Raw genomic sequence first — 57671 nt, 5'->3', positions numbered from 1 at the left:
TGAATATCTTGTGGCGAAAGCGCTAGACTTAGCAACTCAATTTTTTCTGCGTCTGGCTGAGTTTTATCCAGAGTTTCTGGCAGTGCTTGATACATAGCCAAGCGATGTAACTGCGAAGAAAGCTGGGAAAGTAGCCCGCCCCAGTCAACCCCATTTTGCGCAAGAACAGATAAACAGTCCATCGCTATTTTAGGTTGCTTAGCACTGATTGCTTCAAGTAAATGAAGAGCTTGGTCCGTGTCAAGTGTTCCGAGCATATGGGCGACACTGTCAGTTAAAACCTGTCCATTACATAGAGCGATTGCCTGATCGGTTAAACTTAACGCATCACGCATACTGCCATCTGCAGCATGCGCAATCATCCCCAAAGCTCGGTGCTCTGAAGAAACTTGCTCATGCTCAAGAATATAATCTAACTGTTGATGTATATTATCAACACTAATTGGTTTTAAATGAAACTGTAGGCACCGGGACAATATGGTGATAGGCAATTTCTGCGGATCTGTGGTTGCTAGAAGAAATTTCACATATTCAGGCGGTTCTTCTAAGGTTTTAAGCAAAGCATTAAAACTATGCCTTGAGAGCATATGTACTTCATCGATTAGATAAACCTTAAAACGCCCACGTGCAGGCTTATACTGCACATTATCAAGTAAATCTCGGGTATCTTCTACCTTGGTCCTTGATGCTGCGTCTATTTCTAACAGATCAACAAAACGGCCCTGATCGATTTCTTGGCAAGTATCACAGCGTCCGCAGGGAGTCGATGTGATGCCAGTTTCACAATTAAGCCCTTTGGCAAATAATCGACCTATGGTCGTTTTTCCAACTCCACGCGTACCACTAAACAAATAAGCATGATGAAGCCGATTCTGGTCAAGTGCATTTCCCAATGCCGTCAAAACATGACTTTGACCCACAACTTGATCAAATTGTGTTGGTCGCCACTTTCGAGCTAAAGCAAGATAACCCATGACTATATCCAATTAATGACCATCAAATTCGCAGATGCTATACACATTGAGGCCCAGTTTCTCGAGACGTTTACCGCCACCAATTTCTGGTAGATTGATAACAAATGCGGCATGTTCAACCACACCACCTAATTGACGAATGAGTTGAGTAGTCGCTTCAATTGTCCCACCCGTTGCTAATAAATCATCAACAACTAAGACCTTATCACCTTGTGATATAGCGTCAGTATGAATTTCCAGTGTATCGCTACCATATTCGAGTTGGTAGGATTGAGAGACTGTTTGACGAGGTAGTTTACCCGGCTTACGGACCGGAATAAAGCCAATACCAAGTTCTAAAGCTAATGGAGCACCAAATAAAAAGCCTCTAGCTTCTGTCCCCACGACTTTGGTGAAACCCATCCCTTGGTATTTTTCGAACAATACTTGAATCGTCGCTTTATAAGCGCTCGCATTTTCCATCAAACTAGTGACGTCACGAAATAAAATACCGGGTTTGGGATAATCTGGAATACTTTTGATACTTGACTTGATCAGTGTGATTGCTTCAGTTGTCATAATTTATGTCTTAGATTGGCTAAGCTTATTCTGTACTAAAAAATAATCGTAAGCGTTAGTAAAGGTATTTCCTGCTGGCGTCATTTAGGGTCAAATCAACGCCTACGTTACAATACATACACATGCCTAGCAAAATAGCAGGCTACATTTATGCAATTTTAGTGATTTTCTTGCTTACCAGCAAGGCGATCAATCACGGGTAACCGAATAAACCAAGTCAATAACACCATTAACATCACCAGTAGAGCGACCTTTAACCAAACTTGAGAAACAATCCAAATAGAGAAAGAAAAGCTCGCCACCATACAAAGCGCACCACGAGCTTTGATTTTGCTAGTGATAGCACGATGCTGATGCCAATTATCCAGCATAGGACCAAATGTTTTGTGCTGATGTAACCAGCGATGAAACGTTGGACTGCTGCGCATAAAACAAGCGCTAGAGAGAAGTATAAATGGTGTGGTCGGGAGTAAAGGTAAGAAGATTCCCAGAAACCCTAACAGCAAACTCAGAACACCAACAATATTTAAACCCAATCTTCGAATATTGATGCTGCACTCCGGTTTATTGAATTAGAAACCTGCATATCCATTTAAAACACGGATCCATGTCAGCGTCGCAGGAAGAATTGGAATTAATAGTGCTACAACAAACCCTAAAAAGTAAAGGATATTGTAGGGTTCTTTAAAGTCTTGGTCTGCCATAGGATTGCATCTCTTATGTGGCTATGTTATTTATTATTAAAGGTTAAAATTTAGTTAACGCATTGGGTCATTTTTGTGTTGGCGGACTATACCCTAATAAAACAACTATAAACACCATAAAAACATAGGGTTATTACCGAGTGCATACCATAGGCTATGCACTCCCTCCACGGAAAATATCCAAACTGAAACTGCTTGACCCTAGACAGCTCAATGTTAATTGACAAGCGGATTGAATTGGCAAGTCAGGCGTTATAAAGTTTTTTATGCAATTCTCACCAAGTTTAGTTCCAGCCGCTATATGCTGAGAATAATACCCATTTGACCATTGGGCATCTAAACCCGCAGGCAGCAGAGATAATGTCCCTTCAGACACATCCGCGATACCAAATAAGGCTTTTACTGGGCTCGCGCATTCTGCACACGCCATCCCCTTTTCTAGCAAGTCGGCTAAATCTTTCAGATCCGCGTTAAAGCTTTTAAGGTTACGCAGATAATCATGAAATAGCGCTCGAACCAATAAGGTCGTAGCAGCGCCATGCTGCCCTTCACTGGCAGAATCAACAAGATAAAAGGCAAACTGGCCATTCATAAGCCAAGCGTACTCATATACTAAAGGCATCACATCTGTTGATTGCAATAAGCGATAGCTACATTTCCAATCGCCTTGGGCGGTGTCTTTATCTGGCAATAGAGCATGGAGTAAATCTTTTGCCGCTATGGGATTATCTTGCAGGTATTCTAGATGCCAGTGTAATTCCTGCTCTTCAGGCATATCGCCGCTGTCTATTCTAAACCATTGACTTGCGAAATCACGCTGATCACATAAATGATTATCAGAGTCATACAAAGTGTTTTCTATCGCACTCGCTAGATGATCTGGATTAGTAATGGGTTTGGGAAGAAAATCTTTTATACCAAAACGTAGTGCTTGTGCAACATCAGCCATTTCATCTGTCGCAGATACCACAATCAAAGGGAGCGATGGGTATTCAAGACTCACCTCTTCGACAAATTCTATACCATCTAAAACCGGCATAGAGAGATCACAGAGAACGAGGTCAGGTTCATATTCTCTCAGTTTCTTTAGACCTTCCAAACCGTTTTCGGCTTCCACAACCTCATGGCCTTGGGTCTCAATAAAACCACCTGTGAGCTTGCGAAAAACAGGGTCATCATCAACGATCATAATTAGCTTTGACCCAGTAGTCACCTGGGGTGAGGGCGCTGTCGCCACTTCATAAGTCTTATGCATAAACCTTGGCCTCACACAACTATAACGTACAACTGTTAGTATTATTTTTGTAATTGTAAATTATTTCAAACACTCATTTAAAAGTAGCTGCGAAAGTGTATTTATACAAATCTTCCACTTTTCGCCCATGTTGAATACTATATGTAGCTAGAGTCAACGTTTTTAACCTTGTTGATACAATTGACTCTTTGACATCTGATATATATGTAATTTAACCCAATTCGCAAAAAATGTGTCGGTAAAAATGAAATTAGACGATCTCAACCTATTTAGGCTCGTTGTTGAAAACGGAAGTTATACTGCGACATCTCGCAAAACTATGATTCCAGTTGCGACAATCACTCGACGCATTCAGGCGTTGGAAGAAGCACTTAACCTTAGATTACTCAATCGCCATGCACGAAAACTTTCCCTTACAGAAGCTGGCGAACGTTTCTATAATGAATGCTCCCCCCTTCTCAACCGGCTGACATTAGCCACAGAGGAGCTCACCGACGAATGCCGAGGTGCAGCAGGGAAAATTCGCGTCTCCACTCCCTCTAACCTCACCAAGCGAATGATGATGCCAATGCTCAGTGCCTTCATGACAAATTATCCTGATATCAATCTTGAGCTCACCACCAGTAATCATGCAGACCAACTTGACCCGACAGAGTGGGATGTTATTTTCCGTGTTGGTCCACAACGAGATTCAAGCCTAATTGCGCGTAAGATTGGTTCAGTAAAAGATATCTTAGTTGCCAGCCCTAAATACCTTGCCAGTAGACCGGCACCAAAACATGCCGAAGATTTGCACGATCATTCTCTTTTGAAGGGGGCACCACTGTTAAAGTGGCAAATAACCAATGGAAGTGGTGAAACTGTCATTAATAATGATAAAGGTCGCTTTCAAGCTAATGCCCTAGATGTCGTTCGCAGTGCTTGCTCGGATGGTTTAGGTATTACATTAATGCCAGACGTCATGCTTCAAGAACACATAGAAGATGGAAGCCTAACACGAGTTTTACAGGAGTGGAGCGCCAACCCCCGTGATGTCTATATGCTGTATAACCACAAAGATCACCTGCCTGAAAAAGTACGCCTATTGATAGACTTTGTTATTGCATACAATATTGACTAATTTGGCATGTGTATCGCTATGTATGATCTGAAAAACCAGCCCCAAAGCTTACCTTTAAGCTTTGAGGCTGCTATCACATATACTCGACGAACTTACTCAAATCTCGTTCTGGCACCTTCATTGGAGTACATCCAGGTGTGCCTAGATAGAGAAAGCCAATAATTTCATCATCACCTTCTAAACCAAAAGCGCTGTGAACGTTTTGATGAAACATCCATTTGCCCGAACGCCAAAACCCTTGAAAGCCCTGTGCAACCGCAGCCATCTGCATTGCTTGGACCGCACATCCTGCTGATAAATACTGCTCAAGAGCGGGTACTTTTTCATGGGGAGTCACCTTAGCAATGACAGTTATGACCATAGGTGCGCGAAATGGCGCGTTTCTCAGCTTCTCCACCACACTTTCTTCACTTCTTTCTGCTTGTGCAGCAGAAACCAAGATATCGGCCAATTTACTTAGACCTTCTCCCTGAGAAATAACAAACCGCCAAGGGGTAAGTCCAGCATGGTCTGGAGCACGAAGCCCAGCTCGAATGATATTTTCAAGCACCTGCCCTTCTGGCGCAGGTTGAGATAATTTGGCAATAGAACGTCGATTGAGCAACAAGTCTAAAGCATCCATTTGAAATTCCTAATGAGTATTTGATTTGGACCGATCATAACCTCAGGTTACAAAAAAGGCGAACTCTAACGCTCGCCTTTCACACTCATAAATAATTATTCATAAAATGGTTTGTTCAAACCAGCTCGAGTTAATAATCCATCACAAGGCGCAAAGCGAGCACCATATTTCTGAGCATGTTGATTCATCAGTTCAATAACGGTCTCTAAGCCCAGCTGGTCCATGTATTTAAAAGGACCGCCGAGGAATGGCGGAAAGCCGATGCCAAATATAGCGCCAATATCACCATCGCGTGGACTGCGGATAATGCCTTCTTCAAGACAACGGACCGCTTCATTTAACATTGGTAACACACAACGTAGAGCCAGATCCTTTTCTGCCAACGTAATTTCAGGAGTAAGACTTAAAAGTTTATAGACGGATTTATCCACTTCTTTCTTCTTACCTTTGTAAGTATAAAAACCTTTGCCACTTTTTCTTCCTTTACGATTATCATCCAGCAAAGTATCGAACACATCCGGTCCTTTAAATCGCTCTCCAAGCTCCCCAACCAGGATAGGCATGATTTTAGCGCCAATATCTATACCAACTTCATCAAGCAAAGTAATTGGCCCAACAGGGAACCCAAAGTTTAATAATGCCTTGTCCAAGTGCTCAATAGGCTCACCAGACATTAAAACCTGAGCCGCTTCATTCATGTAAGGGGCGAGGATCCGATTGACATAAAAACCGGCGCAATCTTTAACGACAATCGGTGTTTTCCCTTGTTTACGGGCAAACTCAACCACGGTAGAGACCGTCTCATCAGATGTCGTATGGTGAGGTATTATTTCCACCAATGGCATTTTTTCTACTGGACTGAAGTAATGCAAACCTACAATTTTTTCTGGTCGCTGCGCATTTTCAGCAATCTTGTGAATAGGCAGTGACGATGTATTAGTCGCAAATATTGTGCTTTGATTAGCATTCGCTTCGATATCCGCCACCATTTGCTGTTTTAATTCCAAATTTTCAAATACAGCTTCCACAACAATGTCAGTATGATTAAAGCGGGTAAAATCGATACCACCAGATAAGTTCAGCATCTTCGACTGTAGCTGCGCCCGAGATAAAATTCGGCGCTTGCGTTGCTTATCAAACAGCTTGTAGTTGTACTTTAACGCATTAAGAACACCGTCATTAGACACATCTTTAATTCTCACCGGAATCTTGGCTTTAGAGATGGTAACATGGCTAATTCCAGCGCCCATTAATCCGCCGCCCAGAACCGCTGCTGTGCTTATTTCACTTGGCTTAGCATCCGTCCCGTTCTCTTTTTTCATTTCGGTCGTTGCAAAAAAAATCGAACGCAGTGCCTTAGACTCTGGGGTGACGACTAATTCACCAAATCGCTCTGCTTCTTTTTCCTGACCTTTTTCAAAACCTTTTTCTAGGCCACAGCGCATAACGTCTAAAATGGCTTCTGCCGCAGGATAATTACCGCGCGTTTTTTCATAAGTTTTCTTAGTCGCTTGTTCAAAAATGACTTTTCGTCCCAAGCTGGTATTAGAGATGAGTTTTTCCTTGGTCGATACCTTGCGCTTAGCCTGTGACTTTCCGGTATGCTTATCAACAAAGCTTTTGGCCACTTGCAATAAAATGCTTTCTGGTACCACAGCATCAACAACACCTAACTTTTTCGCTTTAACCGCTCTTAACTGCTTGCCAGTAAGAATCATATCGAGAGAAGGCAACAAACCAATTAAGCGCGGTAAACGCTGCGTACCACCGGAACCGGGTAATAGACCCAATTGCACTTCAGGCAAGCCTAAACGGGTTTTGTCTGACGCTGAGCACACGCGGTAATCACATGCTAAAGCTAACTCTAAACCACCACCCAAACATGGTCCATGGATCGCTGCAACCACAGGAAATGGAAGGTCAGACAATTGCTGAAACATCTTCTGCCCTTGTTCAGCTAAGGCTGTCGCTTGCTCTGCACTGCTACAAGCATCAAGCATCCGCACATCAGCACCTGCAATAAAGTTATCAGGCTTAAGCGAGTGGACAATGACTCCCTTGATAGACGCAATATTCTCTTGTAACTGAGTGAAAATTGCTTCCATTTCATTGGCAAAAGCAGCCTGCAAAGTGTTCATCCTCTCACCTGGAACATCTATCGACAGCCAAGCAATGTTTTGTTCATCAATTTTTAACTCAAATGCTTTTTGCTCACTCATTACTCGACCTCCAGAACCATAGCTGCACCTAAACCACCTGCTGCGCAGGCTGTATTCAACGCCAAACCACCACCACGACGCTTAAGCTCTCTCAATGTTTGGGTAATCATACGAGCGCCCGTGGCAGCAAATGGGTGACCGTAGGCAATTGAGCCTCCGAGTACATTAAATTTATCCATATCGATTTCACCAATTGCTTTCGCACGGCCTAGCTTTTGCTGGGCAAAAGTATCAGAGGCAAACATTTTCACATTCGATAATGTCTGAGCAGCAAAAGCTTCATGCATATCAATCAAAGTTAAATCAGATAACTCAATACCTGCTCTACTCAGCGCTAAAGGAGTCGAATAGGACGGCCCCATCAACATATCCATTTCAACCCCAATTGCTGAAAATGCGTACGACCGAATATAGCCCATTACGTCAAGACCTAACTCTTTGGCTTTACCTTCACGCATCAGCATTATTGCTGCTGCGCCATCCGTTAATGGGGTACTATTCGCCGCCGTCACACTGCCATATTGGCGATCAAATGCTGGGCGTAATTTGGCGTAACCTTCCGGTGTAGAATCATGACGAACATTATTGTCTTGAGATATCCACTGTCTATAAGGTTCCGGGAAAGCGGTCATGACTTCCCCTTCAATTTTTCCTTCTTTCCATGCCTGTGATGCCAAGGAATGAGATCGATGAGCAAGCGCATCCTGTTCTTGACGTGTAATCGCGTGGGACTTGGCCATCTGCTCTGCAGTTTGCCCCATGGAAAGACCGGTTGAATACTCTGCCACAGCAGGAGGAACGGGCATGAGATCTTTGAATGAAAGGTTTTTGAGCAATTTAAGCTTCTGACCCATGGTCTTGGTTTTACTTAAAGCAAGAAGGTTAGCGGCCAATTTTTTTGAAACTCCGATAGGCAATACTGAAGAAGAATCAGCGCCACCTGCGATGCCAATGTCAATCGTACCTGCCATAATACTTTCCGCCACATTGACTGCAGATTGAAAACTGGTTGCGCACGCTCGGGTTACACTGTAAGCATCAGTATGAATATTCATTCCTGTACCCAATACGATTTCTCGCGCAATATTGGGCGCTTCAGGCATCTGCACTACCTGACCAAACACGACTTGATCAACCAATTTAGGGTCGATTTCAGTGCGCGCCATCATCTCACTTACCACCATTTTTCCTAGATCAATAGCTGGCACCTGGCTAAATTCCGTGCTTTGACGTGCAAACGGTGTTCGCAAACCTGCAACAACCGCAATTCGCTCCCCTGAGCGAGTTTTCACTTCCTGCTTGCCCATTATTTCTCCTTTACAAAATAGAGGTCAGACCAGAAATATTGTAACCAGAATGTTATGTGAATCAAACGCTCGTTTAATTAAACGTGATTTGGGATGGAAAAGCGACGCCTTTAACCGTGGGTTATCAGGAAAAAACCGCATTGCGCCGCATGGTGAAAAAAGCTATTCCACTTAATCAATAGAAAATAGCCCGTGACCTGTTAAAAAACAAAGCCCGACGGCAAAAGGAAATACTACCTTGCTCAGCACATCAGTCCAAAGGCTCACTAGATGGCAGACCCGACTATAATCTGTGAGTAACACTGAATATTAAAATAAATCCATTTTGTGTCGATTTTTTAGCCATAATATTTGGCGTACGAATATTCTGGTCTGATAAGTCCAGAGAATGTTTGATTAAAGACTCAGTAAATCATACTCTTCTAGTGCCTAGATTTAGGTGTATGACCAAACCACAGAGCAAAATTGGAGGCTCATGTGTCCGTTATCAATATTTTTGGAAAGAAAAAGTCGAGTCCTCCGGTCAACTCGGATATAGACAGACAAAGAAAGTATGAAGCACTTGTTAGAGCGTATCACAGGGATTTATACCGCTATGCCTATTGGCTGTGCAAAGACCAATCTATAGCAGAGGATCTTGTCCAAGAAACTTGCCTACGGGCATGGAAGTCTCTTGAGAGCTTGCAAGATGAAAAAGCGGCAAAGTCGTGGCTTATAACCATATTAAGACGTGAAAATGCTCGCCGCTTTGAAAGGAAGCAATTTGATCTGGTTGATATTGATGATCACGCCAATGACGCCAAAGTTAGTGATGCGCCGCACCATCAATCGCAATGGATACAAGCGCAAATCATGAAACTGGAAGATGAGTACCGTGAACCGCTTTTTTTGCAGGTCGTCGGAGGGTTCAGTGGCGAAGAGATCGGTGAGATTCTCGGCCTCAACAAGAACACAGTGATGACACGTCTGTTTAGAGCAAGGAACCAGTTGAAAGACATGCTAGATACAGAAAATAGTCACCGAGGGCAACAAAATGGATGAGTTAGAATTCCGTCGTCGTATTATGTCCGATCCCAAAGAACGGGATAGGGATATTGTTGAAGCAATAAAAGCCGACAGTGCCAACAGCAAATTTGCCGATGATGTACTGGATCTCGACGCGCATATTGCTAAAGCGATGGCGGTTGATGTTCCTGAAGATCTCGTTGATCGCATTTTGTTTAGTCAAACATCTCACTCTGAATCAAATATCATCAGACCCACTTTTGCAAAACGTGCAATGGCCACTGCTGCATCGATTGCGTTTGTGGTAGGTATTCTGGTTGGGCAAGTCAACTGGGGCAATATTGTTGTGCCGGTGGCACACGCCAGTATTACAGATATTGCGATTAAACATGTTGTTGATGAAAAACCTTTCGTTGCACGCCTTGATGAAAATGTCCCCTCATCACAAATCAATGCCAAAATGATGCCATTCGATCACCAGCTTGGCGCTAACTTTCCTTACCATGTTTACTATCTCAACCATTGTGGCTTTGGCGATACAAACGCACTACACATGGTATTTCAAGGTGAAAAAGGTAAAATCACCTTGTTCTTAACCAGTATGCCTTCCAAGCAAACTGTGGATTTTGAGCAGCAGGGTATGACCGGTGTGGTTGAACCCCTTGGTAACACCAGCTTAATTCTCGTCGGTGAGGAAGGCGAAAATATTGCCAACATCGCTGCAAACATAGCAAACATTATCAAACCTATGAGTTAACCAAATTTTAACATTTTGTGAGCTACCTCATGGCCTGAGCAATCTGCTTGGGCCATTTTTTTAGCCAAAAAATAGAGTTATAACTCTATTTAATTCATTTTTACTGTCAATTCCTGCCAAATGGCTTTTATTTCTGTAATTTTACCTACTTAGTGCGTAATGGTCCGATTTCTATCTTTTATACTGGCTGCTTAGATTTACCAATCATTGAGTTTTCACTCAAATAAGACGTCCGCGAGAGGCGAAGAAAAAGGAAAAGTATGATGAATAAGACACGTCTGTTTAAGAAGTCACTTCTAGCCGTGACCATTGCCAGTACCACTCTGGCTTCGCAGCAAGCTCTCGCTGCAGGTTTCCAGCTTAATTCTCAGTCTGCCACTGGCCTTGGCCGCGCCTTTGCTGGTGACGCCGTTATTGCTGATAATGCTTCGGTTATGGCTCGTAATGCCGCCGCTATGATACTTTTTGACACTGACCAGTTCTCTGGCGGCGTCAATATAATCGATACCGATATCGACGTAAAGGATATTTCATATAACGGTGGCACAATCAATGATGTGACCAACTCAAGCAATACCCCTGTTCCAAATATTTACTACATTCACAAACTAAATGATCAGTTTGCGATTGGTGCAGGGATATACTCAAACTTTGGTACCAAAAATAATTTCCCTGGAGATTTTGGTGCTGGTTCGGGTAGTTCCCCAATACCTGATGCAAGCAGTTTCGGCGGTACAACCGAGATAGAAACCATCAATTATACAATCAATGCGGCTTATCGAATCGATGACCAGTGGAGCATTGGTGGTGGTGTTGATATTGTACAAGGTAGCGGTAAATTAAGACGTGACGCCTTTAGTAATGTCAATGCTGTTAATATTGATGCCGACGGAATTGGGATCGGATTTAATCTAGGTACTGTGTTTGAGCTTGATGAGAACAACCGCTTCGGCCTTGCCTATCATTACAGCCCTGAAGTAGAAGCCTCTGGCGACGTCTTTGTAAATGCAGGGCTAATCGGCGCTGGTGCTCTAAATACCAATGCTGTTGCCGGTCAGGATGTCTTACTTCCTCTACCCAGTATGCTTGAATTCTCTGGCTACCATCGTATAAAAGACACTAAATTTGCAGTCCACTATAGTTTACAGTGGATCGGTTGGGACACCTTTGATAGCCTTAAAACCAGCGGCGGCTACAACATCAAAGATTATAATTGGCAAGACGGCTACCATATTTCTTTGGGCGGGACTTACTACCTCGATAATAACTGGACGCTGCGCGCTGGTTATATGCATGATACGGCCGCTCAAGACAACCTGACATCGATTTCGGTTCCAGATTCAGATCGCAACTGGTTTTCATTTGGTGCAGGGTACGCATTTGATAAACACCACTCTATCGACTTTGGCTTTACCTACCTAATGGGCGAAGACGTTAAAGTGACAGAATATGTTGGTACAACCCCAGTCTTAACTGCTACCACTCGTGCAGATGCAATGCTTTACGGACTTCAGTACAACTATAGCTTCTAATCTAAGTACTCTAACAACACAAAGGGCCATGCAAGATGGTCCTTTTCGTTTCCCCGAGCAAACTCAAAACATCAGCTTATTATTTTCAGCCTACACCTGTACTGAAAAATAGCGTTTTCATACTACGCCTGTTCGCTGAGTAAGTGCTATATAGAGTTAATAATCAGAGAGTTATAAAACAAACCCTGACAGTCGCCATATTTTATCTCGAATGTGACTATTATCCTGCTTTTTATTTTTAAAGTAATAACTCTAACCTTATTATCGCCAGACACTTTTTACAACGTCAGTGGTATATAATGAAACCAAAAATTACTTTTCTCTCTATCGCAGTGGCCGCGAGTCTACTGTCAGCCGCTCATACCGCCAATGCAGCAGGCTTTCAGTTGGCGGAATATTCTGCAACAGGTCTAGGCCGAGCATATGCAGGTGAAGCCGCCATTGCAGATAATGCTAGCGCCCAGTGGCGTAACCCTGCGATGCTCACTTATCTGCCTGGCACTCAAGTCTCACTCGGCGCTATTTATGTTAATCCAAATGTGGATGTCAACGGCACGGTTGATGGGTCAACATCGAAGAACCCTACTCTGCCTACCTCAAATGCCGCTTCGTCTGACTTTGCTGATGATGCCATTATTCCAAACGTTTACCTCTCGCATAAATATTCTGACCAAGTCGCGGTTGGATTTGCGCTCGGGACCAACTATGGTATGGAAACCAACCTAGGTAATGACTTCGCGGCTGCACATTTTGGTAATCAAGCCAGCGTTACCACTATGGAAGCTAACTTAAATGCCGCCTATCAGCTCAATCAACAATGGAGTGTGGGTGGCGGTCTTCGTTATGTCATGGGTGAAGGCAGCTTTGGCGCTAAGACCCCTGAAAATAATATAATTGGTCAATCTATCTCAGCACCTAAAGGTACAGTCCTTAAGTATATGGAAGGTGACGATACAGCTTGGGGCTGGCAAGTAGGAACGGCGTGGCAAATCAACCAAGATCACCGTATTGGCTTTAGCTACAAATCCGAAGTTCAACTGAAACTTGAAGGCTATGCCACAGGATTTGGGTTTGATTCGAGTCTGAGTAATGGCAACCGTGATAACGGCACTATGGATCTTGCGCTTCCTGCGACAGCAGAACTCGCTAGTTTCCACCAATTAACTGAAAAATTAGCCATTCATTCCAGCATAAACTGGACAGATTGGAGCAGTTTTGAAAAGCTTGAAGCTCAATTAGACACCTTTGGCAGTCAAATGGTCAAAGTTGAAAATTGGCAAGATAACTATCGTGTTGCATTCGGCGCCACTTACCAGCTAGAGCCGAAATTAACGCTTCGCACTGGTATAGCTTACGACACCTCAGCGGTGAGTGATAAAAACCGCACTATTACCATTCCCGAAACCGATCGCACTTGGTTAAGTTTTGGCGCAAGCTATGCGTTTTCGAAACAGTTTACCCTAGATGGCGGATTAACCTATATTCTGGCTAAAGATGCCCCCATCACAGAGTCACGTGGCTACGCTTCTGACGATACGGCGCAGGATGTGGGTGGGCAATTTGTTGGAGAAACCAAGGGTAATATTTGGTTAATTGGCATTCAGGCCAGCTACCGATTCTAAACCATCATCATTTAGCTTTAAAGTTTGAATTAGGCAATAAAAAAGCTTGGTCATTGACCAAGCTTTTCTCTAGAAATCCTCATCAAGATAGTCATCGAGGTAGGCTTCTTCGTCTTCATCATACTCATCTGGTGATTCCACTTCAGCACTGAAATCCTGACTTTGAAGATAAGCATCTCGAGTGAGCACATATGGATCAGGGGAATTATCCAACAGCGCTTCTTGAGACACCAAGGATGCGCGAGTTTCCATTCCTTCCAAAGCCCACTTACCAAGACCAGCCCAGATATTAAGCAATGAAAGCGGGACATAAGTCGTATCGACTAAATCAGCCGATTCCCTAACCGTCCAAGGCCCATAACCTGGCACCATAACATAAGGCCCATTACCAACACCGTAATGCCCTACCGCATCACCAAATGATTTATTATTATGGTGAGTAATCCCCGCAGCTGAGGCGACATCAATTAAGCCCAGCAAACCGAACGTACTGTTGATCCAAAAACGGTTAAAGTGATCAATCGCCTTATGCCCATTGCCCATAATTAAGTTATTAATAATACTTGCCGGCTCATCAAGGTTACCCAAAAAGTTTGAGATCCCATGACGTACAGGATCAGGCACATAATTAACATAAGCCAATGACACAGGGCGAACAAAGTAAGGGTCCAAGTAATCGTAGTTAACATCCCACATTGTGCGGTTAAAACCCTCCAAAGGATCATTAACATCAGATTCGACCGATGCTGAGTCTTGAGGAGCACTAGCGCACCCCATTAACAGCGTTGTTCCACAAACAACAGCCCATAACTGAGACTTAAAGCTCTTCATTATTACCACTTCCACACAAAGGCCGGTACTCAGTAGTACCGGCCTCTACAATTTTTGTTAAAACTACGTCTATTGATATATTTTATCAATAGTAACCGAAACAGATTGACCCATTTTAACGGCTTCACTCTCGCCAAACCAATCCCCTTGCTTAGTGGCAACATTACCATCTTTATCTAGACGTACACGCACCATTAGCGTCTCCAATGAGGATAGCTTACGATTTTGCAACATACTATTAGTATCATCAAGAACAACCGTTCTAGGGAATGATCCTATAGGGTATCGCGCCGCAGCAACGGGCATCGGTGATCCATCTGCGGTATGAACTGAGACGATTAATGCTGATTTTTGGTCAACGTTAACTTCATTACTCAAAGAAATAGACACAGAGACCGATTCACCGCTGGCATTTGAATTACCCAGTTGCTCTTGAGCATTATCGATGCTTCGTGACAACATGCCATAACGGCTGTCATCAGGGCCAATCATACGTTGCATCACTCGCCAATAACGTATGGCGCCAGTATAATCTTCTCTCTCAAAAGCGTCGAATGCCAATAATGAGAAAACACGTAAATCGACATAATCATTTTGCACCAAATCGCCAAGAATACGGCGTGCGGTGGTTTGGTCAAGCTCATCTTGCGATAGCATCAAGGCCTGAGCATAACCTAGCTTGATGTCATCATCATCCGGTTTCAGCGTGTATGCTTTTTTCATCGCACCAATCGCAGTCGTCACGTTTCGATCAGCTAACGCAATCCGACCCAATAGTAACCAACCTGTAGAGTCGTCCGGATGATAATGCAAACGAGTACGCATAGCTAAGGTAAGATCGCGCATTTCATCACCGCTCAAGGCCACCCCTTGCGGCGCTATCAATTTTTTAGATAGTGCAGGTAAATTAGCACTAACTTGTTGCCACTGTTCAACTTGACCCCAAGCTCCAAATTTGAAATACAGCGCATAAGACAGCACAACAACAAACAACACAGACGGTAACAAAATTACGAAGGGAGAAGATGAGCCTTGCGGATTAACACTCTGCTGATGAGGAACATCATCAAGCAAAGACTGTTTAAGATCATCCACAAGTTCCTGCTGGTTTACTACTAGGCCTCCTTGTGTTTCTTCTGCAAGTTCAGACAATCTATCTTTGTACAAGGCTTTGTTGAGTTCATCACGTAGTAAGTCGTCATTGTTGGCTTTCTTTCGAATAATGGGTATACCGATAAGAACGATGCTCAGTAGAATTAGAATGGCTGAAACAATCCAAAATAGCGTCATTATTGCTTCTCTCCATCATTCTTTTCTTCTAGGAGGGCATTTAAACGATCTTCTTTATCTTGATCCCAAGTCACACTGCTACTTATTCGACTCTGCTTTGAGCGAGTACGTACAACAATAAAACCAAAACCGACCATCACAACAAATATTGGCCCCAACCATAAAATAGCGGTAGCAAATGTCAACGGGGGATTGTAGGTAACAAAATTACCATAACGAGCTACCATATAGTCGACAATATCCTGTTTGGACTCACCCTGCTTGGTCATATCGTACACTTTTTGCCGTATATCAACGGCCAGTGCAGAATTTGAGTCTGCAATGGTATTATTTTGACATTTAGGACAGCGAAGCGTGTTGCTCAACTCTTTAAACTGCTGCTCTTTCTCTAAATCCTCAAATTCATAGATCTGGATCGTTGCATTGACAGAGAAAGATAAAACCACAGTACAAAACATAAAAAATAGGGTGTTTTTCACTGCTTAGCCTCCGCCAGTAACTGGTCATAAATAGGTTTAATGTCGTCATTCCAGCTGCGATCGCTGACATTACTTGCATGGCGATAACGAATTACACCTTGTGCATCAATCAAAAACGTCTCAGGCGCTCCATAGACGCCTAAATCTAGGCCTAACATGCCACTGCCATCAAATAAACTAATTAAGTAAGGGTTACCAAGTTGATCTAACCACTTGACCGCTTTAGCACGATCATCTTTATAATTCATGCCGATTATCTTAACGCCCTTCGATGCCAGTTTGTTCAAATACTGATGTTCGACATAACAGGTGGAACACCAAGTTGCCCAGACGTTGAGAAGTAATGGTTCACCTTTAAAAATCGACTGATCGTAGAGTTTTCCGGGCTCAGCAAGATCTTCAAGCTTGAAGTGAGGAACAGTTTGACCAATCAATACTGATTCAAGTTTAGTCGGGTCATCACCATGTGAGTTTTTGAACAGCTGAGTAGCAAATACAGCGACCAAGCCCAAAAAAGCCACCAGCGGAATAAATAGTAATTTTTTCTGCATTACGCTTCCTGCATTTTTGTACTTTTCCTAAAACGATAACGCTTATCGCTTATCGATACCACACCAGCAAGAGCCATGAGCAAGGCCCCTGCCCAAATCCATCGCACAAAAGGTTTATAGTAAATACGAACAGCCCAAGACTTGTCATCTTCAAGCCTCTCACCCAATGCAATATAGAGATCGCGGGTGATGCCTCTGTCTATTGCCGCCTCAGTCATCATAGATCGGGCGGTGCGATAAAAACGCTTTTCAGCATGCAAAGTATTTAGATACTCACCTTGGTGACTGATTTTAAAATCCGCAACATAGCCATCGTAGTTTGGGCCAATTTTATCTTGCACACCTTCAAAGTAAAAATCATAACCTTGAATGCTATAGCTTTGCCCTGGAGCCAAGCGTACATCACGTTCGATGCTGTAATTTTGCACCATTGCGATACCGATAATACCAACGGCAAGACCAATATGACCAAGTACCATAGCCCAGTGACTGCGTTGCAGCTTGGTAACTCCAACAGCAAAATTATGCCTATGTGTCGCTCTCTGATGGATCTCAAAGCCATGCATAAAGATAATCCATAGCGCCATTACCCAGCCAAGGTATGCCATGGCCTGGAAGAAGTCAGCGAGTAAAGAGACCAATACATAGGCTAAAATCAGTGAGGCCATTCCTAATATCAGCATAGGTTTAGCTAAGCTGGAGAGATTATCACGCTTCCATCGGATCAATGGCCCGATACCAAGCAAAAAGGCAAATGGCACCATTAACCACGCAAATAAAAGATTGAAAAATGGCGCACCTATAGACACTGAACCTAGGCCTATTTGCTTATGGACAAGAGGTAATAGCGTACCAACTAGAACAACAACTAACCCTGCGATAAGCAGAACATTGTTTGCAAGTAATGTGTTTTCCCGTGAAATCAGTTCAAAATCACCACGGACTCGAACTTTAGAACCCTTTAAAGCAAACAGCAGTAACGAGCCACCAATGATAAAAACCAAGAAGAATAAAATAAACACTCCTCTGGCGGGATCTGAGGCAAAAGCATGCACTGAGACCAAAATGCCCGATCGAACTAAAAAGGTCCCTAACAAGCTTAATGAAAACGCGGAAATTGCCAGTAACACAGTCCAGGCTTTAAATGTGCCACGTTTTTCTGTGACAGCGAGCGAATGCATCAAAGCCGTACCAGCTAACCATGGCATAAAGGACGCATTTTCTACAGGATCCCAAAACCACCAGCCTCCCCAGCCAAGTTCGTAGTAGGCCCACCAAGAGCCAAGTGCAATTCCTAAAGTGAGAAACAGCCATGCTGCTGTCGTCCAAGGGCGAGACCAACGCGCCCATGCGGTATCAAGCCTGCCAGTCATGAGTGATGCAATGGCAAATGAGAAAGCAACCGAAAAGCCTACATATCCCATGTAAAGCATTGGCGGGTGGATGATAAGTCCTGGGTCCTGTAATAAAGGATTTAAATCACGCCCATCAACAGGAAAGAAAGGTAAGGTTCTTAAAAAGGGGTTAGAAGTGACGATAATAAACAATAAGAAACCAACACTAATCATGCCCATCACCGCAAGTACTCTTGACACTGATTCTTGCGGCATACCACGACTAAACGTCGCTACTGCTACAGTCCATATCGCTTGAATTAGTACCCATAGCAGCAAGGAACCTTCATGAGCTCCCCAAACCGCCGTAAGACGATAATACCAAGGTAATTGACTATTAGAATTAGTCGCAACGTAGGTCAGTGTAAAGTCGTTGGTGTAAAAAGCCCAAAGCAACACACCAAAAGATAAAACGAGTAGCAAGAACATTCCCCAAGACAAAGGTCGTGCGGTGTTCATTAACATAGTATTATTTCGAGATGCACCAACCAAAGGCAGAATACTCAATAACACTGCCATCGCGAGTGAAACAATTAAGGCAAAATGACCAATCTCAGCAATCATTGATCACTTCCTTGTTTTTGTTGTTCCGTGTAATTAAGAGGCTGATGATTCTTCTTCATCGCCTCTGCAATCTCAGGAGGCATATATTCCTCATCATGCTTTGCAAGTACTTCAAAAGCTTCAACCGTGGTAGGATTTTTCAAAACGCCTTGTGCCACAATGCCTTGCCCTTCTCTAAATAAATCAGGCAGTATTCCGTCATAAATCACGGTTACTTTAGGGCCTACATCACGTAATTCGAATGCAACTTGGAGCGATTCTGGGTCACGTTTTAACGATCCTTTGACCACCATACCTCCAATACGCAGACGTTGCCCCACTTCTGGCTTAGTCCCGTCAGGCTTGCCATCAACTAACTCCGTTGGCGTGTAGAATAAGTCCATATTTTGGTTCAGTGCATAAAGCATAAGTCCAACAGTGGCAGCGATACCAACGAAAATTACCAGTACGATTCCCAATCTTTTCTTACGTCTTGGGTTCATAACGTGTTCTCCATATTTTTCGCAGCATCAATGCGAGCTTGCCTCTCGATCTTAGACTGAACTTCATCGAGCAATTTGTTCCCACGGCGAATACTTGCAACAAGCAGAATAAAAAGCAAAAAAAACGTGATACCAAAAGCGCTCCAAACATAAGCAGAATATCCACCCATGGCCAAAAAATCGTTCAAAGAATTAAAATGCATTGTTTATTTACCTCTCTGAAATTTCGCCTGAGCAAGGGCTATCACCCATGTACGATGACTCTCTTTACTTATGATTTCGTTACGCAATCGAACCACAGTTAAGGTGCCAAAGAAAAATGTGAAACCGAAAATATTGATTAGCAATGGCCAGAACATCTCACTAGCAATGGAAGGTTTAGCAAATTTAGTAATGGTTGCTCCTTGATGAAGGGTATTCCACCACTCAACCGAAAAATGAATGATAGGTAAGTTCACCACCCCTACGATAGCCAAAATGCCTGCTGCTTTCGCTGCCATTCTCTGATCATCGAATGCGTGGTAGAGGGCTATGACACCTAGATACAGAAACAAAAGGATCAGCTCAGAAGTTAAACGAGCATCCCACACCCACCATGCTCCCCACATGGGCTTTCCCCAAATGGCCCCCGTCATTAATGCTATAAAGGTATATACTGCTCCGATAGGTGCCATAGCAGAGGCCGCCATATCCGATAGTTTGACTTGCCAAACCAAACCAATGAAAGCCGCAATAGCCATTGACATATATATGCCCATAGACAAAATTGCTGAAGGAACATGTATATAGATAATTCTAAAGCTGTCACCTTGCTGGTAATCTGAGGGCGCAAAAGCCAACCCCCATACTGTACCTAGTGATAAAAGCAGTAACGACAATATCGCAAACCAAGGTAGTAACCTACCGCATAGCTGGTAGGCAGTTTCCGACTTGGCATAAGGATGGAGCCACTTCCACATTGTTTTTCTCACTCTTGCTTCTATGTTGTTTTATTGTCTATGTCAGACTGAATTTTTAACGATGTAATGCACAGGTGTTAGGGTATCTTGCTCTCAAGAAAAACGAATTAATTAACACTTACTCGAAGAGCAGAACTAATAGCAAATGGGGTAAACGTTATTGAACCCATGAACATAGCCCCAAGAATAGCTAACTGACCTTTATACGCCATTCCTAGAGATGCCGCATCAATCGCAGACGTCGCAAATATCAATATCGGGATATACAATGGAAGAACAAGTAAGCTAAGGAGTACCCCTCCCTTTTGTAAACCCACTGTCAAAGCAACACCAATCGCACCAATAAAGCTTAATGTTGGCGTTCCAATGAGCAAAGTTGCTACCACTGCTAACCAAGAATTCATATCAAGAGAAAGTAAAATCGCCAACAAGGGGCTTATCAAAATTAGAGGTAATCCGGTCAACATCCAGTGCGCAATGACTTTGGAGATCACAACAAGCGGCAGTGGCAAAGGCATTAACATCATTTGTTCTAATGCTCCATCTTGAAAGTCATCTCTAAATAGTCTTTCCAAAGACAATAGAGCCGACAACAGAGCGGCTACCCAAACAATACCAGCTGCAATACGCGCCAATAAGTTGGGTTCAGGTCCTATACTTAGAGGAAATAAAGTAATGACTATAATAAAAAACCACAAAGGATTAAAAATATCTGCCTGACGCCGAAATGCGATGAGAAGCTCTCGCCGAATGATATTATTCATTGCTGCAAGCATGGTACGTTACCTAGTGTGATTTTTTTTAATCTTGTATGATTGGCAAACATATCCTGATGAGTGGTCAGTAAAACAATGCCACCTTTATCAATATGACTAAGAAAAAGTGACTCCAATACGTTCACACCCTGTTTATCAATAGCCGTTAAAGGTTCATCTAAAACCCAGAGCTTATGCTGGCTTAACCACAAACGTGCTAGAGCTACCCTACGCTGCTGGCCAGCGGATAGTTTTGCTACTGGCACATCCTCACGCCCCGCTAACCCAACTTTCGTCAGAGCATTATAAAGGCTAACCTTATCTATCGAGTGATTAGAATGGAGGTTAAGATAGAAACGTAAGTTCTCATAAGCAGTCAATTCTCGCTTAATTCCTGTTTGATGCCCTAAAAATAATAAGTCTTGATGGTAAGCTTCTCGGTTAGATTCAATACTTTCCCCATTCCAAAGTACGTCACCATTGTCGCGTTCAGCAAGCCCAGAGATAATCCGTAGTAAGGTGGTTTTTCCTGTCCCGTTTCGACCTTCAACTTGTACTATGTCACCACAATTAAGTGTAAACGACAGTGATTCAAATAGGATTCTGTTGTCTCTAACAGCGGTCAGCTGGGATGCTTCTAACATGAATATTCGCTAGTGAAATTTAGTGCCACTATAATACCATAGCCATACTGACACTAAATAGAATTAGGTCTTCGACCATCACGAAACACGGTAAGTTTATGTAAATAATCTGCCATATTTCAAATAAGTACCGATTGATTGCTTACACTTGGATACAAAAAAGGATGCACAATGCATCCTTTAAGTTATGTTCAAGATTTTTTTCTGCTTTTCCTCAGTGCCGATGAGTGGCTAGATTGTGAATCAGTTCCAAGAGGGGGCACTTTTTCCTTACCAGCAATTTTTTTTTGCAAAGAAAGCATTAACTCGGCTTCAGCTTTAGGTAATTCACACTCTTTAATAAGTTCGTTAACATCAGCTCCAAGTTGGACCATTTTTGAAGCTCTCGAGTACAAACGTCCATCACCATCTTCCTGTTCAAGTTCTGCAATTCTCTCGTTCAAATGCTGAATAAGATCCTGTTGCTCACTGACTCTCTGCCCTAAACCAACGACGACAGAACGAACTTCAAGTAGCTGCTTGTTAGCTTTTTGTAACTCTTTATCAAGATGACGACTTTTCTGCCGCCAATGCTCGAACATGACACCTTGATTCTTCTTTAAACGCAGTAAGATCACAGCAAAAAATACGATAACTACTAATGCAATAACTCCTGCGATTACAGGAGCATTTGCCAAAAAAACTGCTTCCATTATAGATGAGCCATCTCATCCCATTCTTCGTCAGTTAGTAGCTTATTCAAGTCAACAAGAATCAACAACTTACCATCACGATTGCTAACACCCTGAATGAACTTAGCACTTTCGTCTGTTCCAACACTTGGCGTCGTATCAATTTCAGAAGATCTTAAATACACCACTTCAGCAACACTATCAACTAGAATACCTATCACTTGATGTTCGGACTCAATCACGATGATCCGAGTATTATCTGTGATTTCACCTTGCATCAAACCAAAGCGTGATCGGGTATCTATAACTGTTACTACATTACCACGCAGGTTAATGATCCCAAGAACGTAATCAGGAGCACCTGGCACGGGAGCAATCTCTGTATAACGCAGCACTTCACGTACCTGCATTACATTGATACCGTAGGTTTCTTCTTCTAGCTGGAACGTCACCCACTGAAGTACTTCGTCATTTGACTGATCCCTTCTCACTTCGACTTCATTAGTTTGAGACATACCTATTCCTCTCTAAGCCAAAATCGGCATAAACGTTTTATTTGTCCAAGGCTTTTACATCAAGTCCTGCATTAAGCATAGCTATCAATGCTTCAACATGGATCAAAGCACACATTTTTTCTTTGACCATCCCCGCAAGCCAAGGACGTTTTCCTGCGGTTTTCCGCCAGCGTATCTTCTCTGGGTTGATTGATTCTGTACCCTTTAACTGAGTAGAAGCTAATCCCCACATACTTTCATCCAACATAACAATATATTGGTATTCATCTTTATAAGTATCATTGTCCAGCTTCTCAGCCATCACCCATTTTGCCGTATCTACCACATCAAGCTGTGCATCTCGACCAGTCTGCAGGCCCAGGTACCAATCAGGGCGACCGATAAGGTGATTAAGTTCAGCAATACGGTGAATACCACCTAATTCATCAAGCGGAACCGCAAAAGTCACACTATTTACTTCAAAATATAGAACCTGAAAGTCTTGATCACGTATAGTGGAAGACCAAACACCTGATTCACTTCCACCTGACTGAGTTTCTGGTTCTAACGAAACCTCTTCAGCAACTTCAGGTTGCTCCTGCGTGGTGTCATCAATTTCTGGTTGAGCAATTTCTTCAACTATAGCTTCAGATTGAGAGTCAGCAGGTACATCATCTGCCTCAGGTGCTGATATATCATTGTCTACTGGCCAATCTTGGCACTCTTCAATTTCAGAGCTCGTTTCTGATATCTGAGTGGTATTTTGCTCCATCACTTCTTCAAGCTGAAGGTCCGCTACTGGATTGGTAGATTCAAGTTGTTCCAGTAGTCGCTCAACATCATCTAAATTCGGTAGTTCGACCTCAACCGCGGGCGGAGCATAACTCGTTTCTTCCTCTACTTCCTGAACAGCAGGCTCAAACGCCGACATGGCTAAATCAGCTTCTAAATCTAATAATGGGTCCTGATTATTACCAGGAGAGTCTAGCTTATCATCGACGTCTAATGACTCATCTAATAGCGCGGAAAAGTATTCTTCCAACGCTTGCTCACTCGATATCAAAGTATTGCTACTCATTCACTGCCAACCTTTCTAAATAAATTAACAGCTGTTTATATGCGAAAACGCCACGACTCCCAGAAGCAAAATGTGAAACCGGAAGATGCTTTAAGCTAGCATCTCTAAATTTAGTATCGATTGGTACTGCAGAAGTCCATACCTGATCTGGATAATCTTTCTTTAATTTTTGCAACGTTTGCAACGATGCATTAGTCCGTTTGTCATACATAGTCGGGACAATGGTGACATTAAATGGGCTATTACGTGATTTTTGCATTATGGCTAAAGTTCGCACCATTCGTTCCAGACCTTTCATTGCCAAAAATTCGGTTTGCACTGGTATAAGGATACGGTTACTGGCGGCCAATGCATTAACCATCATTACACCGAGTATAGGCGGACAATCAATCAAAACATAATCATAGTGCTGTTCAATAGCCATCAGCGCTCGTTTAAGTATTAACCCCATACCACTACGGTTACCCATAACCCTGTCCAACGTGGCGAGTGACATATGAGCAGGAACAATATCGATACCTTCTACATCTGATTTCATCACCAAGGGTAAAACACTTTCTTCGTTGAAGTCCTTTAACTGAAAGAGATCAAATAAGCTTGAACTTACGCCGTCAGGATCATAACCCAGATAAGTTGTTAGAGATGCGTGAGGGTCAGTATCAACCAACAGAACCCGCTTGCTTTGCTTGCTTAACAAACCCGCAAGGGTGATAGTCGTTGTTGTTTTGCCAACACCACCTTTTTGGTTTGCAATACTCCAAACAATCATCCGTTACCCCTAGGACAAACCTACTTCAACTAGCATTCGTTCTGCTATACGATCTAATGGTAAATCTTCAGTCGACAAACCGGCTTTAGCAACCGCTTGTGGCATGCCATAAACGACACAGCTGTTCTCATCTTGTGCCCAAATAGTTGCACCAGCACTTTTCAGCATACGAGCGCCTTCTCTTCCATCAGCACCCATTCCAGTTAATACCATTGAGAGAACTTGTTCAGAATAAATTTTAGCTGCACTACCAAAAGTCACGTCAACACAAGGCTTATAGTTCATCCGTTCACCACCATCAATGACGCGTAATTTTGCAGTACCAGGGCGACCATCAACCATCATTTGCTTTCCACCAGGTGCAAGATACGCCACTCCTGGTTTAAGAGAATCACCATCTTCAGCTTCTTTAACTTGTATTTTACACAGTGAATTCAGACGGCTTGCAAAAGCAGCGGTAAATGTAGCTGGCATATGTTGAATGAGTAAAATAGGGTGAGGATAGTTCGCTGGCAGCTGAGTTAAAATTTTTTGTAGAGCGACAGGGCCGCCAGTTGAAGTTCCAATGGCCGTAAGTTGATATCTCTTACCCGTAGATTTAAAGCGTCCAGCTGCAGACGATTTTGCCGAAACAGTCGCAGCTTTAGATGTTTTTTGCGTAGTTGAAGAGGCTGTGGGAGATTTCGCTGTACCCGCAGTCGAGGCAGGTTTACTAGCAGGTCGGCGCATAAAGGTGCGACGTGAAGCAATCTCAATTACACGTTGTTGTAGCAATGACACCGCATCATCACGATTACGTGCAATATCTTCAAATTTCTTGGGTAGAAAGTCCAATGCTCCAGCATCAAGAGCATCCAATGTTGCTTTTGCTCCATCATGTGTTAAAGACGAAAACATTAAAATAGGAACTGGACTTTTAGCCATAATTTCACGAACGGCCGTGATACCGTCCATCACAGGCATCTCTATGTCCATTGTAATCACATCCGGTTTCAATCTTAGGGCTTTGTCTACAGCTTCTTTACCATTGGTCGCCACATCCATTACCTCTAAACGAGGTTCAGAGTTAATTATCTCACTGACTCGGCGACGAAAAAAACTCGAATCATCAACTACTAAAACTTTAATCGCCATAGTTATCCTTTATTATTCTACGACTTAGACTCGAGAAGCAGCCGCATACTGCTTAAGCAAATCCGCTACATCCAGAATCAGAGCAATATGCCCATCACTGGTGATTGTCGCACCCGCCATCCCCGGAGTTCCCTGAAGCATGCTATCAAGAGGTTTAATCACCACTTCTTCTTGTCCAATTAGAGTATCGACTACAAACCCAACTCTCTGACTACCAATCTGGACAATCACTACATGACCATGTCCCTTACGTAATTCCATGTCAGCCGACTTCGGTGCAAGCCAGTTTTGTAAGTAAAACAATGGAATCGATTTTTCTCGGACAATAATAGTTAACTGGCCATCAACAACATTGGTACGGCTAAGATCCAAATGGAAAATCTCATTGACACTTCCCAAAGGAAGAGCAAATGGGTGCCCTGCAACTCCGACCATTAAGGTTGGCAAAATAGCCAGAGTCAAAGGCACTTTAATAGTAATTTTAGTTCCTTTACCTAATTCAGAATCGATATCAATAGAACCATTCAACCCATTGATGGCGGTTTTCACCACATCCATACCCACACCGCGTCCTGAGATGTCAGATATTTGTTCTTTACTTGAGAATCCGGGCATAAATATCAGATTGAAACATTCTTTGTTATTTAGGCGCGACGCAGCATCTTCATCCATCATCCCCCGGTCAACGGCAATTCCTCTTAATTTCTCTGGGTCCATACCGCCACCGTCATCGACAATAGCTAACTCAATATGATCACCTTCCTGAGAAGCCGAAAGAATGACCTTACCCTGTTGAGGTTTACCGGCTTTTACACGATCTGCAGGCATTTCTATACCGTGGTCTAGCGAGTTGCGGACCAAGTGAATGAGCGGATCAGCTAGCGCTTCAACGAGGTTTTTATCCAAATCGGTTTCTTCACCACGCATCTCTAGGTTAATGTCTTTTTCTAGAGTCCGTGCAATGTCTCTTACCACGCGAGGGAATCGACCAAACACTTTTTTGATCGGTTGCATTCGCGTCTTCATTACCGCGCCCTGAAGGTCTGCAGTTACAACGTCGAGGTTAGAGACAGCTTTTGCCATCTCTTCATCGTTACTATTTAAACCTAAACTTAACAATCGGTTACGAACAAGTACCAGCTCACCCACCATATTCATAATAACATCAAGAGTTGATGTATCGACACGCACGGTAGCTTCGGCCTGAGGTTTTTTACTTTGCGCAGGCGGTGCGGCTTCTTTTTTTGCAGGTGGCGCCGCTTTTTCAGCAGGCTTAGGTGGTGGAGGTGCGGGTTGCTCTGCCTTAGGCGCGGGTGGAGGTGCGGCTTCTTTTGGCGCTTCGGCTTTAGCGACTGGCTCTTCTTTTTGAGAAGCTGGTTCACTAGCGGAATCTGTCGCTTCTAGAGGGCCTTTACCTGAGCCATGAAGGTCATCAAGCAATTTATCAAAGTCGTCGTCCGTCATTAAGCCATCATCACCACCTTGAGGTGCTGCACTGGCTTTAGCCTCCGCTTCAACTGGGCTTTTTCCTGAGCCATGGAGATCGTCTAATAACTTTTCGAATTCATCATCCGTAATATCACCACTCGCATCACCTGCAGGTTCTGGCGCTCCTCCAGCCGGTTCTGAGGCAGCGATTGGAGAACCGCCCTCACCATGGAGTTCATCAAGCAACTTATCAAAATCATCTTGAGTGATTTCATCGATAGAACCACCAGATTCACCATCACCACTTGGTGCTGCAACTTCAGGCTCTTCTGGGGCACTGGCTTCAGGTTCTGGTTCAGCAGCTTCTGCTGGAGCACTGGCTTCAGGCTGAGCCTCGTCCGCTGATTGAGGGCTACTTAGACGATGCAGTTCATCCAACAGCTCTTGATCAGCTTTAGGTAACGGCTCTTGATCTTGTACCGCCTGGAACTGTCGATTAACCGTATCTAATGCTGTTAGCATCGTATCCATTAGACTTGAAGAAACATCACGTTGTCCGTTACGCAAAATATCGAACACATTTTCAGCACCATGACAAGTATCGACCAGCTCGGTAAGAGATAGGAAGCCAGCCCCACCTTTGACAGTGTGAAAACCACGGAAAATGGCATTGAGCAATTCTTTGTCTTCAGGGTTATTTTCAAGTTCTACCAGCTGCTCTGAAAGAAGCTCAAGAATTTCCCCTGCTTCAACCAAAAAGTCCTGTAGAATATCTTCGTCTAATTCAAAACTCATAAATTACCTCTAAAACCCAAGACTCGAGAGTAAGTCGTCAACTTCATCTTGTGATGCCACTGCGTCTTCCCTTTCATGAGCATTGAGTATTGGCCCCTCTGGATCTATCGATGATTTATTTTTATTTTGTTCGGCTTCTTCAAGTTTACTAGCACCAAATGCGGTCAAAATTTCCACCAGCCGGCCTTCAACTTCATTGACCAGAGTGATGACTCTACTGATGATCTGACCGGTTAAATCTTGAAAATCCTGAGCCATAAGAATCTCTGTCAATTGACCTCTTAGCTCAGAACTGTCTCCTTCAACTTCACCAAGTAGCTTATCAATACGATGGCAAAGAGCCTTGAATTCTGCAAGCTCAATGCGACCATGCATTAACTCATTCCATTTAGGTCGAACTTTCAATAAGCCCTCATGTAAGTTATCAGCAATCGGCATACATCGATCGACCGCATCCATCGTTTTATTTGCCGCGGTTTCAGTTTTATCAATGACATACTGAAGCCTGTCCTTAGCATCAGGAATCTCAGCATTCGCAATAGCATTGATACGGTCATCAACACTGAAATGCTTGATAGACTCGTGCAAATCACGAGTTAACTCACCAATTTCCTGAAAAACGGGACTTGGTGTCGCTTCTTGTAAGCTCCTAACAAGTTGGTCAGCTTCTTCTTGCTGCTCACTTTCTAGTAACTCTACGAGGTTCTTTGCCTGTTCTAATGAAATCATTCTCAATTAGCCTTTCACGTCCCTGCGTCAATTTTTTGACTTATAAACGTTCGAAGATTTTGTCTAATTTTTCTTTCAATGTTGCAGCAGTGAACGGTTTAACTATGTATCCATTAACACCTGCTTGCGCTGCTTCAACAATCTGCTCACGCTTCGCTTCTGCTGTGATCATCAGTACAGGTAAATGTTTAAGCTCATCATCGGCGCGAATATGCTTTAGAAGGTCGATGCCCTGCATACCAGGCATGTTCCAATCTGTCACAACAAATTCGAAATCACCTTTTTTGAGCATTGGTAGCGCCGTTAAGCCATCATCAGCTTCTTGAGTATTATTAAAACCCAAGTCACGAAGTAAGTTCTTAACGATACGGCGCATTGTTGAAAAGTCGTCAACAATAAGGATCTTCATATCTTTTTTCAAAATTGCCTCCACTGAGTTCGATATCAGTGATTTCTAGTCATCGTTTGTCCAGACACTTAGCTTTGTGCGTAGACGTTGCATTGATTGGCTTAGTATCTGGCTGACACGTGACTCGCTAACACCAATTACTTCGCCGATTTCCTTCAAGTTTAACTCCTCATCGTAATAAAGCGAAAGTACAAGAGCTTCTCTTTCTGGAAGTGATTTAATTGATTCTATCAGAGCAGTGCGAAAATACTCATCTGCAACCCCTTGAAATGGGATATTTTCTTCATCTGAATCTTCATGAGAAATCGCATCCTCCGATACTCCTAAATCGTCAATACCAATTAGACGGGAACAATTAATGTCCGCCAAGGCATTGTGGTATTGTTCTAGGGTCATCTCCATTTGTTTGGCAACTTCGGCATCTGTTGGATCACGGCTTAGCTCACCTTCTAATTGTGAAATCGCTTGGCTTATTTCCCGACTGTTCTTGTGCACTGAACGAGGGACCCAATCTCCACGACGTATATCATCAAGCATAGCACCCCGAATACGAATACCAGCATAGGTTTCAAAACTAGCTCCTTTGCTACCATCGTAATTTTTTTGAGCTTCTAGCAGTCCTATCATTCCAGCTTGGATAAGATCCTCAACATGAACACTAGGTGGTAGTCGCCCAATTAAATGGTGCGCAATGCGTTTAACGAGCACCGAGTATTTCTCTAAAAATGCTCGCCGACTGTCTTGATTTGCGTATTGGTCATAGGTCAAGGCCTTATTCACCAAATGGTTCCTCTAACATCTCTGTTCTATGAAGTAAGCGTTCTACAAAAAACTCCAGATGTCCACTCGGTGTTTTAGGAATTGGCCAAGTTAATGCCTTATTTGCTAATGAACCAAGAGCTAATGACGCAGGTGAACGTGGGAAAGCGTCCACAACAATCTTTTGTTTTTTAACAGCTTGTCGAACTTTATCATCTAATGGGATACATGCTACGAGTTCAATACCAACATTCAAGAATCTCTCTGTGACCAAGGTCAATTTTGCGAACAATTCTCTTCCCTCACGATAACTTCTGACCATATTAGCGACGATTTTAAATCTTTGAACCTGGTGTTCTTTACTTAAAAGTTTGATCAGAGCATATGCATCAGTGATGGATGTAGGTTCATCACAAACAACAACGACCACATCCTGAGCGGCACGTGAAAAACTAACCACCATGTCTGAAATTCCAGCGGCAGTATCAATGAGCAATACATCCATCTCATCTTCTAAGCTACCGAAAGCGCGAATTAGGCCAACGTGCTGCGCATGAGACAGTTCCGTCATTGCTTGTGTACCTGATGTTGCCGGAATTATCTTTATCCCATACGGTCCTTCAACAATAGCATCTTTGAGTTCACATTCACCCTCGAGTACATGGCCAAGATTTTTTTTTGACCGTATTCCAAGCATAACATCAACATTTGCTAAGCCAAGGTCAGCATCTAGTACCATGACCTTTTTTCCCTGACGGGCCATACATATCGCTAGCCCCAAGGTCACATTGGATTTACCAACACCACCTTTACCACCCGTCACCGAAATAACTTTGGTTAGAGAAGGTTGAGTTAAGCGACGTAGCCCGCTTGCTTGGTCTTGTATCATTTTTTTCGTCATAATCGTCCGCCGCCTAGAACCTTTCAGCTTCACTATTCCAATAGTGAGGTTCGTTATCTGTCGACTTCTCTAACAATTCATTTGCCTTAGCTACCATATATTTAGGTTGCGCTATCACAATGTCTTCTGGAACTCTTTGTCCATTCGCGATATAAGCAACTGGCAGAGAATTTTGTACTACAACACTAACAAATTCACCTAGACTTAAGGACTCATCTAATTTAGTAAGAATACACCCTGATAAGGGTATCCTTTGAAAATGATCGATAGTCTCTTGCAATACCTTCCTTTGAGCTGTTGCCGGTAATACTAGATAGCTATGAATTACTTCACCACTCTCGTGCATTAATGTATCCAACTGCTCAGACAGACGAACATCTCTCTGTCCCATACCTGCAGTATCAACCAAAATTAAACGGCGATTTCTTAACTGGTAAATTACATCGGCTAACTCTTTGGAATCTTTAGCAACTTTTACAGCACATCCCATAATACGCCCGTAAATTGCCAACTGCTCATGCGCCCCTATACGGTATGTATCTGTTGTAACCAAAGCGACATTGTCAGAGCCATATTCCATAGCAGCTCTTGCGGCAAGCTTTGCAACCGTGGTCGTTTTTCCAACGCCTGTAGGTCCGAGTAAAGCAACCACACCTCCACGCTTCAGAATATCTTGTTTGGAAATTGGAACTTGGTCGGAAACTAAGCCCAATAATGCTTTCCACGCTTTAGTTGGAGCCGTATCTTCTGGAATGTAACAAGCGAGTTGATCGGCAAGATCTGCCGACACTCCCATACGCTCCAAACGTTTTATAAGCATTGCTCTTAGTGGCTCACGACGTTCAACTTCCTGCCACATTAGCCCTGAGACCTGATGTTCTAAAAGTCGACGAATTGATGTCATCTCTTCGCGCATTTCTTCTAGATCTTCACCACTCGCAGCTGACTCATCTAGTTGATTACGTTCATAACGAGTTGGGTCCAAACGTGGTTGATGTTCGGCGCCTTTGTCCTGGGCTATCAGTCTAGCAAGAGGAGAGTCTTCTCGGAGTTTTACTCCGTTGACTTCTTTTCGTAAACCCGACTGCCGTTTGAGTAATGATGACAATGAGTCAGCATTTGATGCCTCACTATCATTACCATTCGCGGTAGCGTTGTTGTATTGTTTAAGCATATTCGCAAAACGTTTAGTCGTTGAGCCACTATCAACTTTGGCTTGTAAGCTGACTTTGTCTTCGTCTAACGTACGCTGTTTACTATTAACATTACTTTGAGTGGCAGAAGCCGCTTGGGTACTATTTTTCTGAGGTTGAGAGGTTGGTTTAGCGGCCGAACGTGCAGCAGCTGTCTCGTTATCGACCGCTGCCACAATTTCTATGCCACCAGCGACTTTTTTATTTGACATGATTACTGCATCATCGCCCAGCTGACTTTTTACTTGTAGCAAAGCGGTGCGCATGTCCTTGGCAAAAAATCGTTTAATCTTCAAAATCAATATCCATCTTTTCGCACTTAGCCATTAGTTACCAACAGCTTGAACAATGCGTATTTGTTTCTCATCTGGAATCTCCTGATAAGAGAGTACCCGCAGTGATGGAATTGTGTTCTTCACAAACTTCGCTAATGTAGAACGCAATACACCTGAGGTGAGAAGTACCGCCGGTTCCCCTTTCAACTCCTGCTCTTGTGTAGCTTGAGTTAATGAAGATTGCAGTCGCTCTGCTAAACCAGGCTCGATTCCCGCAGATTCTCCTCCAGACGCCTGCATTGTCTGGTGCAATATCTGTTCCAATTCAGGAATCAAAGTAATTACTGGCAATTCCGGCTCTATACCATTGATTTCTTGAACAATTAATCGTTTCAAAGAAATTCGAACTGCTGCAGTTAATATGTCAGGTTCTTGACTCTTGCTCGAATATTCAGCCAATGTCTGAACTATGGTTCGGATATCCCTGATAGGCACAGCTTCGTTGAGTAGATTTTGCAGCACTTTAACCACAGCACCAAGTTGTAATTGATCAGGTACAAAAGTTTCCACTAATTTAGGGGTACTGCGCCCAAGCATTTCGAGTAAGTTTTGTACTTCCTCATGACCAATTAGGTGAGAAGCATTATTAGTAAGGAGTTGGCTTAAATGGGTAGCCAAAACAGTTGAAGAATCAACCACCGTATAACCAAGAGCTTGTGCATGTTCACGTTGGTCATCTTTGATCCATGTTGCTTCTAGACCGAAAGCAGGATCTATGGTTGGTTCGCCTTCCACCATTCCATACACTTGACCTGGGTTAATAGCCAATTCCATATCTGGCCGAATTTCCGCCTCACCTACCGCCACTCCCATCAAGGTAATACGATAACTGTTAGGGCTTAGCTCAAGATTATCACGTATATGCACTGCAGGAATAAGAAACCCAAAGTCTTGAGAGAGTTTTTTGCGGACTCCTTTAACCCTCTCGAGCAACTCTCCCCCTTGCTCTCTATCAACCAATGGAATAAGACGATAACCAACCTCAAGCCCAATAATATCAACTGGTTGAACATCATCCCACGATAGTTCTTTGGGTGTTGGCGCTTCTTTATCTTTTGTCGCTGGAAGCTTGGCATTTTCAGAACTTTGCTTTTGCTTTCGATGAATCCAATAAGCCGATCCACCAGCTAAGGTAGCAAGAAGTAAGAAAGAAAAATGGGGCATACCTGGAACTAGTCCCATCACTCCTAGAATGCCTGCCGTAATCATTAAGGCTTTCGGATTATCAAATAGTTGGAAAACAACCTGCTCACCCATATCCTGATCGGTATTTTGACGAGTTACCATAATTGCCGCACCAATGGATAATAAGAGCGACGGAATTTGTGCGACAAGGCCATCACCAATGGTCAATAAGGTGTAGATATGAATAGCCTCTATAAAAGCTAAATCATATTGAATCATTCCAATAGATAGACCACCAATAATGTTGATAAAAAGAATCAAAATACCGGCAATCGCATCCCCTTTCACAAACTTGGATGCACCATCCATCGAGCCATAAAAGTCAGCTTCTTTTGTCACTTCTTGACGTCGGGTTCGCGCCTGGTCCTGATCAATCAAGCCAGCATTGAGATCGGCATCTATTGCCATTTGCTTACCTGGTAAAGCGTCCAATGTAAATCGAGCACTCACTTCAGAAATACGTCCTGCACCTTTAGTGACCACCATAAAATTTATGATCATCAGGATCATAAATACAACCAGACCGACTGCATAGTTACCACCTATAACCACACTACCAAATGCCTCTATGACACTACCCGCAGCACCTGTTCCTTCTTGACCATAGAGCAATACCACTCGTGTAGAGGCAACATTCAAGGCTAAACGCAAAAGAGTCGCAATAAGAAGTACGGTAGGAAAGGCCGCAAAATCCAGCGGCCTGCGCGTATAAACGGTGACTAATAGAACCACCATTGCAAGAGCAATATTAAACGTAAAAAATAAGTCCAATATAAAGGGAGGTATCGGCAGAACCACCATCGCCAATGTGGCCAATACCATGATAGGAGCACCAATAGCAGGCATCGCTCTTTGAGGTATTGAGGGTAATTTATCAGCAAATGGCAACGTAAATTTCATAGCGATAGAAGGTATTAGTCAACCTGAATTTAAGGATTTAAATGAAGATGCAAATTTCAGTCCATATAAAATGTCAATTTTATGGCTAACACTTCAAGGCGACTAAGAAATTTAAGAACTAAATGTCAAACCATTAATTTAAATCGATCTAGGGATGAATGTGGAAATCTAGTTCACCACGCCGATTAATAACATCATAATTTATGCATGTAATTCCAGATGTTGGAAACATAGGGGGGACTATTTTTGGTACAAACTCAGCCGTCAGATATCCGACTAGAGGCAAGTGAGAAACCAATAGGATCGATTTCGGGCGTTCAACTTCAGCAATTGCTGCAATGTAATCTCCAACATGAGCCGCATCACCATATGGGGTAATATCATCACAGACTTTAATGTGCTTAGCATTAAAACAAGACGAAATAGCTTGCCAAGTCTGCTGAGCTCTCAAATAAGGACTGACAAGTACCATATCAATATGAACAAAGCCTTTGTCGGCACACAGACTAGCGGATTTTATCGAATCACTCCGGCCTTTATTCGTCAATGCACGCTCCGCATCTGTGGCAGCATAATGCTCAGCTTCGCCATGACGCATAATAAGTATTTTCATTGCTTATTCCTAAATCTGTGATTCTTTTAATAAAACGAGTCTATTGGCGATAATGCCACACATGTCTCATATGACCGATAATTATATCAAGCGCCCACCTTCAGACTTAGACTTTCGTAACATTCTTGATGTATCGGTTAAGAAATTGTGTATGCTTATATTTGTCAGGAAGAAAATTTACATTTACCTCAATCATGCTAAAAGACAGCTATTTGGACCTTTCTTCCAAAAATTGATAGAAAGCGTTGCAATACATCACAACCTCAAGCGGAGAGCAACTTGTGCACCTAAGCCCGAATAACACCAATCAATATCGCTACTTAACGTTGACAAACGGGCTCAAAGTATTGGTCATTCGGGACAAAAATGCCCAAAAGTCAGCAGCAGCATTAGCTGTCAATGTTGGACACTTCGACGATCCTGATGACCGACAGGGAATGGCGCACTATCTAGAACATATGTTATTTTTAGGTACAGAAAAGTACCCCAAAATTGGTGACTTCCAAAATTATGTCAATCAACATGGCGGAAGTAATAACGCTTGGACTGGCGCTGAGCATACCTGCTTCTTTTTTGACGTGATGCCAACTTCATTTTGTAACTGTCTCGATAGATTTAGCCAATTTTTCACTGCTCCTATATTTAATTCTGAAGCGCTTGATAAAGAGCGCCAAGCCGTTGACTCAGAGTTTAAACTCAAACTCAACGATGATTCACGTCGGCTATATCAAGTTCACAAAGAACTGGTTAATCCTAATCACCCTTTCGCAAAATTTTCAGTCGGTAACCAAACAACTTTGGCTGATAGAAATGGACAATCAATCAGAAGTGAGATAGTTGATTTCCACCAAGAGAAATACTCTGCTGATTTAATGACATTGGTAATCTTAGGCCCTCAATCTCTCGATGAGTTGGAACAATGGATAAAAGATAAATTTTCGTCTATTCCAAATAGCGGTCTCTCAGGAAAATCGATTGATGTGGCTTACATAGATTCAAATTCTACCGCCATTTTGGCCAACATTGAGCCAATTAAAGAGATTCGTAAGCTCATACTATCTTTCCCTTTACCCAGCCTAGACAAGTACTACCGCCAAAAACCTATGTCCTACTTTGCTCATTTACTCGGCTATGAGGGTGAAGGTAGTTTAATGCTTGCGCTGAAGGAAAAAGGGTGGATAACCTCACTTTCAGCAGGAGGAGGCACCAGCGGCAGTAACTATCGTGAATTTACAATAAGTTGTGCTTTGACTCATACGGGCCTAGAGCATATGGATGATATCATTCAAGCTCTATTTTCATATCTATCTTTGATTAACCAACAAGGTTTTGATCAATGGCGTTATCTTGAAAAACAAGCTGTTTTAGAATCAGCTTTTCGCTTTCAAGAACCCACAAGACCCATTGATTTAGTCAGCCACTTAGTCATTAACATGCAACATTATCCACCTGAAGACATAGTCTATGGAGACTATGTCATGAATAATTATGATGAAGAACTTTTAAGACAACTTTTTACCTATTTTACCATAGACAATTTACGCGCTACGTTGATTGCAAAAGGCTACAAATATGATAAAAAAGCCAAATGGTATGGCACACCTTATTCCGTTAATTCTTTTACTCCACAGCAAAGATCACACTTTACAGCACAAAGCAGTTTAAGTTTCGCTCTACCACCTATAAACCCGTTTATTTGTTATGATTTAGACCCTCTCCCTATTGAAAGTCACTCGTCAGTTCCAGAGGTACTCCAAGACCTACCAGGCTTTAAGCTTTGGCATCTACAAGACGGTGAGTTCAGAGTACCTAAAGGCGTCATTTTTGTAGCAATCGATAGCCCGAATTCTGTTGCAAATGCCAAGAACATAGTCAAAACAAGAATATGCGTAGAAATGTTCCTCGACTCTTTAGCTAAAGAAACTTATCAAGCAGAAATCGCAGGTATGAGTTACAACATGTACTCACATCAAGGAGGTGTGACTCTAACCTTATCGGGCTTTAGCAAAAAGCAACCTGAACTAATGACAATGATTCTTAAGCGGTTCTCCAATCGAGAATTCAATGCAAAACGTTTTGACACTATTAAGCAACAGTTAATCAGAAACTGGAAGAATGCAGCTCACGATAAACCCATCTCACAATTGTTTAATGCCATGACAGGAATGCTGCAACCCAACAATCCACCATATGATGAATTATTGTCTGCCTTAGAGAGCCTTCAAGTTAAGGAACTGGAAGAGTTCGTCTCTTCTATCCTAGCAAAACTGCATGTAGAAATGTTTGTATATGGTGATTGGACTCGAGCAGAAACCATCAAACTTGGTGATACCCTGAAAGACGCTCTCAGAGTTAGAAACCAAAGCTACGAAGAATCTCTGAGGCCTCTGGTTATGCTGGGTAAAAACGGCTCTTTTCAGCGTTCTATTGAATCCAACCAAGAAGATTCTGCTATTGTTGTGTACTATCAATGTGACGATATTGAACCGCACAATATCGCTCTATATTTACTCGCCAACCATTTAATGTCGGCAACATTTTTCAATGAAATACGGACTAAACAACAACTCGGTTATATGGTTGGAACAGGCAACTTACCACTAAATCGACACCCAGGTTTAGTCCTTTATGTACAATCACCAAATGCAGCACCGATTGAACTAATTAGATCTATCGACGAATTCCTCAACGCCTTCTATATGGTGTTACTCGAGCTTAATGATTACCAGTGGCACAGTAGTAAACGAGGCCTTTGGAGCCAAATTTCCGCGCCTGATACTACTTTAAAAACTCGAGCTCAAAGGCTTTGGGTTGCTATTGGCAACAAAGATTACAGCTTCGATCACAAAGAACGTGTGCTTGATGAATTGAAAAAGCTGAGTCGCGCTGACATGATCCGCTTTGTTGTTAATCAGCTTAAGCCCAGAACCGCCAATAGGCTTATTATGCACGCGAAAGGGCACTCCCACCTTGCTTCAGGCCCTCTCGATATTGGGGTTGAAATTGGCTCTGTAGAAGAGTTTCAGCTCAGGCCAAAAGACACTGAATTAGGCTAGTTGTTCTGACTCTACAATTTTTTTCAATGAATGAGGATGAAGCTTAATGCAAATGTTTTGATACTTAAAAGCTATGGTAGGATTATTAACCCTCTCTCCTTCTCCTTTAGGGCTCGATAGTTTCACCGCAATACCTTGTCGACTCAGCTCATCCCATTGAGAAGCTAGGCTTGGGTATTTCAATCTTACATCTGCAAGGTACTCTTCAGCTGTTTTGGCCAAAGAAGGGACAATAAATTCAACATGTTCCCAGCACTGAGATGGATATACCTTACCTTGTGCTGGATACGGTAGTTCAAGACACTCAATAGACCAATGAGAGAGCCTAAAAGGCTGCGTAAGTTCAATCACTATGATTGGACGACCGTTTATCATTGCGGTTGAAATTTCACGTCCCTCTTTAAGCCATTCTTTATGCGCCAACCTTGCCAATTCCTTATCGTTAAGACGCAGAGCAATATGGTCTGCTTGTAAGGTCTGCAAATCTATCTTGAGTGTCTCACCCAACAACTGAATTTTTTGCATAAAAACATCAAGTTTAGCCTTCATTTGTACAGGCATTAGCCCAGCATCGATTAGTTTTTGCGACATTTTTATCCATCCAATATGTTGATTTCTACGCAATACTACCAAGATAGTAATTAAAAGTAGAAAATTCCTAGAACACTCTCTATGTGAGAGCCAATAAAATTGGTACTATATGCGCCAATTTATGAACTCTATTGAGATATGCATTCATTTTACTGCTTTAACAACTGTTAAGTGAGAAAGGATGACTAGATTAAAACTATATATGCATATCTAAGCAATTCTTGAGAATTGAAGGAAACACGCGTGAATATCCAAGCTATTATTAATGATAAAGTCTCTCAAGCCTTAGAAGCCGCTGGCGCTCCGAAAGGAAGTCCAGCAGCCGTTCGCCAATCAGCAAAACCACAATTTGGTGACTATCAAGCAAACGGAGTCATGGGTGTGGCTAAAAAGCTTGGCATTAACCCGCGAGAGTTCGCCCAGAAAGTATTGGATATTCTCGATCTTAATGGCATTGCTAGCAAAACAGAAATTGCAGGCCCTGGTTTTATTAACATTTTTTTGAGTGAAGAGTTTCTGGCTCGAAAAGCGCAACAAGCGCTTTCAGATTCTCGTCTCGGAGTTGCTATTGAAGAGCAAAAAACCATAGTCACAGATTACTCAGCGCCAAATGTAGCAAAGGAAATGGCGGTCCACCATATTCGCTCAACGGTTATCGGGGACGCAGTATCACGAACACTTGAATTTTTAGGCCATAACGTCATTCGCGCCAACCACATCGGAGATTGGGGAACTCAGTTCGGTATGTTAATCGCTAACCTGGAACGAGTTCAGCAAGAAGTTGGTGAAATATCTATGGAGCTATCCGATCTAGAGGCTTTCTACCGTGATTCCAAAAAACTCTACGATGAGGATGAAGACTTTGCATTAAAAGCACGTAACTATGTGGTGAAATTGCAAAGTGGTGATGATTACTGTGCTGAAATGTGGAAAAAACTGGTTGATATCACCATGATCCAGAACCAGCATAACTATGACCGCCTTAATGTATCTCTAACTCGTGACGATGTTATGGGTGAAAGTATGTATAACAATATGCTACCAAACATCGTTGCTGATCTTAAAAAGCAAGGTTTAGCTCAAGAAGATGACGGCGCACAGGTTGTATTTCTAGATGAATACAAGAATAAAGATGGCGAGCCTATGGGCGTTATTGTTCAAAAGCGTGATGGCGGCTTCCTTTACACTACGACAGATATTGCATGCGCTAAGTATCGCTACGAAACACTTGGTGCCGACCGCGTACTATATTTCATCGACTCCCGTCAGCACCAACACTTGATGCAGGCTTGGACTATCGTACGTAAAGCTGGCTATGTACCTGAAGACGTCACTTTAGAACATCATGCATTTGGCATGATGTTAGGCAAAGATGGCCGCCCATTTAAGACCCGGGCAGGAAGTACAGTACGGCTAAAGGATCTCCTAGATGAAGCAGAAGAGCGTGCAATTAGGCTAATCGAATCCAAGAATCCTGATCTAGACACAGTTGAGAAACAAAATATCGCGAACACTGTCGCAATGGCTGCAGTGAAATACGCTGATCTTTCTAAGCATCGCACAACTGACTATGTGTTTGATTGGGATAATATGCTTGCTTTCGAAGGTAATACCGCTCCTTATATGCAGTATGCCTACACTCGTGTTGCATCTATTTTCGCCAAAGCAGGGATTTCAATGGATTCTCTCGTTGGAGACATTAAGATCACCGAAGAGAAAGAAAAGTTACTGATCGCCAAACTGCTTCAATTTGACGAGGCAGTTCATTCTGTTGCTCGAGAAGGCCAGCCTCACATATTGTGTAGCTACTTGTTTGAACTTGCAGGTCAGTTCTCAAGCTTCTACGAAGCATGCCCTATTCTTAGTACACAAGATGATTCTATTAAACAAAGTCGCCTCAAACTAGCAGCATTGACCGCGAAAACAATCAAGCAGGGACTATCTCTGCTAGGTATTGAAACTCTAGATCGCATGTAAATATAAGCCTACATGAAGTTAAATAAAGGTTGATGTGAAAGCATCAACCTTTATTTTATCCGCCATATAATAATAAAACACCAAAGGGATGTACTATGAACTTTGAGCTTCACCCACAACTAGCCAAAGATACCAGCACTATAGGTCATTTTCCCTTATCTATAGCGCTACTGCATAAAGACAATGCAGTTCCTTGGGTCATACTTGTCCCCAAGCGAAATAACTTAAAAGAACTGCATCACATGACACAACTGGATCAGCATCAATTCCTACTTGAATCTCAAGCAGTAAATCAAGTATTAGAAGCAACATTTAACCCTGATAAACTTAACCTTGGGGTACTTGGCAACATGGTCCCGCAGCTTCATATTCATCACATTGTACGCTTTAAAAATGATGTCGCGTGGCCTGGACCTATCTGGGGCAACACCAAAGGTGAATTTCGATCTGAAGACGAACAAAAAGCATTACTTACTCAGATTCAAAACGTGCTATCACTAAGTAAATTGTTCCATACAATCTAAAAAATGCCGCTGATATCAGCGGCACTCTTTACATAGTCACTGTTAGTGAAAGGCCATCTGCACTATTGGCGCAATACCTGATTCTAGTAACCTTGTGTGTTTTATTCGTATCCACTAATCGAGAAATTGCACCTTTTCGAATCCACACTTCAATCATGGCATCAACTCCATCTTCACTCATTGCAAACTTCTTAGCGAGGGCTTTCTGACTTACACACCCTTGCTGAACGACATAAGATTTCAGTGCCTTTAAAATCATGCTGTTTGAGCCTCCAGTAGTCGTTGTTGTTTTTTACCAGTGACTTGAAGAGCTCGATAAGTTAATAAACTGGCTATAATAATGCCGCTAATCCATGCTGAACTGTAAGCAGGATTATGTGTAAAATGCGTTACCTGATAATAAAGGGCTGCGCTTCCGTAAGCTAAGCCCATCGTCCAAACTGCAATAAAGCGTGCATACTTTTGACCAAACTCTCGCGCATAGGCGCCCATAGCAGCAACACAAGGGGTATAGAGTAGTATAAAAATAAGGTATGCAAAGGCTGCATTCCCTGTCACAAAATGCTGTTTAAGATTACCAAAAATAGAGGCATCAACGTCTTGCTCTTGCGCAGCAACCGAGCTATCCGTTAAATTCCCAACTTCTATTCCCAGGGGATCAGAGTAAGTCAGCTCAGCAAGGTTGGCTGGAATTGACATGACGGCTTCTTTTAGACTTGCCACTAAATCAAAGTCAGCTTCATCCCCTTCTGCAGGAGCATAGAGACTGTTGAGAGTACCAACGACTGCTTCTTTCGCGAAAATACCAGTAATAATCCCTACAGTTGCAGGCCAATTATCTTTTTCAATACCAATAGGCTCAAAAATTGGCGTCACGATTTGGGATACCTTTGACAATACCGACTTTTCACTATCTTGATTACCAAATGAACCATCGGTTCCCAATGAATTGAAGAAACTCAAAATCGTTACCACAACCACAATCGTTTTACCTGCTCCCAGCACAAAACGTTTGAGCTTTTGCCATGTTTTAATCAGAACATTCTGAAATGTAGGAAGCTCATAGTCTGGCATTTCCATGATTAAGCTGTCACTGGTACCAGGATATAGTGTGCGTTTGAGTACAAGACCAGTAAAAACAGCCGCTACAATGCCAAGAATATATAACGCGAAGACAATATTTTGTCCACTCTCTGGAAAAAACGCAGCAGCAAACAATGCATAAACTGGCAGGCGTGCACCACAAGACATAAAAGGTGCCATAGATGCAGCTAACTTACGCTCACGTTCTTGATCTAAAGTCCTCGTTGCCATGATCGCAGGAACATTACAACCAAATCCGAGAACAAGCGGAACAAAGGCTTTACCTGGTAAGCCCACTTTCTGCATAACCTTATCTAAAACAAACGCAGCACGAGACATGTAGCCCGAGCTTTCAAGTACAGCAAGAAACAGATAGAGGCAAGCGATAACGGGGATAAACGTTGCGACAGTTTGTATCCCTCCACCGACACCATCAGCGATCAAGGTTACTAACCAGACTGGTAAGTGATCATCCATCAAATAGTGACCACCCTCGACTAATAATGCACCAGCACTAATATCAAAAAAATCAATAAAGGCACTACCAATATTGATTGAGAACATAAACATTAAGTACATTACAGCAAAAAAGAAAGGTATTCCTACCCACTTGTTAAGGATAAGACTATCTACTTTTTCAGTGAAACTATGGCTCAGCTTACCTTCTGTCCGGCGTACTTTTTTACACTGTTCATGTAAAAATGTGTACTTGGTATCTGCCACCAACAAGTCTATGTCAAGTTCAAATTCTTTCTGCGCCTTAATGATAAGTTTTCTGTCATCTGTCGATAAGGAATTAAGCACTAATAAATCATGTTCTAAACCACGGATAGATAAAGCTCTTGAGGATGCTTCAACCTGACCTTTAAATATCGGCTGAATTGTTTTGATTGCACGCTCAAATTCTGCTGGATAAGTAATATTAAGTTCATCTAGTGCTACACCCAGAACCACAGTTTTATGGAGTTGTTCTTTGAAACGCTGCACTTGACTGCCATTATTGGCAGATAAAGCAAAAACAGGGCACCCGAGCACCTTTTCTAATGCTTTCACATCAATTATCTGACGCTCACGCTTGAGTGCATCCATTTTATTAAGCACAACTACCATTGGTCGGCCCAATTCACGCAGTTGAAGTGTCATGTACAAACTTCGCTCAAGACAGGTTGCATCAACGACGTTGATGATAAGGTCTGCTGGATGTGTAAGAACAGCCCTAGATGCAATAGACTCATCGATACTATTACCATCATTGCCACTATCAAGTGCGTAAATACCAGGAAGATCGGTAAGAAGAAACTCATCTCCAGAGTGGTTATATCGGCCCGTTTTCTTTTCAACTGTAACCCCAGCCCAGTTACCAACCTGTTGCTTAGCCCCGGTCAAACCATTAAATAGTGTTGTCTTGCCACTATTGGGATTACCAACAGTGAGGATTTGGTATTGCATCAATTGGCCTCCACCACTATTGAATCTGCGATATTCATTCTAACCGCAAGTGATACCCCTCTAACTTCTACCTGAAGAGGATCCCCCATAGGCGCTTTACGAATCAATGTAACTGGGGTATTGGGAAGTAGACCCATAACCATGAGCTTTTTCCTTACATCATTTGATAACTGTGAAAAACCAGTAATCGTTGCTTTTTGCCCTTGGGATAAATGTGACAATTTCATAAGACAGGCCAATTAAAGATAAAAATGAGAAATATTAGCATTAAGATTTTAGATCTTAACTTGTGTAAATTTAGTAAATCTTGTCTGAAATCAAACATTGCAGATTTGTAACGTTACTTACGTTAATCCAAAGCCGTTAATTACGTTAAAAATAATAGTTTCGAACTATCTATTGTTGTTATTTTCATTCAAATAACAAATCAAAAATTAAAAAAAAACATTAAATATCAAGGCAATATATATTTTGTCGCTTTATCAATACCATCTTGGCGTTAATTTTATAAGTAAAACAATGACCTAGACTTATAGTTAACCACGTCAACAGGGAGTTTCCCTGATGACAATTCCAGAGGTGGTACAAGCCGTACCACTCCGGCAGCAAGCGAAGGTGTCATTGACACCCGTGGTATAGTCCCCCGGCTATACCACGTAATTTTTTTCGTCATGCCAAAATTCTAAACCTTCGCAACTTTAAAAAACCTTAGCCTCAAACTCCAAAGCAATCTGCTCTGTTAAATTGTATTTTCATACAATTAAGCGAATAAATTACGCATAACTTAGCATGAGCCTTATATGAATCTGGATTTATATGAAAATAAAGGAAATGTAGTGTTGGGCTAAAAAAGGGTTACCCTCGCGCTTCAACAAACTGAGTTGGAGAAACACCAAATCGATGTTTAAATCGCTGACTAAAATAAGATGGATCATTAAACCCGCATTCAAATGCTACATCTGATACTTTTTGTCCAGCTAACAAGTGGCGACAAGCATAGTCTAAACGAATTTCAGTTAAATAATCAGTAAAGGTTCTCTCAGTGGCCAATTTAAATCGACGTTGTAAACTGCGCTCAGACATATACATCTGCTTAGCTGCAGCTGCTGTCCCAAAATCAGAATCAGAGTAATTTTGAACAACAAGATCTTGTAGCTTTTTGATCCATTGTTTACCCACCTTAGTGTCTGTCAATTGAGTAATGGTATTTTCTTCGAATTGATTAGCCTTAGGCCAAGAAAATTCAGTCAACTGGCTGTTACCTGAATTGTATCTGCGAAATGTTCCTCCGCTTTCCATAACCAAAGTACCAATTTCATTCCAAACTTCAGAAAAGCATGCCAATAAATCATCAGACTGGTGAACTTGTTCTACCATAGAAAATATCACATTCTCCTTTTCATGGCGGTAGGTCATATAAATCACTTGTCCTTTGACACTGCGACGAATCAAGTTATCAATAAGTAAGTTAAACACACGATCTAAGTTTGAAATATAGGCGGCTACGTAGGTGTCTTTATTTTGTTCCAAATCGCTCTTAATAGATAAGTCAGCATTTTGAAGCTCTTCCCTCCAAGCATCGAGTACAGATTTTACGATTAACGACAAATTGTAAGCGGGTAAAGCACTACTACTCACTTCCCTAAAGTTGAGAAGCAAATCAAGCTCGTGATTGACATATCTATATAGCTGCTGCTTACCTTTCTTATCCTCAGTTGCCATTTTGGAAGAGAAATTATCTATTCGACCTTTCAGTGCTTCTATTAATTGGCGATACAGGATGCGCCTGACTTGTAACTGCTTCCTTAAATGCTCATTGTTAGTCAAAAGAATCCGACTTTGGTGGCGTAATTGATTGGTTTTTAGTGCCACCTGAGACTTTAATATTTTATTTGTTTTCACCGTTATCCGAGAACGCCAATTTATTAAACTGACAACTAGCACAAAAAATATCAGCCCATAGCAAGATATTGCGTACCCCCCGATATACCAAGGAACATCAATAGAAAATACAATTTTTTGTATGTCTATTTTATCTACTCCATTTATAACCGCTTTAACTTCAATTACATAATGCCCAGGTAAGAGGTTAACAAATGTTAAATGCAATCCTGATAATTCAATCCAATTATCATTTCCACTAAGCCGATATTGAAGCTTGTAACTGCTACTTTGAGGGAGCATTCCAAATTTAAAAGATAAAATGTCACCGAATTTGGCGTGAGGAGACTCTATCATTGCACCAAGAGAATATCTTGATTGATTAATTTTTACTTCACTAAGAAACAACTTAGTTTGAGGGGGCATAATTTGAGCAAGTTCTGCAGCGTTTGCCACAATCAAATCGTAAGTTGCACCAAGCAATATACCATCACGATTATTTGAAATACCAGCTGCACAGAAGCTAGCCTGAAGCTCATGATTAAGCAGACCAAAAGGCTCACCAAAATGCTGAAGAAGCTGTCCATTAAGACTATAACGTGTCAAACCAATCGCAGAACTCAGCCAGATACCATGGCGATTACTAGTTAGGCAGTTAGAAACGATGCTTTTGCTCACCAGTGAAAGTGATTTAATATTCAAAGTCATGATATCAATCAAAAAAGCACCATAGCGGCCCGCAACCCCAAACAAACCTTCCTCGATCTCGGTTATGCTAACTACAGGACCAAACTGCTGGGATTCTATTATGTAGTCAACCTGACCGTTATCCAACACATAAATCCCGTGGTCTGTACCTAGTATCAATCGATCATCGCTATCAACATTAATATGCAACAACCGACCACCTTGCTCACCATTTGTCATCCACTCAGAGCCATACTGGATAAACTCACCATTACTAGCTTCAAAGCGCCAAATTCTTTGTTCACTAGCGCCCCAAATACGGCCATGATGATCAATAGCCAATAAATCAGCAGTGAGTGATTTTAAAAAGCTGGGTAATCGATCTGATAACAATGTTCCAGACATACCATCGATACTGATAATACCTTCGTCTGTAGCTACCCAAAGTTTGCCATTATGTTCGATAATGTCATTGACATTTCCACCATAAAATAATGTTTTTGAGGTATTTTTATCAATCTGAAGTTTATAAAGTCCAAGAGTAGTAATTAACCAAAAAGTATTTTTCTGATTGAAATACCTCAGCCGGACAAATTTCTCAGTCGTGGTATCTTCATTTAATAAAAAATTCGATAAGCGATTAAAATAATGTGAGAATTCCGAAAAATAATAAATTCCAGAGTCACTGGCCACCCACATATCACCTTGAGCCGTATTCATTAGCGAATATATGTGCTGACCTGAAAACTGGAGTATTTCTTTTAACTCACCATTTAGAGAAGGTTCAAAAGCAAATACACTTAGGCTAGAATCCGTTCCAATCCAGTAACCTTTTGGCGTTTCCGCCAAACTTAGCACTTTTCTATCTAATATTTTACGGCTTTGTAGTACCGCTTTGGTCAGATCAACGATATGAGCTCCGTCAAGAGCACCGACGACTAGCTCTTGGCGAGTTGATGAGTGATGGATAACCTCGATAGGCTGAGTACCAAACTGACGCAGATGCTTAAAGCTTCCAAGATTATAATCAGAAAAATAAAGTCCAGTGTTAGTGGCTAATGTCCAGCGACTACCCATGAATTCTGCATCATTGATTTTCAGCTGAGAAAACTGGCTGTATTGATCCAATTCCCCAAGTGAATATGTCATAAAACCTTTACTATCTATCTGATAGGTATAGAAGTTTGAATGGTCAACAATCCATACATAGCGTCCAGATACACCAATTTTATTAATTTCTGAGCCAGGAGGGAGACTAAATATCAGTTCAGCTGGTTGACCCGGAAAAGTACGGTAAACCTCATGCCCTATAAATGACCAAAACGCATGATTTACAAAAGTCACAGTTTGTGGTTCTGGATCTACGTTCAATTCTAGGTAGGGTAAAACATTTTTCCCATCAAAAAATTGCAACTGGTTGTGTTGATCTTGAAACCAGACCCCGCCATTTTCCTCTAAAAAAAGTTCTTTAGCGACAAACAGCTGACCATTTTCCTTTGTTGGCATGGGATATAACACAGGCTGGGAAAACTCTTCAGCTATCGAGAAGCGAACTAAAAATGATAGTATTAAAAAGCAAACAGCTCTTTTCACCGTACATTCCCTTGCACCATGATCGTTTCTGATAGAGTCAAAAGCCTCTAGGCATCACCAGAGGCCATGCTCCTCTAATTACAAATAAATCATTTAATATCTTGATTATTCAATGGAAAAACTATCTTATTCAGCATTAGAAAACAATAATATTAATTCAAAAAACATTCACACCTTATCAAACTCGATGAAATCAATGTCGTAACACTGTAAGCCAAGCAAAAGTCATTTTCCGCCTAAGCAACCAACAAAGCTATCAACGATGGATTGAATAAAAGCAAAATAGCTACCTGGGCCAGCCTTCGTTTCAGTGCCAAGTGGATCAAGTGTGCCTGTGCTGGCTTGACTACCTCGGAGCACAGAGTTAATCACAGCAGGTGAAAATTGAGGCTCTGAGAACACACACTTAGCATCTCCTTGCGATAGTTTTGTTTTAATATCAATTAGCGTTTTAGCTCCAGGCTTTCTCTCAGGACTAACAGTAAATTCACCGACATGTCTCAGCCCGTAATCTTGTTCAAAATAACCATATGCATCATGAAATACGTAGTATCCAACATCTTTGATAGGGGCTAGCTGCTCACGCCATTTTGTTGCGTGGTTTTCTATATCACTTGCAAAAGCTTGATAATTAGCCTGATACGTTGCTTGGTTGTCAGGATCTAATTGACCAAGTTTATTACTTAATGCCTTTGCTACCTGCTTGCTTTGTTTTAACCCTAACCAAAAGTGAGGGTCATGAGTCCCATGATCATGCCCATCGTGATGATGCCCTTCTGGTGCATAAGCTCGAAGATCTAAGTCGTTTATATCACTAATTGTCAAAACATTGCTCTGATGCTCTAGTATTTTTGCTAAAAATGGCTCCAAGTCATGCCCATACCACACAACAAGAGCCGCCTTTTTTAAACGCTTCACATCTGAAGGTTTTAACGCATAATCATGAGGTGATGTATTTGAATCTAATAGTACTTCAGGGGTAGAAATACCTTTAGTTATTTCAAAAGTAATCATTTGAATGGGTTTAATACTCGTCAACACTTCACTAGCATTGACATTCCCCATAATTAGTAAAAATAGTAAAGGAAAAAATAATTTCATAAGTCAATATCACTCATCTCTGGTGTTAAAGTTTGACGAATGTTACATTATAACAATACTTTTTTGCAAATGAGTTCTTTTCATGTCGGCATTGGTCGAATTACATCAAGTGTGCGTTCAATTTGGAGAACGCAAAATCCTCGATAAGGTTAGCCTCAGTATAAAAAAGGGCAAGATTACGACTTTAATTGGCCCAAATGGTGCAGGTAAATCGACTTTAGTTAAGGTGCTTTTAGGACTTCAAATTCAATACCAAGGCACTGTAAAAAAGATCAAAGGCCTGAGAGTGGGTTATGTACCACAAAAACTCAAGCTCAACGATTCTCTTCCTTTAAACGTGCAACGATTTATGAAACTCGCTGGCAAGTACAGCATTCAAGAATTAAGAGAAGCACTAAATTTAGTCGGAGCTGAACACTTAATTAAGGCCAATATGCATTCGCTATCTGGCGGTGAAAACCAGCGTGTTTTACTCGCAAGAGCTCTACTTCAGCGTCCTGATTTACTGGTCCTAGATGAACCAGCTCAAGGCGTAGATGTACAGGGTCAAGTAGATTTATACGAACTTATAGACACCATACGTCATCGCTTCCAGTGTGCGGTATTTATGGTATCTCACGACTTACATCTCGTGATGGCGAAAACCGATGATGTTATTTGTTTACACCATCACATATGCTGCTCTGGTGCTCCCGCAGATATCACTAAACACCCTAATTATATTGCGCTATTTGGTGAAGTAAGAAGTGAGTCTCTTGCATTTTATCACCACCAACACAGCCATCATCATCATGACCTCGCCGGCGACCCAGTCTCTGGTGAAGCCACTTCCTGCTCAAATCATTCACACGGCCATCACCATGATTGAATTTTTATTGCCTTCTATTATTGCCGGATTAGGTATCGCAATTATTGCGGGTCCATTAGGTTCATTTGTCGTGTGGCGGAAGATGGCCTATTTTGGAGACACATTAGCTCATGCCTCATTGATGGGACTAGCTTTAGGACTTTTACTCGATATCAATCTATATCTAGCCCTAACCGTTTGCTGCCTTGGCTTAGCGTTTGTTTTAGTCACTTTACAAAGGCAAAGATTGGTTGCAACGGATACTTTACTGGGAATTTTGGCCCATAGTGCACTTTCCCTCGGTCTAGTTGCTGTGAGCTTTATCGACAATGTTAGGATAGATTTAATGAGCTATCTATTTGGTGACTTACTTGCAGTCACACCAATGGATCTTATTTATATTTTTTCCGGGGTAATTTTAGTTTCATCTATACTGTATTATTTTTGGCAATCATTACTTTCAACAACTGTCAGTGAAGAGCTCGCCGCTGTAGAGGGGCATAACATTGAGCTAATGCGACTTATCCTAATGATTTTGGTTGGACTAGTGATTGCCATCGGTATGAAATTTGTTGGCGCGCTTATCATGACATCACTTTTGATTATACCTGCCGCAACAGCAAGACGCTTCTCTCAAACGCCGGAACAAATGGCAGCTATATCCTCTGGCATTGGAGCAATAGCCGTCTTACTTGGCCTGAGCTTATCTTGGTATTATGATACTCCGGCTGGTCCTTCGGTTGTTATTAGCGCTGCCTGTATGTTTATGCTAGCTCAGCTTTATAAAGCCAAAGCTTAAGCTCATAAATAAAAATGGGTTGATGCAATGCATTAACCCATTAGCATCCGTTAATATTTTGTTCACGCACCCTCGTTGTGCAGTTCCAAATTCGCGAGTTCCTGCTGTATCTCTCGTTGGACTTTTGCATCATCGCTACGCAGAGACTCAAGAAAATCAAGATATTTCTGGTCGATATCTCCAGTCACATAATCACCATTGAACACCGAAGTATCAAACTTCGTAACATCAGCATTACCCATACCAACCGCAGATATTAAGTCATCCAATGTCTGGAAAATGAGCTCATCCGCTCCTATCTGTTTACGAATGGCTTCATTATCTCGACCATGAGCGATTAATTCATTAGCCGTTGGCATATCGATTCCATAAACGTTCGGGAAACGAACTTCCGGTGCAGCAGAGACCATAAATACTTTGTTGGCTCCTGAGTCTCTCGCCATTTCTATAATCTGTTCTGATGTAGTTCCACGGACGATTGAATCATCAACGAGCAGTACATTCTTATCTTTAAATTCAGAACGAATTGCATTGAGTTTACGACGGACTGACTTCTTACGTTGCTGCTGACCAGGCATAATAAATGTTCGGCCAACATAACGGTTTTTCACAAAGCCCTGGCGATAAGGCTTATCAATCGCCTGAGCTATTTGCAAAGCAATATCACACGAAGTTTCCGGAATTGGGATAACAACATCGATATCTAAATGGCTATATTCATCATGGATACGCGCTCCTAGCTTTTTACCCATTTCTACGCGTGCGCTATAAACAGAAATTTTATCGATAAAGGAATCTGGACGTGCAAAATAAACAAACTCAAAGATACAAGGATTGAGAGTTGGGTTGTCAGCACATTGCTTGGTATGTAATTGTCCATCAAACGTCGCATAGATAGCTTCACCTGGAGCTAAGTCACGAACAAAATCAAAACCAACAGCATCTAGAGCTACTGATTCAGAAGCAACCATATACTCCGTACTCTCATCAACTTCACGTTTTCCCAAGCACAGGGGACGAATGCCGTTTGGATCACGAAATGCAATCATGCCATGGCCAATAACCATAGCAGAAACTGCATATGCCCCTTTGATAGTACGGTGTACATTGGTAACGGCCCGGAAAACATCGTCAGATGTTACATTACCTTTGACTGTATCAATCTCGTGGGCCAAAACATTGAGTAAAACCTCAGAGTCTGAAGTCGTATTGACATGACGGCGATCTTTCTCAAACAATTTTTCACGGACTTCAACCGAATTAGTTAGATTACCATTATGAGCAAGAGTAATTCCAAAAGGTGAATTAACGTAAAAAGGTTGAGCTTCTGAGGCACTGGAACTGCCTGCTGTAGGGTAACGAACATGCCCGATACCAACAGTTCCTTGAAGACGTTGCATGTGTTTTGCTTCAAACACGTCCTTCACCAAACCGTTCGCCTTTCTCAAACGAAAACGATTGCTTTCTATGGTACAAATACCCGCGGCATCTTGGCCACGATGCTGTAACACAGTCAATGCGTCATAAATAGACTGGTTTACAGGCGTTGCACCCACGATTCCAACAATACCACACATGTCCTAACCCTCGATTTGCTACAATGACTGGTGCACTATTGCGCACCAGATAAGAAACTCGATGTAGCTTGTATATGTTCAAAAAAAGGTTCAATGATACGATTAAATTCCGGTACCAACTGCGAGCCTTCCCACCACTCTGAATCTGAAAACGAGGTAAACGAATCCATAAAAAACAGGGTAGCAGAGACAATAAGAACACCCCTCAAGCCACCAAAAACAACGCCTATCACTCTATCTGTCCCAGACAAGCCTGTCTTTTGTACTAGTTGAGCAATTACATAATTTACTATAGCGCCTACAACCAGTGTTGAAACAAACAAAGTAGCTATCGCAGCTCCATTGCGAAACATCTCATCTTGTATATTGGAAAAATACATAGCTAACTTAGCGTAGTACTGGCTGGCAATGAAAAACGCCCCAAACCAAATAACTAAAGACAATGCTTCTTTGGTGAAGCCACGTACCAAACTGATCACAGCCGATAGGCCGATAACACTTAAAATGACAATATCTAATGAATTCATTTGCTCTTACATCTTAAGTTAGCGCGCATTTTAACAGAAAAAATGCTGACGCAAACGTTTTCTTATGGATTTAATGGTTTAAATTTGAGTAATTGACCTTTTGAACCGGTAATTTTATCCAACTCAACCAGCTGACGCTCAAGTTTGCTCTTGGATACATCTGGACCAATGATCACCCGAGTAAAGCCATTCTCAACTTTAGAATGTGCTTGGTAGCCTCTCTTTTTCAGATCTTTAACTACATTTTTTGCATTCTCAGTATTTTTCAATGCCATTAGCTGAATAACCCAAGCACTATCTAAGTACTCATTTTTTTCAAGCACATCCTTTTTTTTCACTGATAACTGCGCATTGTCTGCTGCTTGTAATGGTTGAGACTTTTGCACCACTTCAACAGGTATCTCTGGAAGACTTACAGAATCATCGATAGGCTCTCTGACCTCAAAACTTTCCACAGCACTATCAAGTGCAGGCTTGATAGGAATGCTAGCGACACTCTCTTTATAATGCGTTTTTTGTCCATCAAGGACATCAGGTAATACAATAACCCCAATGGCAACCAAAATAATGGTCCCAATTAAACGATTTTGAAACTTACTGGCCATTTATTCTCCTTGGCTTTGCCAATAATCAAGTACTTCACCAACCGTATGGAACGACCCTACAACTAAAATAACGTCATTATCTTTTGCTTCGTTCATAGCAGCTTTAAAGGCATCGACAGGCGTCGAAAAACTCATAGTATTATCTGGTAAAAATTGATGTAGCTCATTTGCTTGAGCCGCTCTTGGGCCTTTTAATGAAGCAGGGTACCAATAGTTTGCAGTAGTCGATATTACATCCAATGTAGATTGGATATCCTTGTCATGCAGCATAGCTACCACTACGTGGACTTCTTTATCGTGATATTTTTGCTGAATCTTCTCAACAAGATAGCTTGCAGAATGAGGGTTGTGTGCAACATCAAGAATCACTGTAGGCTCATTGTGAATGACTTGCATTCTTCCAGGGAGCTGGGCAGCTTTCAAACCGTTAACTATATTTACATCGGTTACATCCAAGTTAGCCGTTGCTAGGGCCATCAGAGCTGTTGCAGCATTTTGGAGCGGTAGCACGGGTATAGGAAGATGCTCTAAACGGTAAGGCCCATGGCTCCAACACCAATTTTTCTCATCTATCGTTTGGTAATCATACTGAATACCAACCTGATACAAGTCGGCTCCAATATCATCTGCATGAGCAGACACTGTTGATGGGGCCTTCGGCTGACCACAGATAGCAGGCCTATTTGCTCGATAAATGCCCGCCTTCTCGAAACCAATCACGTCAATATCATCACCAAGCCAATTAACATGATCGATTGCTAAACTAGTAATAACTGAAACATCATGATCAACAATATTGGTCGCATCCAATCGGCCCCCTAATCCAACTTCAAGTAAAACAATTTCAACACTTTCGGTTTGAAAAAGGCGCAAAGCTGCCAAAGTCCCAAACTCAAAGAAGCTTAGGCTGATATCTCTACGTTTTTGCTCAATGTAGTCAAATGCTTGAGTATGTTTTTCATCGGCCAGCTCCTTGCCATTGATACGAATTCGTTCATTATAACGAATTAGATGTGGAGAGCTGTATACGCCGACAGAATGGCCAGCATCGAGAAGAATAGCTTCCATTAAAGCACATGTTGACCCCTTCCCATTGGTGCCTGCTACAGTAATGATAGTCGGAGCGGGTTTAGTAAGGTTTGCCATTTCAGCCACGGCTGTAACACGCTCGAGGCCAAGGTCAATGGTCGAAGTATGGATATTTGCTAAATAATCAAGCCACATCATTAGCGAAGATGTGGCTTGGAGAGTCTGGGTTTGATTCATCTAACTTTAACCAAATAAATGTGGTTGTTTGTTAGTTATTACTTTACCCTTTTTCATCCGCTTCTGGTACAGAATAAGCGGCTTCATTTTGTGAATTAGTTATAGAAACGACCAGAGGTGAAGGTTTATTAGTCATTTTTGCGACCAAACTTCCTACACGCTGACGCATCTCCCTACGATCCACAATCATATCAATAGCACCATGATCAAGTAAAAATTCACTGCGTTGGAATCCTTCGGGTAGATCCTCCCGCACTGTCTGCTCAATAACACGTCGGCCAGCAAACCCTATTAAGGCTTTGGGTTCACCAATATTGACATCTCCTAGCATTGCCAAGCTTGCCGAAACACCGCCCATAGTTGGATCCGTCATCACAGAGACAAATGGCAAACTATGCTTAGATAAGCGCTCAAGTGCAGCACTGGTTTTAGCCATTTGCATAAGAGACATTAAAGCCTCTTGCATACGGGCTCCACCACTAGCAGAAAAACACACTAAACCGCACTTATTTTCAATCGCTGCTTCTACAGCACGAACAAAGCGGGCTCCTACAACGGATCCCATTGAGCCTCCCATAAAAGAAAACTCAAATGCACAGGCGACAATGGGCAAACCAAGTAGCTCGCCTTTCATCACAACTAATGCATCTTTCTCTCCACTATTCTTTTGCGCAGCTGAAATGCGATCTTTATACTTTTTCGAATCTTTAAATTTGAGCTTATCTTGAGGCTCTAACTCGTCAGCTAATTCAACTCTATCATTCTTATCCAGAAAGGTTTCCAAACGACGTCGTGCTGACATTCGCATGTGATGGTCACATTTTGGACATACTTCTAAGTTACGCTCTAGTTCAGCATGATAAAGTACCTGCTCACATGATGTACATTTAGTCCATACACCTTCAGGGATAGATGCTTTACGAGAGCTAACAATGTTGCTCTTTTCTAAAATTTTTTCAAGCCAACTCATGGAAGACCTTTTCTCTAGCTGTCCTTCGCTATATGCGAAAGACAAAAATTCTCAATATACGCGAAAGGATTAAAGCATATAAAATGCAAAGTGTAGACAAAAAACTGGTTGTACCTATTTGCTACACCGTCCTCCGAGCCCTAAAGAACTGATTAGTTCGACAATTTATCACCGTTTAGTTCAAGTTATCCGGCAAAAATAGTGGCCCAATGGGCCCTTGGGGTAATTCAAATTGTTCTGGATAGTCTACATTCACGAGGTAAAGACCGCCTGCTTTTGCTGTCGCACCTGCAAGTTTACGGTCCTTAGCTTGTAACAGCCAATCTATCCATTCGGGAAGTTTTTCACTTCGCCCAACACAAATCAAGCTACCAACAATATTGCGTACCATATGATGTACGAATGCATTTGCTTTAATATCAACCACAACATATTGTCCGTGGCGCGTTACATTAAGATGCATAACATTCCGCCAAGGGCTGCGTGACTGACAGTGCACAGCACGAAAAGAAGTAAAATCATTTTCACCTAGTAGGTACTGACCAGCCATATGCATTTTAGCTGCATCAAGCTCACCATGGTAGTGGCTTACACCCGAAGATAGAATTCCTGGCCGCAAGGTACTGTTAAAAATTATGTATCGATATCTACGAGCGGTTGCAGAGAATCGAGCATGAAATTCATCAGTGACTTCTTTAGCCCACCTGACGCAAATATCATTAGGCAGGTTAGCGTTGACTCCCATAGTCCAGGCCACCATTTTCCTATTCGCTTCGGTATCAAAGTGAACGACTTGCCCTGTACCATGTACACCAGCATCAGTGCGACCAGCACATTGAACCTCTACTGGTTGATTGGCAACAGCAGTCAAAGCCTGTTCAAGCTTTTCTTGAACACTTTGAACATCTCTCTGCCGCTGCCAACCGAAGTATTGACTACCATTGTATTCAATACCTAATGCAATTCTCATCGTACAACTCTCTTCGAAAGTGGACCGAGAAGTATATACATTTTAGCGTAAAATGGTAAGGGCTTAATATCAGTCGTTACGACTTATTATTTATTAGGTCAATAAGATTCTTCGCTTCGCGGCGAATTTCATCACCACCATCTACAATTGCTTCTTCGAGTAATTTGATCGCACCTTCTTGGTCATTCATTTCAATATAAATTTTCGCCAAATCAAGCTTACCTGCAGCCTCAGAATTATCATCAACATCAACATTCCCAGTGTCTCCAATGACATCAGGGAAATCGCTCAACCCAACGTCTAACTGGAGTTCCTCGTCTTGGGAACCTGACTCTTCTTCATTTTCGACTTCAGCCATCAACTCATCGATAGTCTTAAATTCACCTTCATCGGGAGTAAAATCTTCGAGCTGCTCTTGATCTTCCCAATCTTCATCTAGAACTTGAGCCTGATCTGGACGATTACTCTGATCCCAAACATCTTGTTGATCAACTGGAATATCGTCAGTAATCTCAGCTTGTTGATCGGGAGAAAGGCTGAATCCATTCCAATCTTCTCCCCCAACCTCCAGCATTGTCTCAATATCCAAACCTGCACTATCGGACGTGATAGCATCAGGGGATTCAAAATCAAAATTACCCGTTGGTTTAACTTCGTCCTCAGAGAGTAATTCATCGAAAGCTGCTTCATTATATTCATGGTTAGCTAGATTCTGATCAACCTCAGATGGAATTTCATTTAAAGACGGCAGTTCTAACTCATCAAGATTAAAATCTTCATCTGGCTCTGGCTCTGGCTCTGGCTCTGGCTCTGGCTCTGGCTCTGGCTCTGGCTCTGGCTCATCTATTCTAGGCTGGTCATTATCACCTGTGTCAACAGGCAGAGCCTCTTCGATAGCTGCTGGGTCTACAGAAGTTTCACCATACTTAGGTATATCCAGATCTGATAAACCCAAGGTACCTTTTTCTTGTGCAATGTTCGATGATGGAACACTTTCAGATACTTCTTGGTCTGGTTCTTCTAATTCAGCAGCTGCATCCTCTTCGGTAAACTCAGGTAATTCAGCGTCATCAATCTCTGCTGCTGCTTCTTGAGGCGCTTCTGGCTCTGCTCCCTCGCTTAATTCAGCGACTACGTCCTCTTCAGTAAAC

General features: G+C 42.2%; 53 protein-coding genes (1 of these 53 running past the window's edge). 10 read left to right on the top strand and 43 right to left on the bottom strand.

The features are described 5' to 3' along the window. The 4 genes from dnaX to KO511_RS07130 form a co-directional block, all read right to left on the bottom strand. Positions 1-974 carry the 5' end (the start) of a DNA polymerase III subunit gamma/tau gene (dnaX, locus tag KO511_RS07145; RefSeq protein WP_215986771.1) on the bottom strand. 1069 nt of this gene lie to the left of the window's left edge, so the window shows 974 of its 2043 coding nt (coding positions 1-974); its start codon is at positions 972-974; its stop codon lies beyond the left edge, outside the window. A 12-nt stretch (positions 975-986) separates the two neighbouring features. Beyond that, positions 987-1532 carry an adenine phosphoribosyltransferase gene (gene apt, locus KO511_RS07140; protein WP_215986770.1) on the bottom strand — a complete coding sequence of 182 codons (546 nt, stop codon included), beginning with the start codon at positions 1530-1532 and terminating at the stop codon, positions 987-989. Positions 1533-1690: 158 nt separating this feature from the next. Beyond that, positions 1691-2056 carry a YbaN family protein gene (locus KO511_RS07135; protein ID WP_215986781.1) on the bottom strand — a complete coding sequence of 122 codons (366 nt, stop codon included), beginning with the start codon at positions 2054-2056 and terminating at the stop codon, positions 1691-1693. 334 nt (positions 2057-2390) lie between these two features. Next, positions 2391-3491, bottom strand: a complete 1101-nt coding sequence (locus tag KO511_RS07130; RefSeq protein ID WP_215986769.1) for a response regulator — start codon at positions 3489-3491, stop codon at positions 2391-2393. A 244-nt stretch (positions 3492-3735) separates the two neighbouring features. On the opposite strand from KO511_RS07130, the gene KO511_RS07125 reads away from it, so the two are divergent. After that, positions 3736-4611, top strand: a complete 876-nt coding sequence (locus tag KO511_RS07125; protein WP_215986768.1) for a LysR family transcriptional regulator — start codon at positions 3736-3738, stop codon at positions 4609-4611. A 73-nt stretch (positions 4612-4684) separates the two neighbouring features. Here the strand turns inward: KO511_RS07125 and KO511_RS07120 are convergent, their stop codons facing one another. The 3 genes from KO511_RS07120 to fadI all read right to left on the bottom strand — a co-directional run bounded on the left by KO511_RS07120 (position 4685) and on the right by fadI (position 8759). After that, positions 4685-5233, bottom strand: coding sequence for an NAD(P)H nitroreductase (locus tag KO511_RS07120; protein ID WP_215986767.1), 549 nt, complete (start codon positions 5231-5233; stop codon positions 4685-4687). A 95-nt stretch (positions 5234-5328) separates the two neighbouring features. After that, positions 5329-7452, bottom strand: a complete 2124-nt coding sequence (gene fadJ, locus KO511_RS07115; protein WP_215986766.1) for a fatty acid oxidation complex subunit alpha FadJ — start codon at positions 7450-7452, stop codon at positions 5329-5331. Continuing rightward, a complete protein-coding gene (fadI, locus tag KO511_RS07110) occupies positions 7452-8759 on the bottom strand; it encodes an acetyl-CoA C-acyltransferase FadI (RefSeq protein WP_215986765.1) in 1308 nt (435 codons plus the stop codon). Before fadI ends, fadJ begins: the two co-directional genes overlap by 1 nt. A gap of 465 nt (positions 8760-9224) precedes the next feature. Between fadI and KO511_RS07105 the strand changes: the two genes are divergently transcribed. The 4 genes from KO511_RS07105 (at position 9225) to KO511_RS07090 (ending at position 13675) form a co-directional block, all read left to right on the top strand. Beyond that, positions 9225-9800: a sigma-70 family RNA polymerase sigma factor gene (locus KO511_RS07105; protein WP_215986764.1), complete on the top strand. Its 576-nt coding sequence runs from the start codon at positions 9225-9227 to the stop codon at positions 9798-9800. Then, on the top strand, positions 9793-10521 hold the full coding sequence (locus tag KO511_RS07100) for a DUF3379 domain-containing protein (RefSeq protein ID WP_215986763.1): 729 nt from the start codon (positions 9793-9795) through the stop codon (positions 10519-10521). The genes KO511_RS07105 and KO511_RS07100 overlap by 8 nt, the downstream gene beginning before the upstream one ends. 263 nt (positions 10522-10784) lie before the next feature. Further along, positions 10785-12053 carry an outer membrane protein transport protein gene (locus tag KO511_RS07095; protein WP_215986780.1) on the top strand — a complete coding sequence of 423 codons (1269 nt, stop codon included), beginning with the start codon at positions 10785-10787 and terminating at the stop codon, positions 12051-12053. Between the two features lie 299 nt (positions 12054-12352). Beyond that, positions 12353-13675 carry an outer membrane protein transport protein gene (locus KO511_RS07090; RefSeq protein ID WP_215986762.1) on the top strand — a complete coding sequence of 441 codons (1323 nt, stop codon included), beginning with the start codon at positions 12353-12355 and terminating at the stop codon, positions 13673-13675. Positions 13676-13744: 69 nt separating this feature from the next. Here the strand turns inward: KO511_RS07090 and KO511_RS07085 are convergent, their stop codons facing one another. From KO511_RS07085 to sixA, 23 genes are all read right to left on the bottom strand, one after another. Then, positions 13745-14506: an MlaA family lipoprotein gene (locus KO511_RS07085; protein ID WP_215986761.1), complete on the bottom strand. Its 762-nt coding sequence runs from the start codon at positions 14504-14506 to the stop codon at positions 13745-13747. Positions 14507-14575: 69 nt separating this feature from the next. Then, positions 14576-15796 (bottom strand): c-type cytochrome biogenesis protein CcmI, encoded by a 1221-nt coding sequence (gene ccmI, locus KO511_RS07080; RefSeq protein ID WP_215986760.1) that lies wholly within the window; start codon positions 15794-15796, stop codon positions 14576-14578. Next, a complete protein-coding gene (locus KO511_RS07075; RefSeq protein WP_215986779.1) occupies positions 15796-16254 on the bottom strand; it encodes a cytochrome c-type biogenesis protein in 459 nt (152 codons plus the stop codon). Before KO511_RS07075 ends, ccmI begins: the two co-directional genes overlap by 1 nt. A 17-nt stretch (positions 16255-16271) precedes the next feature. Further along, the gene (locus tag KO511_RS07070) at positions 16272-16826 is read right to left on the bottom strand and encodes a DsbE family thiol:disulfide interchange protein (RefSeq protein ID WP_215986759.1); all 555 of its coding nucleotides are present in this window, start codon (positions 16824-16826) and stop codon (positions 16272-16274) included. Beyond that, the gene (locus tag KO511_RS07065; RefSeq protein WP_215986758.1) at positions 16826-18784 is read right to left on the bottom strand and encodes a heme lyase CcmF/NrfE family subunit; all 1959 of its coding nucleotides are present in this window, start codon (positions 18782-18784) and stop codon (positions 16826-16828) included. The genes KO511_RS07070 and KO511_RS07065 overlap by 1 nt, the downstream gene beginning before the upstream one ends. Beyond that, entirely contained in the window at positions 18781-19266 is a 486-nt protein-coding gene (gene ccmE, locus KO511_RS07060; RefSeq protein ID WP_215986757.1) for a cytochrome c maturation protein CcmE, read from the bottom strand. Before ccmE ends, KO511_RS07065 begins: the two co-directional genes overlap by 4 nt. After that, positions 19263-19469, bottom strand: a complete 207-nt coding sequence (gene ccmD / locus KO511_RS07055; protein ID WP_215986756.1) for a heme exporter protein CcmD — start codon at positions 19467-19469, stop codon at positions 19263-19265. Before ccmD ends, ccmE begins: the two co-directional genes overlap by 4 nt. A gap of 3 nt (positions 19470-19472) precedes the next feature. After that, positions 19473-20225: a heme ABC transporter permease gene (locus tag KO511_RS07050; protein WP_215986755.1), complete on the bottom strand. Its 753-nt coding sequence runs from the start codon at positions 20223-20225 to the stop codon at positions 19473-19475. 107 nt (positions 20226-20332) lie between these two features. Further along, the gene (gene ccmB, locus KO511_RS07045) at positions 20333-21001 is read right to left on the bottom strand and encodes a heme exporter protein CcmB (RefSeq protein WP_215986754.1); all 669 of its coding nucleotides are present in this window, start codon (positions 20999-21001) and stop codon (positions 20333-20335) included. Then, complete coding sequence (ccmA, locus tag KO511_RS07040; protein ID WP_215986753.1) at positions 20986-21624, bottom strand: cytochrome c biogenesis heme-transporting ATPase CcmA; 639 nt, start codon at positions 21622-21624, stop codon at positions 20986-20988. The genes ccmB and ccmA overlap by 16 nt, the downstream gene beginning before the upstream one ends. Positions 21625-21815: 191 nt before the next feature. Beyond that, positions 21816-22316, bottom strand: a complete 501-nt coding sequence (locus KO511_RS07035) for a DUF2802 domain-containing protein (protein ID WP_215986752.1) — start codon at positions 22314-22316, stop codon at positions 21816-21818. Continuing rightward, positions 22316-22810, bottom strand: a complete 495-nt coding sequence (locus KO511_RS07030) for a chemotaxis protein CheW (protein ID WP_215986751.1) — start codon at positions 22808-22810, stop codon at positions 22316-22318. The genes KO511_RS07035 and KO511_RS07030 overlap by 1 nt, the downstream gene beginning before the upstream one ends. A gap of 37 nt (positions 22811-22847) precedes the next feature. Then, complete coding sequence (locus tag KO511_RS07025) at positions 22848-23867, bottom strand: chemotaxis protein CheW (RefSeq protein ID WP_215986750.1); 1020 nt, start codon at positions 23865-23867, stop codon at positions 22848-22850. Next, positions 23860-24636, bottom strand: coding sequence for a ParA family protein (locus KO511_RS07020; protein WP_215986749.1), 777 nt, complete (start codon positions 24634-24636; stop codon positions 23860-23862). Before KO511_RS07020 ends, KO511_RS07025 begins: the two co-directional genes overlap by 8 nt. A gap of 9 nt (positions 24637-24645) precedes the next feature. Further along, positions 24646-25770 carry a protein-glutamate methylesterase/protein-glutamine glutaminase gene (locus KO511_RS07015; protein ID WP_215986748.1) on the bottom strand — a complete coding sequence of 375 codons (1125 nt, stop codon included), beginning with the start codon at positions 25768-25770 and terminating at the stop codon, positions 24646-24648. A 24-nt stretch (positions 25771-25794) separates the two neighbouring features. Next, entirely contained in the window at positions 25795-27993 is a 2199-nt protein-coding gene (locus tag KO511_RS07010; RefSeq protein ID WP_215986747.1) for a chemotaxis protein CheA, read from the bottom strand. Positions 27994-28002: 9 nt separating this feature from the next. Next, positions 28003-28722, bottom strand: coding sequence for a protein phosphatase CheZ (locus KO511_RS07005; RefSeq protein WP_215986746.1), 720 nt, complete (start codon positions 28720-28722; stop codon positions 28003-28005). Between the two features lie 40 nt (positions 28723-28762). Continuing rightward, positions 28763-29131 (bottom strand): chemotaxis response regulator CheY, encoded by a 369-nt coding sequence (gene cheY, locus KO511_RS07000; protein ID WP_114786770.1) that lies wholly within the window; start codon positions 29129-29131, stop codon positions 28763-28765. A 45-nt stretch (positions 29132-29176) separates the two neighbouring features. Next, positions 29177-29911 carry an RNA polymerase sigma factor FliA gene (locus tag KO511_RS06995; protein ID WP_215986745.1) on the bottom strand — a complete coding sequence of 245 codons (735 nt, stop codon included), beginning with the start codon at positions 29909-29911 and terminating at the stop codon, positions 29177-29179. Further along, positions 29904-30791, bottom strand: coding sequence for a MinD/ParA family protein (locus tag KO511_RS06990; protein ID WP_215986744.1), 888 nt, complete (start codon positions 30789-30791; stop codon positions 29904-29906). Before KO511_RS06990 ends, KO511_RS06995 begins: the two co-directional genes overlap by 8 nt. A gap of 13 nt (positions 30792-30804) precedes the next feature. Further along, positions 30805-32280, bottom strand: coding sequence for a flagellar biosynthesis protein FlhF (gene flhF / locus KO511_RS06985; protein WP_215986743.1), 1476 nt, complete (start codon positions 32278-32280; stop codon positions 30805-30807). Positions 32281-32310: 30 nt separating this feature from the next. After that, entirely contained in the window at positions 32311-34404 is a 2094-nt protein-coding gene (gene flhA / locus KO511_RS06980; RefSeq protein ID WP_215986742.1) for a flagellar biosynthesis protein FlhA, read from the bottom strand. Positions 34405-34552: 148 nt separating this feature from the next. Continuing rightward, complete coding sequence (gene sixA, locus KO511_RS06975; protein ID WP_215986741.1) at positions 34553-35017, bottom strand: phosphohistidine phosphatase SixA; 465 nt, start codon at positions 35015-35017, stop codon at positions 34553-34555. 281 nt (positions 35018-35298) lie between these two features. Here sixA and KO511_RS06970 point away from each other — a divergent pair, with 281 nt between their 5' ends. Continuing rightward, positions 35299-38073 carry an insulinase family protein gene (locus tag KO511_RS06970; protein ID WP_215986778.1) on the top strand — a complete coding sequence of 925 codons (2775 nt, stop codon included), beginning with the start codon at positions 35299-35301 and terminating at the stop codon, positions 38071-38073. On the opposite strand, the gene KO511_RS06965 is transcribed toward KO511_RS06970, so the two are convergent. Then, on the bottom strand, positions 38065-38664 hold the full coding sequence (locus KO511_RS06965) for a VOC family protein (protein WP_215986740.1): 600 nt from the start codon (positions 38662-38664) through the stop codon (positions 38065-38067). The genes KO511_RS06970 and KO511_RS06965 overlap by 9 nt on opposite strands. Before the next feature lie 243 nt (positions 38665-38907). Here KO511_RS06965 and argS point away from each other — a divergent pair, with 243 nt between their 5' ends. Both argS and KO511_RS06955 read left to right on the top strand, forming a co-directional pair. Beyond that, positions 38908-40641, top strand: a complete 1734-nt coding sequence (gene argS, locus KO511_RS06960; RefSeq protein ID WP_215986739.1) for an arginine--tRNA ligase — start codon at positions 38908-38910, stop codon at positions 40639-40641. A gap of 95 nt (positions 40642-40736) precedes the next feature. Then, positions 40737-41165, top strand: coding sequence for an HIT domain-containing protein (locus tag KO511_RS06955; RefSeq protein WP_215986738.1), 429 nt, complete (start codon positions 40737-40739; stop codon positions 41163-41165). Positions 41166-41193: 28 nt separating this feature from the next. On the opposite strand, the gene KO511_RS06950 is transcribed toward KO511_RS06955, so the two are convergent. The 5 genes from KO511_RS06950 to znuA all read right to left on the bottom strand — a co-directional run bounded on the left by KO511_RS06950 (position 41194) and on the right by znuA (position 48959). Further along, positions 41194-41424, bottom strand: coding sequence for a FeoC-like transcriptional regulator (locus KO511_RS06950; RefSeq protein WP_215986737.1), 231 nt, complete (start codon positions 41422-41424; stop codon positions 41194-41196). Continuing rightward, positions 41421-43697 (bottom strand): Fe(2+) transporter permease subunit FeoB, encoded by a 2277-nt coding sequence (feoB, locus tag KO511_RS06945; protein WP_215986736.1) that lies wholly within the window; start codon positions 43695-43697, stop codon positions 41421-41423. The genes KO511_RS06950 and feoB overlap by 4 nt, the downstream gene beginning before the upstream one ends. Then, positions 43697-43924, bottom strand: coding sequence for a FeoA family protein (locus KO511_RS06940; RefSeq protein WP_215986735.1), 228 nt, complete (start codon positions 43922-43924; stop codon positions 43697-43699). Before KO511_RS06940 ends, feoB begins: the two co-directional genes overlap by 1 nt. A 628-nt stretch (positions 43925-44552) precedes the next feature. Further along, on the bottom strand, positions 44553-47858 hold the full coding sequence (locus KO511_RS22510) for an AraC family transcriptional regulator (RefSeq protein ID WP_215986734.1): 3306 nt from the start codon (positions 47856-47858) through the stop codon (positions 44553-44555). Between the two features lie 225 nt (positions 47859-48083). Next, positions 48084-48959 carry a zinc ABC transporter substrate-binding protein ZnuA gene (gene znuA, locus KO511_RS06930; protein WP_215986733.1) on the bottom strand — a complete coding sequence of 292 codons (876 nt, stop codon included), beginning with the start codon at positions 48957-48959 and terminating at the stop codon, positions 48084-48086. 82 nt (positions 48960-49041) lie between these two features. Between znuA and znuC the strand changes: the two genes are divergently transcribed. Together znuC and znuB are read left to right on the top strand one after the other, a co-directional pair. Beyond that, entirely contained in the window at positions 49042-49827 is a 786-nt protein-coding gene (gene znuC, locus KO511_RS06925; protein ID WP_215986732.1) for a zinc ABC transporter ATP-binding protein ZnuC, read from the top strand. After that, on the top strand, positions 49820-50605 hold the full coding sequence (gene znuB / locus KO511_RS06920; RefSeq protein WP_215986731.1) for a zinc ABC transporter permease subunit ZnuB: 786 nt from the start codon (positions 49820-49822) through the stop codon (positions 50603-50605). The genes znuC and znuB overlap by 8 nt, the downstream gene beginning before the upstream one ends. Positions 50606-50667: 62 nt before the next feature. On the opposite strand, the gene purF is transcribed toward znuB, so the two are convergent. The 7 genes from purF to KO511_RS06885 form a co-directional block, all read right to left on the bottom strand. After that, a complete protein-coding gene (gene purF / locus KO511_RS06915) occupies positions 50668-52182 on the bottom strand; it encodes an amidophosphoribosyltransferase (protein WP_215986730.1) in 1515 nt (504 codons plus the stop codon). A 35-nt stretch (positions 52183-52217) separates the two neighbouring features. Then, positions 52218-52709 (bottom strand): CvpA family protein, encoded by a 492-nt coding sequence (locus tag KO511_RS06910; RefSeq protein ID WP_215986729.1) that lies wholly within the window; start codon positions 52707-52709, stop codon positions 52218-52220. Positions 52710-52771: 62 nt separating this feature from the next. Then, positions 52772-53314, bottom strand: a complete 543-nt coding sequence (locus tag KO511_RS06905; RefSeq protein WP_215986728.1) for an SPOR domain-containing protein — start codon at positions 53312-53314, stop codon at positions 52772-52774. Next, positions 53315-54580 carry a bifunctional tetrahydrofolate synthase/dihydrofolate synthase gene (folC, locus tag KO511_RS06900; RefSeq protein ID WP_215986727.1) on the bottom strand — a complete coding sequence of 422 codons (1266 nt, stop codon included), beginning with the start codon at positions 54578-54580 and terminating at the stop codon, positions 53315-53317. Between the two features lie 43 nt (positions 54581-54623). Next, on the bottom strand, positions 54624-55550 hold the full coding sequence (accD, locus tag KO511_RS06895; protein ID WP_215986726.1) for an acetyl-CoA carboxylase, carboxyltransferase subunit beta: 927 nt from the start codon (positions 55548-55550) through the stop codon (positions 54624-54626). A 175-nt stretch (positions 55551-55725) separates the two neighbouring features. Then, complete coding sequence (gene truA, locus KO511_RS06890) at positions 55726-56520, bottom strand: tRNA pseudouridine(38-40) synthase TruA (RefSeq protein WP_215986725.1); 795 nt, start codon at positions 56518-56520, stop codon at positions 55726-55728. Positions 56521-56596: 76 nt separating this feature from the next. Then, positions 56597-57671 (bottom strand): FimV/HubP family polar landmark protein (locus KO511_RS06885; RefSeq protein WP_289847773.1); only part of this gene is annotated, 1075 nt, incomplete at its 5' end.

It is taken from the genome of Vibrio hepatarius, from assembly GCF_018860525.1.
Taxonomy (GTDB): domain Bacteria; phylum Pseudomonadota; class Gammaproteobacteria; order Enterobacterales; family Vibrionaceae; genus Vibrio; species Vibrio hepatarius_B.
Note: the sequence above shows the minus strand (reverse complement) of the source record. Positions and strands in the feature narration are given on the sequence as shown.

What these genes read in the sequence shown, in the direction of transcription:
- KO511_RS06950 (WP_215986737.1), bottom strand. Translation starts at nt 41,424, where the DNA reads ATGATTTTAAAGGCACTGAAATCTTATGTCGTTCAGCAAGGGTGTGTA.
- KO511_RS07095 (WP_215986780.1), top strand. Translation starts at nt 10,785, where the DNA reads ATGAATAAGACACGTCTGTTTAAGAAGTCACTTCTAGCCGTGACCATT.
- KO511_RS07010 (WP_215986747.1), bottom strand. Translation starts at nt 27,993, where the DNA reads ATGAGTTTTGAATTAGACGAAGATATTCTACAGGACTTTTTGGTTGAA.
- KO511_RS07015 (WP_215986748.1), bottom strand. Translation starts at nt 25,770, where the DNA reads ATGGCGATTAAAGTTTTAGTAGTTGATGATTCGAGTTTTTTTCGTCGC.
- KO511_RS06965 (WP_215986740.1), bottom strand. Translation starts at nt 38,664, where the DNA reads ATGTCGCAAAAACTAATCGATGCTGGGCTAATGCCTGTACAAATGAAG.
- KO511_RS06940 (WP_215986735.1), bottom strand. Translation starts at nt 43,924, where the DNA reads ATGAAATTGTCACATTTATCCCAAGGGCAAAAAGCAACGATTACTGGT.
- KO511_RS06910 (WP_215986729.1), bottom strand. Translation starts at nt 52,709, where the DNA reads ATGAATTCATTAGATATTGTCATTTTAAGTGTTATCGGCCTATCGGCT.
- KO511_RS07085 (WP_215986761.1), bottom strand. Translation starts at nt 14,506, where the DNA reads ATGAAGAGCTTTAAGTCTCAGTTATGGGCTGTTGTTTGTGGAACAACG.
- KO511_RS07065 (WP_215986758.1), bottom strand. Translation starts at nt 18,784, where the DNA reads ATGATTGCTGAGATTGGTCATTTTGCCTTAATTGTTTCACTCGCGATG.
- KO511_RS06905 (WP_215986728.1), bottom strand. Translation starts at nt 53,314, where the DNA reads ATGGCCAGTAAGTTTCAAAATCGTTTAATTGGGACCATTATTTTGGTT.
- KO511_RS07090 (WP_215986762.1), top strand. Translation starts at nt 12,353, where the DNA reads ATGAAACCAAAAATTACTTTTCTCTCTATCGCAGTGGCCGCGAGTCTA.
- fadJ (WP_215986766.1), bottom strand. Translation starts at nt 7,452, where the DNA reads ATGAGTGAGCAAAAAGCATTTGAGTTAAAAATTGATGAACAAAACATT.
- KO511_RS07035 (WP_215986752.1), bottom strand. Translation starts at nt 22,316, where the DNA reads ATGGAAGCAGTTTTTTTGGCAAATGCTCCTGTAATCGCAGGAGTTATT.
- fadI (WP_215986765.1), bottom strand. Translation starts at nt 8,759, where the DNA reads ATGGGCAAGCAGGAAGTGAAAACTCGCTCAGGGGAGCGAATTGCGGTT.
- ccmB (WP_215986754.1), bottom strand. Translation starts at nt 21,001, where the DNA reads ATGCTTGCAGCAATGAATAATATCATTCGGCGAGAGCTTCTCATCGCA.
- ccmD (WP_215986756.1), bottom strand. Translation starts at nt 19,469, where the DNA reads ATGCATTTTAATTCTTTGAACGATTTTTTGGCCATGGGTGGATATTCT.
- znuA (WP_215986733.1), bottom strand. Translation starts at nt 48,959, where the DNA reads ATGAAATTATTTTTTCCTTTACTATTTTTACTAATTATGGGGAATGTC.
- apt (WP_215986770.1), bottom strand. Translation starts at nt 1,532, where the DNA reads ATGACAACTGAAGCAATCACACTGATCAAGTCAAGTATCAAAAGTATT.
- feoB (WP_215986736.1), bottom strand. Translation starts at nt 43,697, where the DNA reads ATGCAATACCAAATCCTCACTGTTGGTAATCCCAATAGTGGCAAGACA.
- ccmA (WP_215986753.1), bottom strand. Translation starts at nt 21,624, where the DNA reads ATGTTAGAAGCATCCCAGCTGACCGCTGTTAGAGACAACAGAATCCTA.
- KO511_RS06990 (WP_215986744.1), bottom strand. Translation starts at nt 30,791, where the DNA reads ATGACGAAAAAAATGATACAAGACCAAGCAAGCGGGCTACGTCGCTTA.
- KO511_RS07075 (WP_215986779.1), bottom strand. Translation starts at nt 16,254, where the DNA reads ATGTTTTGTACTGTGGTTTTATCTTTCTCTGTCAATGCAACGATCCAG.
- KO511_RS07005 (WP_215986746.1), bottom strand. Translation starts at nt 28,722, where the DNA reads ATGATTTCATTAGAACAGGCAAAGAACCTCGTAGAGTTACTAGAAAGT.
- cheY (WP_114786770.1), bottom strand. Translation starts at nt 29,131, where the DNA reads ATGAAGATCCTTATTGTTGACGACTTTTCAACAATGCGCCGTATCGTT.
- KO511_RS07020 (WP_215986749.1), bottom strand. Translation starts at nt 24,636, where the DNA reads ATGATTGTTTGGAGTATTGCAAACCAAAAAGGTGGTGTTGGCAAAACA.
- KO511_RS07120 (WP_215986767.1), bottom strand. Translation starts at nt 5,233, where the DNA reads ATGGATGCTTTAGACTTGTTGCTCAATCGACGTTCTATTGCCAAATTA.
- KO511_RS07100 (WP_215986763.1), top strand. Translation starts at nt 9,793, where the DNA reads ATGGATGAGTTAGAATTCCGTCGTCGTATTATGTCCGATCCCAAAGAA.
- sixA (WP_215986741.1), bottom strand. Translation starts at nt 35,017, where the DNA reads ATGAAAATACTTATTATGCGTCATGGCGAAGCTGAGCATTATGCTGCC.
- ccmE (WP_215986757.1), bottom strand. Translation starts at nt 19,266, where the DNA reads ATGAACCCAAGACGTAAGAAAAGATTGGGAATCGTACTGGTAATTTTC.
- KO511_RS07050 (WP_215986755.1), bottom strand. Translation starts at nt 20,225, where the DNA reads ATGTGGAAGTGGCTCCATCCTTATGCCAAGTCGGAAACTGCCTACCAG.
- znuC (WP_215986732.1), top strand. Translation starts at nt 49,042, where the DNA reads ATGTCGGCATTGGTCGAATTACATCAAGTGTGCGTTCAATTTGGAGAA.
- truA (WP_215986725.1), bottom strand. Translation starts at nt 56,520, where the DNA reads ATGAGAATTGCATTAGGTATTGAATACAATGGTAGTCAATACTTCGGT.
- purF (WP_215986730.1), bottom strand. Translation starts at nt 52,182, where the DNA reads ATGTGTGGTATTGTTGGAATCGTGGGTGCAACGCCTGTAAACCAGTCT.
- ccmI (WP_215986760.1), bottom strand. Translation starts at nt 15,796, where the DNA reads ATGACGCTATTTTGGATTGTTTCAGCCATTCTAATTCTACTGAGCATC.
- KO511_RS07130 (WP_215986769.1), bottom strand. Translation starts at nt 3,491, where the DNA reads ATGCATAAGACTTATGAAGTGGCGACAGCGCCCTCACCCCAGGTGACT.
- KO511_RS06955 (WP_215986738.1), top strand. Translation starts at nt 40,737, where the DNA reads ATGAACTTTGAGCTTCACCCACAACTAGCCAAAGATACCAGCACTATA.
- KO511_RS07125 (WP_215986768.1), top strand. Translation starts at nt 3,736, where the DNA reads ATGAAATTAGACGATCTCAACCTATTTAGGCTCGTTGTTGAAAACGGA.
- flhA (WP_215986742.1), bottom strand. Translation starts at nt 34,404, where the DNA reads ATGAAATTTACGTTGCCATTTGCTGATAAATTACCCTCAATACCTCAA.
- folC (WP_215986727.1), bottom strand. Translation starts at nt 54,580, where the DNA reads ATGAATCAAACCCAGACTCTCCAAGCCACATCTTCGCTAATGATGTGG.
- KO511_RS07025 (WP_215986750.1), bottom strand. Translation starts at nt 23,867, where the DNA reads ATGAGTAGCAATACTTTGATATCGAGTGAGCAAGCGTTGGAAGAATAC.
- KO511_RS07030 (WP_215986751.1), bottom strand. Translation starts at nt 22,810, where the DNA reads ATGTCTCAAACTAATGAAGTCGAAGTGAGAAGGGATCAGTCAAATGAC.
- KO511_RS07070 (WP_215986759.1), bottom strand. Translation starts at nt 16,826, where the DNA reads ATGCAGAAAAAATTACTATTTATTCCGCTGGTGGCTTTTTTGGGCTTG.
- accD (WP_215986726.1), bottom strand. Translation starts at nt 55,550, where the DNA reads ATGAGTTGGCTTGAAAAAATTTTAGAAAAGAGCAACATTGTTAGCTCT.
- znuB (WP_215986731.1), top strand. Translation starts at nt 49,820, where the DNA reads ATGATTGAATTTTTATTGCCTTCTATTATTGCCGGATTAGGTATCGCA.